Annotated in this window: 62 protein-coding genes and 2 tRNA genes (2 of these 64 only partly in view); 50 read left to right on the plus strand and 14 right to left on the minus strand. The window is 60.0% G+C overall.

Translation table 11 applies throughout. The features are described 5' to 3' along the window. From AADW22_RS08800 to AADW22_RS08870, 15 genes are all read left to right on the plus strand, one after another. Positions 1 to 574, plus strand: the 3' end of a protein-coding gene (locus AADW22_RS08800) for a PBSX family phage terminase large subunit (RefSeq protein ID WP_407473517.1). The gene continues 671 nt to the left of window position 1, outside the view; 574 of the gene's 1,245 nt are visible here — the last part of the coding sequence; its start codon lies off the left edge, out of view; it ends in the stop codon at positions 572 to 574. Positions 575 to 679: 105 nt separating this feature from the next. Next, positions 680 to 1,237, plus strand: coding sequence for an HNH endonuclease (locus tag AADW22_RS08805; RefSeq protein WP_407473518.1), 558 nt, complete (start codon positions 680 to 682; stop codon positions 1,235 to 1,237). 47 nt (positions 1,238 to 1,284) lie between these two features. Next, positions 1,285 to 2,592: a DUF4055 domain-containing protein gene (locus tag AADW22_RS08810; RefSeq protein ID WP_407473519.1), complete on the plus strand. Its 1,308-nt coding sequence runs from the start codon at positions 1,285 to 1,287 to the stop codon at positions 2,590 to 2,592. A gap of 46 nt (positions 2,593 to 2,638) precedes the next feature. Further along, positions 2,639 to 3,352 carry a hypothetical protein gene (locus tag AADW22_RS08815; RefSeq protein ID WP_407473520.1) on the plus strand — a complete coding sequence of 238 codons (714 nt, stop codon included), beginning with the start codon at positions 2,639 to 2,641 and terminating at the stop codon, positions 3,350 to 3,352. Positions 3,353 to 3,366: 14 nt separating this feature from the next. Continuing rightward, complete coding sequence (locus AADW22_RS08820) at positions 3,367 to 4,395, plus strand: hypothetical protein (RefSeq protein WP_407473521.1); 1,029 nt, start codon at positions 3,367 to 3,369, stop codon at positions 4,393 to 4,395. A gap of 55 nt (positions 4,396 to 4,450) precedes the next feature. Then, complete coding sequence (locus AADW22_RS08825; protein WP_407473522.1) at positions 4,451 to 4,687, plus strand: hypothetical protein; 237 nt, start codon at positions 4,451 to 4,453, stop codon at positions 4,685 to 4,687. 1 nt (position 4,688) lies between these two features. Beyond that, positions 4,689 to 5,084 carry a hypothetical protein gene (locus AADW22_RS08830; protein WP_407473523.1) on the plus strand — a complete coding sequence of 132 codons (396 nt, stop codon included), beginning with the start codon at positions 4,689 to 4,691 and terminating at the stop codon, positions 5,082 to 5,084. Beyond that, entirely contained in the window at positions 5,081 to 5,479 is a 399-nt protein-coding gene (locus AADW22_RS08835; protein WP_407473524.1) for a hypothetical protein, read from the plus strand. Before AADW22_RS08830 ends, AADW22_RS08835 begins: the two co-directional genes overlap by 4 nt. A 177-nt stretch (positions 5,480 to 5,656) precedes the next feature. Next, positions 5,657 to 5,782, plus strand: a complete 126-nt coding sequence (locus AADW22_RS08840; protein ID WP_407473525.1) for a hypothetical protein — start codon at positions 5,657 to 5,659, stop codon at positions 5,780 to 5,782. A gap of 65 nt (positions 5,783 to 5,847) precedes the next feature. Then, positions 5,848 to 6,870 (plus strand): phage minor head protein, encoded by a 1,023-nt coding sequence (locus tag AADW22_RS08845; protein WP_407473526.1) that lies wholly within the window; start codon positions 5,848 to 5,850, stop codon positions 6,868 to 6,870. 2 nt (positions 6,871 to 6,872) lie between these two features. After that, positions 6,873 to 7,280 (plus strand): hypothetical protein, encoded by a 408-nt coding sequence (locus AADW22_RS08850; RefSeq protein WP_407473527.1) that lies wholly within the window; start codon positions 6,873 to 6,875, stop codon positions 7,278 to 7,280. Next, the gene (locus AADW22_RS08855; RefSeq protein ID WP_407473528.1) at positions 7,277 to 7,672 is read left to right on the plus strand and encodes a phage tail terminator-like protein; all 396 of its coding nucleotides are present in this window, start codon (positions 7,277 to 7,279) and stop codon (positions 7,670 to 7,672) included. Before AADW22_RS08850 ends, AADW22_RS08855 begins: the two co-directional genes overlap by 4 nt. Before the next feature lie 11 nt (positions 7,673 to 7,683). Then, positions 7,684 to 7,947: a hypothetical protein gene (locus AADW22_RS08860; RefSeq protein WP_335754664.1), complete on the plus strand. Its 264-nt coding sequence runs from the start codon at positions 7,684 to 7,686 to the stop codon at positions 7,945 to 7,947. An 80-nt stretch (positions 7,948 to 8,027) separates the two neighbouring features. After that, positions 8,028 to 8,480 carry a hypothetical protein gene (locus AADW22_RS08865; RefSeq protein WP_407473529.1) on the plus strand — a complete coding sequence of 151 codons (453 nt, stop codon included), beginning with the start codon at positions 8,028 to 8,030 and terminating at the stop codon, positions 8,478 to 8,480. Positions 8,481 to 8,560: 80 nt separating this feature from the next. Then, on the plus strand, positions 8,561 to 8,998 hold the full coding sequence (locus AADW22_RS08870; protein WP_407473530.1) for a hypothetical protein: 438 nt from the start codon (positions 8,561 to 8,563) through the stop codon (positions 8,996 to 8,998). Positions 8,999 to 9,398: 400 nt separating this feature from the next. Here AADW22_RS08870 and AADW22_RS08875 read toward each other — a convergent pair whose 3' ends face one another. Next, on the minus strand, positions 9,399 to 9,797 hold the full coding sequence (locus AADW22_RS08875; protein WP_407473531.1) for a hypothetical protein: 399 nt from the start codon (positions 9,795 to 9,797) through the stop codon (positions 9,399 to 9,401). A gap of 99 nt (positions 9,798 to 9,896) precedes the next feature. On the opposite strand from AADW22_RS08875, the gene AADW22_RS08880 reads away from it, so the two are divergent. The 13 genes from AADW22_RS08880 to AADW22_RS08940 all read left to right on the plus strand — a co-directional run bounded on the left by AADW22_RS08880 (position 9,897) and on the right by AADW22_RS08940 (position 20,879). Continuing rightward, entirely contained in the window at positions 9,897 to 13,712 is a 3,816-nt protein-coding gene (locus tag AADW22_RS08880; RefSeq protein ID WP_407473532.1) for a phage tail tape measure protein, read from the plus strand. Then, positions 13,709 to 14,608: a hypothetical protein gene (locus tag AADW22_RS08885; protein ID WP_407473533.1), complete on the plus strand. Its 900-nt coding sequence runs from the start codon at positions 13,709 to 13,711 to the stop codon at positions 14,606 to 14,608. Before AADW22_RS08880 ends, AADW22_RS08885 begins: the two co-directional genes overlap by 4 nt. Then, complete coding sequence (locus AADW22_RS08890) at positions 14,608 to 15,333, plus strand: gp53-like domain-containing protein (protein ID WP_407473534.1); 726 nt, start codon at positions 14,608 to 14,610, stop codon at positions 15,331 to 15,333. Before AADW22_RS08885 ends, AADW22_RS08890 begins: the two co-directional genes overlap by 1 nt. Positions 15,334 to 15,335: 2 nt before the next feature. Next, the gene (locus AADW22_RS08895; RefSeq protein ID WP_407473535.1) at positions 15,336 to 15,599 is read left to right on the plus strand and encodes a hypothetical protein; all 264 of its coding nucleotides are present in this window, start codon (positions 15,336 to 15,338) and stop codon (positions 15,597 to 15,599) included. Between the two features lie 2 nt (positions 15,600 to 15,601). Then, positions 15,602 to 17,146, plus strand: a complete 1,545-nt coding sequence (locus AADW22_RS08900; RefSeq protein ID WP_407473536.1) for a hypothetical protein — start codon at positions 15,602 to 15,604, stop codon at positions 17,144 to 17,146. Next, positions 17,143 to 17,535: a hypothetical protein gene (locus AADW22_RS08905; protein WP_407473537.1), complete on the plus strand. Its 393-nt coding sequence runs from the start codon at positions 17,143 to 17,145 to the stop codon at positions 17,533 to 17,535. Before AADW22_RS08900 ends, AADW22_RS08905 begins: the two co-directional genes overlap by 4 nt. A 41-nt stretch (positions 17,536 to 17,576) precedes the next feature. Beyond that, positions 17,577 to 17,879, plus strand: a complete 303-nt coding sequence (locus AADW22_RS08910) for a DUF5658 family protein (protein WP_407473538.1) — start codon at positions 17,577 to 17,579, stop codon at positions 17,877 to 17,879. Further along, entirely contained in the window at positions 17,876 to 18,550 is a 675-nt protein-coding gene (locus AADW22_RS08915; RefSeq protein ID WP_407473539.1) for a lysozyme, read from the plus strand. Before AADW22_RS08910 ends, AADW22_RS08915 begins: the two co-directional genes overlap by 4 nt. Beyond that, positions 18,547 to 18,747, plus strand: coding sequence for a hypothetical protein (locus AADW22_RS08920; protein ID WP_407473540.1), 201 nt, complete (start codon positions 18,547 to 18,549; stop codon positions 18,745 to 18,747). The genes AADW22_RS08915 and AADW22_RS08920 overlap by 4 nt, the downstream gene beginning before the upstream one ends. Continuing rightward, the gene (locus tag AADW22_RS08925; protein WP_407473541.1) at positions 18,744 to 18,935 is read left to right on the plus strand and encodes a hypothetical protein; all 192 of its coding nucleotides are present in this window, start codon (positions 18,744 to 18,746) and stop codon (positions 18,933 to 18,935) included. Before AADW22_RS08920 ends, AADW22_RS08925 begins: the two co-directional genes overlap by 4 nt. Further along, the gene (locus tag AADW22_RS08930) at positions 18,935 to 19,495 is read left to right on the plus strand and encodes a hypothetical protein (protein WP_407473542.1); all 561 of its coding nucleotides are present in this window, start codon (positions 18,935 to 18,937) and stop codon (positions 19,493 to 19,495) included. Before AADW22_RS08925 ends, AADW22_RS08930 begins: the two co-directional genes overlap by 1 nt. Beyond that, positions 19,482 to 19,679, plus strand: coding sequence for a hypothetical protein (locus AADW22_RS08935; RefSeq protein WP_339764975.1), 198 nt, complete (start codon positions 19,482 to 19,484; stop codon positions 19,677 to 19,679). Before AADW22_RS08930 ends, AADW22_RS08935 begins: the two co-directional genes overlap by 14 nt. Positions 19,680 to 19,922: 243 nt before the next feature. Beyond that, entirely contained in the window at positions 19,923 to 20,879 is a 957-nt protein-coding gene (locus AADW22_RS08940) for a hypothetical protein (RefSeq protein ID WP_407473543.1), read from the plus strand. Between the two features lie 373 nt (positions 20,880 to 21,252). On the opposite strand, the gene AADW22_RS08945 is transcribed toward AADW22_RS08940, so the two are convergent. The 5 genes from AADW22_RS08945 to AADW22_RS08965 form a co-directional block, all read right to left on the minus strand. Beyond that, positions 21,253 to 21,585, minus strand: coding sequence for a hypothetical protein (locus tag AADW22_RS08945; RefSeq protein WP_407473544.1), 333 nt, complete (start codon positions 21,583 to 21,585; stop codon positions 21,253 to 21,255). Beyond that, positions 21,582 to 21,893 carry a hypothetical protein gene (locus tag AADW22_RS08950; RefSeq protein ID WP_407473545.1) on the minus strand — a complete coding sequence of 104 codons (312 nt, stop codon included), beginning with the start codon at positions 21,891 to 21,893 and terminating at the stop codon, positions 21,582 to 21,584. Before AADW22_RS08950 ends, AADW22_RS08945 begins: the two co-directional genes overlap by 4 nt. Positions 21,894 to 21,921: 28 nt before the next feature. Next, the gene (locus tag AADW22_RS08955) at positions 21,922 to 22,161 is read right to left on the minus strand and encodes a hypothetical protein (RefSeq protein ID WP_407473546.1); all 240 of its coding nucleotides are present in this window, start codon (positions 22,159 to 22,161) and stop codon (positions 21,922 to 21,924) included. A gap of 65 nt (positions 22,162 to 22,226) precedes the next feature. Then, a complete protein-coding gene (locus AADW22_RS08960; RefSeq protein ID WP_407473547.1) occupies positions 22,227 to 22,817 on the minus strand; it encodes a hypothetical protein in 591 nt (196 codons plus the stop codon). Positions 22,818 to 22,918: 101 nt separating this feature from the next. Beyond that, positions 22,919 to 23,080, minus strand: coding sequence for a hypothetical protein (locus AADW22_RS08965; protein ID WP_407473548.1), 162 nt, complete (start codon positions 23,078 to 23,080; stop codon positions 22,919 to 22,921). A 90-nt stretch (positions 23,081 to 23,170) separates the two neighbouring features. Between AADW22_RS08965 and AADW22_RS08970 the strand changes: the two genes are divergently transcribed. Further along, positions 23,171 to 23,413 carry a helix-turn-helix domain-containing protein gene (locus AADW22_RS08970; protein WP_407473549.1) on the plus strand — a complete coding sequence of 81 codons (243 nt, stop codon included), beginning with the start codon at positions 23,171 to 23,173 and terminating at the stop codon, positions 23,411 to 23,413. 232 nt (positions 23,414 to 23,645) lie between these two features. Further along, the gene (locus tag AADW22_RS08975) at positions 23,646 to 23,816 is read left to right on the plus strand and encodes a hypothetical protein (RefSeq protein ID WP_407473550.1); all 171 of its coding nucleotides are present in this window, start codon (positions 23,646 to 23,648) and stop codon (positions 23,814 to 23,816) included. A 151-nt stretch (positions 23,817 to 23,967) separates the two neighbouring features. Here the strand turns inward: AADW22_RS08975 and AADW22_RS08980 are convergent, their stop codons facing one another. The 4 genes from AADW22_RS08980 to AADW22_RS08995 form a co-directional block, all read right to left on the minus strand. Then, complete coding sequence (locus AADW22_RS08980) at positions 23,968 to 25,821, minus strand: histidine kinase N-terminal 7TM domain-containing protein (RefSeq protein WP_407473551.1); 1,854 nt, start codon at positions 25,819 to 25,821, stop codon at positions 23,968 to 23,970. A gap of 274 nt (positions 25,822 to 26,095) precedes the next feature. After that, positions 26,096 to 27,172, minus strand: coding sequence for a methyltetrahydrofolate--corrinoid methyltransferase (locus AADW22_RS08985; RefSeq protein WP_005853246.1), 1,077 nt, complete (start codon positions 27,170 to 27,172; stop codon positions 26,096 to 26,098). A gap of 16 nt (positions 27,173 to 27,188) precedes the next feature. Beyond that, the gene (locus AADW22_RS08990; RefSeq protein ID WP_074635201.1) at positions 27,189 to 28,118 is read right to left on the minus strand and encodes a 5,10-methylenetetrahydrofolate reductase; all 930 of its coding nucleotides are present in this window, start codon (positions 28,116 to 28,118) and stop codon (positions 27,189 to 27,191) included. A 48-nt stretch (positions 28,119 to 28,166) separates the two neighbouring features. After that, the gene (locus tag AADW22_RS08995) at positions 28,167 to 28,463 is read right to left on the minus strand and encodes a virulence factor (protein WP_064215753.1); all 297 of its coding nucleotides are present in this window, start codon (positions 28,461 to 28,463) and stop codon (positions 28,167 to 28,169) included. Between the two features lie 261 nt (positions 28,464 to 28,724). Between AADW22_RS08995 and AADW22_RS09000 the strand changes: the two genes are divergently transcribed. The 10 genes from AADW22_RS09000 (at position 28,725) to AADW22_RS09045 (ending at position 37,428) form a co-directional block, all read left to right on the plus strand. Beyond that, positions 28,725 to 29,840 (plus strand): Ppx/GppA phosphatase family protein, encoded by a 1,116-nt coding sequence (locus AADW22_RS09000; RefSeq protein WP_005853251.1) that lies wholly within the window; start codon positions 28,725 to 28,727, stop codon positions 29,838 to 29,840. Beyond that, positions 29,840 to 30,619 carry an RlmE family RNA methyltransferase gene (locus tag AADW22_RS09005; protein WP_289081158.1) on the plus strand — a complete coding sequence of 260 codons (780 nt, stop codon included), beginning with the start codon at positions 29,840 to 29,842 and terminating at the stop codon, positions 30,617 to 30,619. The genes AADW22_RS09000 and AADW22_RS09005 overlap by 1 nt, the downstream gene beginning before the upstream one ends. A 258-nt stretch (positions 30,620 to 30,877) precedes the next feature. Continuing rightward, entirely contained in the window at positions 30,878 to 33,739 is a 2,862-nt protein-coding gene (locus tag AADW22_RS09010) for a monovalent cation/H+ antiporter subunit A (RefSeq protein WP_407473552.1), read from the plus strand. 1 nt (position 33,740) lies between these two features. Further along, the gene (locus AADW22_RS09015) at positions 33,741 to 34,118 is read left to right on the plus strand and encodes a Na+/H+ antiporter subunit C (RefSeq protein WP_005853256.1); all 378 of its coding nucleotides are present in this window, start codon (positions 33,741 to 33,743) and stop codon (positions 34,116 to 34,118) included. Next, positions 34,115 to 35,761 (plus strand): monovalent cation/H+ antiporter subunit D, encoded by a 1,647-nt coding sequence (locus tag AADW22_RS09020; RefSeq protein ID WP_288397039.1) that lies wholly within the window; start codon positions 34,115 to 34,117, stop codon positions 35,759 to 35,761. Before AADW22_RS09015 ends, AADW22_RS09020 begins: the two co-directional genes overlap by 4 nt. Position 35,762: 1 nt before the next feature. Beyond that, positions 35,763 to 36,254 (plus strand): Na+/H+ antiporter subunit E, encoded by a 492-nt coding sequence (locus AADW22_RS09025; RefSeq protein WP_005853260.1) that lies wholly within the window; start codon positions 35,763 to 35,765, stop codon positions 36,252 to 36,254. Continuing rightward, positions 36,251 to 36,520 (plus strand): K+/H+ antiporter subunit F, encoded by a 270-nt coding sequence (locus tag AADW22_RS09030; protein ID WP_005853262.1) that lies wholly within the window; start codon positions 36,251 to 36,253, stop codon positions 36,518 to 36,520. The genes AADW22_RS09025 and AADW22_RS09030 overlap by 4 nt, the downstream gene beginning before the upstream one ends. Further along, positions 36,513 to 36,872, plus strand: coding sequence for a Na+/H+ antiporter subunit G (locus AADW22_RS09035; RefSeq protein WP_005853264.1), 360 nt, complete (start codon positions 36,513 to 36,515; stop codon positions 36,870 to 36,872). The genes AADW22_RS09030 and AADW22_RS09035 overlap by 8 nt, the downstream gene beginning before the upstream one ends. A gap of 186 nt (positions 36,873 to 37,058) precedes the next feature. Continuing rightward, positions 37,059 to 37,135: transfer RNA gene (locus AADW22_RS09040), tRNA-Asp, on the plus strand. A gap of 216 nt (positions 37,136 to 37,351) precedes the next feature. Beyond that, positions 37,352 to 37,428: transfer RNA gene (locus AADW22_RS09045), tRNA-Asp, on the plus strand. A 74-nt stretch (positions 37,429 to 37,502) separates the two neighbouring features. Here AADW22_RS09045 and AADW22_RS09050 read toward each other — a convergent pair. Then, positions 37,503 to 38,879 (minus strand): M20/M25/M40 family metallo-hydrolase, encoded by a 1,377-nt coding sequence (locus AADW22_RS09050; protein WP_037944162.1) that lies wholly within the window; start codon positions 38,877 to 38,879, stop codon positions 37,503 to 37,505. 337 nt (positions 38,880 to 39,216) lie between these two features. Here AADW22_RS09050 and hemA point away from each other — a divergent pair, with 337 nt between their 5' ends. The 5 genes from hemA to AADW22_RS09075 all read left to right on the plus strand — a co-directional run bounded on the left by hemA (position 39,217) and on the right by AADW22_RS09075 (position 44,785). Beyond that, complete coding sequence (gene hemA / locus AADW22_RS09055) at positions 39,217 to 40,440, plus strand: 5-aminolevulinate synthase (RefSeq protein WP_005853267.1); 1,224 nt, start codon at positions 39,217 to 39,219, stop codon at positions 40,438 to 40,440. 117 nt (positions 40,441 to 40,557) lie between these two features. Next, the gene (locus tag AADW22_RS09060) at positions 40,558 to 41,802 is read left to right on the plus strand and encodes a helix-turn-helix domain-containing protein (RefSeq protein ID WP_180827627.1); all 1,245 of its coding nucleotides are present in this window, start codon (positions 40,558 to 40,560) and stop codon (positions 41,800 to 41,802) included. 98 nt (positions 41,803 to 41,900) lie between these two features. Next, the gene (gene ispG, locus AADW22_RS09065) at positions 41,901 to 43,034 is read left to right on the plus strand and encodes a flavodoxin-dependent (E)-4-hydroxy-3-methylbut-2-enyl-diphosphate synthase (RefSeq protein WP_074635003.1); all 1,134 of its coding nucleotides are present in this window, start codon (positions 41,901 to 41,903) and stop codon (positions 43,032 to 43,034) included. A gap of 60 nt (positions 43,035 to 43,094) precedes the next feature. After that, on the plus strand, positions 43,095 to 44,249 hold the full coding sequence (locus tag AADW22_RS09070; protein ID WP_304951289.1) for a DNA cytosine methyltransferase: 1,155 nt from the start codon (positions 43,095 to 43,097) through the stop codon (positions 44,247 to 44,249). Next, positions 44,246 to 44,785, plus strand: coding sequence for a GIY-YIG nuclease family protein (locus AADW22_RS09075; protein WP_289086247.1), 540 nt, complete (start codon positions 44,246 to 44,248; stop codon positions 44,783 to 44,785). The genes AADW22_RS09070 and AADW22_RS09075 overlap by 4 nt, the downstream gene beginning before the upstream one ends. A gap of 3 nt (positions 44,786 to 44,788) precedes the next feature. Here AADW22_RS09075 and AADW22_RS09080 read toward each other — a convergent pair whose 3' ends face one another. Next, entirely contained in the window at positions 44,789 to 45,271 is a 483-nt protein-coding gene (locus tag AADW22_RS09080; protein WP_407473553.1) for a disulfide bond formation protein DsbA, read from the minus strand. Between the two features lies 1 nt (position 45,272). Next, positions 45,273 to 46,016 carry a DsbA family protein gene (locus AADW22_RS09085; RefSeq protein ID WP_037945007.1) on the minus strand — a complete coding sequence of 248 codons (744 nt, stop codon included), beginning with the start codon at positions 46,014 to 46,016 and terminating at the stop codon, positions 45,273 to 45,275. A gap of 139 nt (positions 46,017 to 46,155) precedes the next feature. Here AADW22_RS09085 and AADW22_RS09090 point away from each other — a divergent pair, with 139 nt between their 5' ends. The 5 genes from AADW22_RS09090 (at position 46,156) to AADW22_RS09110 (ending at position 54,018) form a co-directional block, all read left to right on the plus strand. Continuing rightward, a complete protein-coding gene (locus AADW22_RS09090; RefSeq protein WP_407473554.1) occupies positions 46,156 to 47,298 on the plus strand; it encodes a pyridoxal phosphate-dependent aminotransferase in 1,143 nt (380 codons plus the stop codon). A gap of 68 nt (positions 47,299 to 47,366) precedes the next feature. Beyond that, positions 47,367 to 48,581, plus strand: coding sequence for an N-acetylmuramoyl-L-alanine amidase (locus AADW22_RS09095; protein WP_306284805.1), 1,215 nt, complete (start codon positions 47,367 to 47,369; stop codon positions 48,579 to 48,581). Between the two features lie 128 nt (positions 48,582 to 48,709). After that, positions 48,710 to 51,262 carry a penicillin-binding protein 1A gene (locus AADW22_RS09100; RefSeq protein ID WP_064215743.1) on the plus strand — a complete coding sequence of 851 codons (2,553 nt, stop codon included), beginning with the start codon at positions 48,710 to 48,712 and terminating at the stop codon, positions 51,260 to 51,262. Positions 51,263 to 51,364: 102 nt separating this feature from the next. Then, on the plus strand, positions 51,365 to 52,489 hold the full coding sequence (prfB, locus tag AADW22_RS09105; protein WP_009826942.1) for a peptide chain release factor 2: 1,125 nt from the start codon (positions 51,365 to 51,367) through the stop codon (positions 52,487 to 52,489). A 116-nt stretch (positions 52,490 to 52,605) separates the two neighbouring features. Continuing rightward, a complete protein-coding gene (locus AADW22_RS09110; RefSeq protein ID WP_407473555.1) occupies positions 52,606 to 54,018 on the plus strand; it encodes an amidase in 1,413 nt (470 codons plus the stop codon). 3 nt (positions 54,019 to 54,021) lie between these two features. On the opposite strand, the gene AADW22_RS09115 is transcribed toward AADW22_RS09110, so the two are convergent. Further along, positions 54,022 to 54,686, minus strand: the 3' portion of a protein-coding gene (locus tag AADW22_RS09115) for a helix-turn-helix domain-containing protein (RefSeq protein ID WP_260002313.1). Its footprint extends 118 nt past the window's final position; only the last 665 of its 783 coding nucleotides appear in the window; its start codon lies beyond the right edge, outside the window; it ends in the stop codon at positions 54,022 to 54,024.

The raw sequence follows: 54,686 nt of genomic DNA on the forward strand, positions 1-54,686 counted from the left end.
GACAGATGCTCAGGTGTTTGCAGGCAAGTATGAGGTTGAGGCGTTCGAAGTCGGGCCGGACTGGAACGGCCCTTATCACGGCATGGACTTCGGCTTTGCTCAAGATCCGACGACAGCAGGCGAACAGTGGGTGCATGACAATACGCTGTATATCCGGCGCGAGGCGGCGAAAGTCGGGCTTGAGTTGGATGACACGGCGCAATTCATCTGCAAAGCCATTCCCGGCATTGAGAAACATACGATCCGCGCCGACAGTGCAAGGCCAGAGAGCATAAGCTACCTGCGGCGGCACGGGTTGCCCCGCATTGAGGGCGTCAAGAAATGGGCTGGCAGCGTCGAGGATGGCGTTGAGTTTATCAAGTCGTTTAGCCGCGTAGTCATTCACCCTGACTGCCCGCAAACAGCGCGAGAGTTCAGGCTCTACAGTTACAAGGTTGACCGCCTCTCTGGCGACATTCTGCCCGTCATTGTGGATGCGAATAACCACCATATCGACCAACTGCGATACGCTCTTGTCCCGCTGATGAAGCGCCAAGCGAAAACCACCACAACAACGGTCAAGGGGCTGTATTGATATGACTTTTGCGCCAAACTTATTTGGTGTAAGATGAACGGGCCAGACGCGGTGCTTCCAACACCGGCTGGCCCTAACCGCAACGGATCGTATGGAGATCACGTCATGGCTAAAAAGCCCTTACCCTCCCCGGAGGTACTTCGTCAACTTTTGAGATACGAACCAGATACAGGGAAACTGTTCTGGCGTGAACGTGGGCCTGAGTGGTTCGTAGATCAGCGTTCTCAGAAAATATGGAACACTAAGCACGCGGGGCGCGAGGCCGGGGCGAATTTGAAGGGTTATGTTTTCGTAAGATTGGATGGTGGGGCCTACTTGGCGCATCGACTTGTGTGGAAAATGATAACGGGGGGAGAACCTAACGTTATCGACCATATTAACGGGGACAGGTCAGACAATCGGATTTGTAACCTTCGTGACGTCACCCACGAGCAAAACATGAAAAATGTTGGTATGTACTCGACCAACAAGTCAGGGATCACTGGCGTCTACTGGGACACAGACCGCGTTAAGTGGTCTGTGACAGGGCGCATTGATGGGAAATCTAAAAACGTGGGTCGGTTCGACTGCTTAGGCAGAGCAATACGCGCGAGGCATAGGTTTTTAGAGGTGAATAAATTCCATGCGGGACACGGCCTACGGCGCAGTTGTGCCAAAGATTAGAGAAGTTTCCGAAAATGGCATCTAGTGTATCCACAAAGCACCCAGAATTGACGCAGCAGCGCCTTGCCGATTGGCATCTTTGCGTTGACGCATACGAGGGCGAAGGCGACATGAAAGCGCGTGGCGTGTCTTACCTGCCGATGCCTTCGGGCTACACCAGCCATGCAGACGGCGGGCTGGCGGCATACGATGCCTATAAGAACCGCGCCCAGTTCCCCGACGTGCTTGCGACTTCGATTGGCGCGATGATCGGCATTATCCACGGCGAGGAAATCCCCGTCGAGTTGCCCGCGAACATGGAGTATCTGCGCGAGAACATCGACGGCAACTACACGACGCTTGAGGACTTCCACAAGAACATCACCCGCGCATTGCTGTGCTTGGGGCGCTATGGCGTCTTGGCAGATGCACCGGAGGCGGGCGGCGATCCATTCCTGGCCGGTTATCGCGGCGATACGATCATCAACTGGGATAAGGACTTCTTCGTCCTGGATGAAAGCGGCATGGAGCGGGACGGCTTCGCATGGGCGCATGTTGAGAAATACCGCGTCTTGCAGATGGAGGATGGCCGCTACGTGGCGCAGGTCCACACGGCAAGCGGCGAGGTTGACATGACCCCTACCAAGCTGGGCGGCGGGATGCTGGACTTTGTGCCGTTCGCCGTCGCGTCTGCGAAGGACATGGGGGCCGACATTGAAGCCCCGCCTATGATCGGCATCGCACGGGCGGCAAAGGCGATGTACCAGCTATCCGCTGACTACCGCTTGCAGCTTTACATGAGCGGTCAGGAAACGCTTGTCGCAATCAACGGCGAAGCCCCTACAGCGGTTGGCGCTGGCGTTGTTCACGAAATGCAGGGCAGTGATGGCATCGTTCCGGATCTGAAATACGTCTCCCCGACATGTTCCGGCATCGAAAAGCACCTAGAGGCTATCCAAGACAACCGCGAAGTCGCAATCCAAGCCGGGGCGCGGCTGTTTGAGCAATCGAACCAAGCGCAGGAATCCGGCAAGGCACGGCAGATGCGGTTCCGGTCGGAGACGGCCAACCTGCAAACCGTGGCGCAGGCGTCCTGTTCTCTGCTGGAAGCCTCGCTGCGCAACATCGCGGGCCTTCTGGGCCAGTCAGACGCTGTTGCTAATGGCATCACGGTAACGCCGCCTAAAGACCTCATGGACGCCACCCTAACCCCGCAGGACGCCGTAGCGCTGTTCTCGTTGGTGGAAAGCGGTGGCCTCTCACACGAAACATTCTACGAGCGGGCGCAGGCTGGCGGCATTGCCAATCCAGACCGCGACTTCGACGCAGAATATGCGCTGATTGAGCGCGACGATATTGGGGCCGACGGCCCTTAATCATCCGAGGCGATGCCTCACCCCCAACCCAAAGGAAACTGAGCCGATGGCTTTGAAAAGCGTTCTTGAATCCCTCGAAGGCGTCGATGATGCCGTGAAATCGTTCTATACCGAGACTGACGGCAAGTTTATCTTGCAGGTCGATGGTGTGGACAGCCACCCCGAAGTCCAGGCGCTGAAAAATGCCTACACCGCGACGAAAGCAGACCGTGACGCGGCCCGCCAAGAGCGCGATGCAGCGAAAGCACTGGCAAAGGAATTCCCCGACGACTTCGACGCCGAAAAATGGGCGAAGCTGAAAGACGGGAAGCCCGATGAAGCCGCGCTGATCAAGCTGCGCCAGACCCTCGAAGCCGAGCGCGACGAATGGAAGGGCAAGTTTGAAGCCGAGCGCGGCACCTCTCTGCGCAATGCACTGGACCGTGACCTGACCGACGCCCTGAACGGGGCAGGGGTCACAAACCCGACATTCGCAAAGGCAGCACGCACGATGCTCTCCGGTGACGTGAAGATCGGAGACGATGGCAAGCCGTTTGTGGAAACCGACATGGGGCCGATGCCTCTGGTCGATCACGTCAAGCGGTGGACAGCGGGCGAGGGCAAAGACTTCGTGACGCCAGCACAAGGCGGCGGCGCAGCGGGCGGAAAGAACGCAAGCGGACCTGTCAACGCGGAGCAATTCGCAAAGATGGGCGACAAAGAGCGGACGGCTCTATTTCACAGCGACCCCGAAACATTCCGGCGATTGTCCGGCACATAACGAAAGGATAGCCCGTGGCTACCACTCAACTCTCTGACGTTTACGTCCCCGAGGTCTACGCCTCCTATTCGGCGGTAAACGGCCCCGAAAAGACGGCCTTCTTTGAAAGCGGCATTGCGATTGCAAACCCCGCGCTCGCAAGCATGTTCTCCGATGGCGGGCGCATTGCTGAATTGCCCTTCTGGAAGGACTTGGATGCGTCCGACGAGCCGAACTACGGCACCGACGACCCCACTGACATCGCGGTTCCTGCCAAAGTCACCACAGGCACGCAGGTCGCCCGCATGGCGAGCCTCAACCAAGGCTATTCGTCTGCCGACCTGACCGGCGAACTGGCTGGCGCTGATCCCATGCAGCACGTCCGCAACCGCTTCGGCACATACTGGATGCGCCAGTGGCAGCGCCGCATCATTGCTTCGGTGCAAGGCGTCATTGCTGACAACGTGGCCAACGACGACGGCGATATGGTGAACAACGTAGCAGGCGCGACCAACGCGGCAGTTGGCGAAGGCACCCTGTTTGGCCGTGGCGTATTTACTGCCGCTGCCTTCACCTCCGGCGACCACTATGACGATTATGCGGTATTCGCCGTGCATTCCGTTGTGGCAAAGCGCATGGTTGATAACAACGACATCGACTATGTGGCCGACAGCCAAGGCAATCTGACGATCCCGACGTTCCTGGGCCGTCGCATTGTGGTTGACGACAGCCTGCCTATGACCCCGGCAGCGGGTTCCGGCGGCACTGACGCAGCCGCGACTTACACCAGCTACCTGTTCGGCACCGGCCTGATTGGCTACGGCGAACGCAGCCCCAAGGTTCCGGTCGCTCTTGAGCGCGAAGAAGCACAGGGCAACGGCGCTGGTGTGGAGACCCTCTGGGAGCGCAAGTCGTGGGTTATCCACCCCTTCGGCACCGCATTCCAGAACGCCACCCTGACCGATGGCAACGCGACACTGGCGCAGCTTCGCCTTGCCGCGAACTGGGACCGCGTGATCGACCGCAAGTTGATCCCGCTTGCGGCAATTACAACCAACGGTTGAGTTTAGAAGCGGGGCGGCGTGTTCGCCCCGTCACTAAGCGCAACGGAGACACCCCATGAACATCAAAGACCAACTTGAGATGCAGGCGCGATACACGGCGCAGGCAAGGGGCGAGACGCTGCCCAAGACCGAAGCCCCCGATGAACTGACCCGCGAGGGCATCGCCAAGATGAAGCGGGCCGATGTGGTCGAACATCTGGAAGCCCACGGCCTGAGCGAAGATGATTGCGAAGGCGTCAAGGTTGCTGACCTGCGCGACATGCTGACCAACGCCGTGTTTACGAGCCTCTGATATGATCGACGTTGACGGGTTTCGCGCATATGCCCTAGCGCGGGGGAATAACGCCCCCACAGAAGCCACAGACGAGGCCGCACAGGCGTCACTTGTGCGCGGGGGTGACTACGTGCGCGACCAGTACGTTGCCAACTTCCTGCCCGCTTTTGTGGTGCCTTTGCCTGACGCAGTGGAAGTTGCCACATACGAGGCGGCGATCATCGAGCTGGCAAGCCCCGGCGCGTTGTCCAAGACCTACACCGAAGGCGCGGATAAAGCGCTTGTCGCGGTTGAGGGCATCAAGTGGGAGTTTACCGGGCGCAAGGGCGGTTCGCAGGTGCCGAAAAGCACGAAGATTGACGCGATGATGCGGCCTTACATGGGCGGCGCGACTAAGACGTTGCTGCGGTCATGAACAACGGCACCGACATCGCCGCCGAAGTGCTGGCGGGGCTGGCAGAGGCAGGCGAGGCGACCGGCAACGGGCCGATGGTCTGCACCCTGCGGCGCGTGACCGGCGGATCGTCTGACCCATGGGGCGAGATTGAAGGCGACAAAGCCTATCACGAGGTGACAGCGGTTCAGACGCAAAAGCAGAACCGCGACGACACCGGCACGCTGGTTGGCGTCACAAAGACAATGCTGATGATTGACGCGACGGGCGTTGCGCCGTTGAAAAGCGACCACATTGCCACTAACTTGCGTAAGGCAGACGTGACCGGCGATACACGCTTTCACGAGATTGCGGACGTTGAAACGGTTGCGCCTGCGGGCGTGGCGCTGATGCACAAGGTTTGGCTTGCCGACTAACCCGCCCACAGACTTTGAAATAGCCGCGCTGGCTGCCATCCTGCCCCGTTGGTGGGCAGAGTGCCAGAGCAACCCCACAGACGCACTACTGGCCCTTACAGAGCCGAGGGACTGGGAGCGTGACGCGGGGCTGATCCTCTGGGCGTATTGGCTGGGGCAGATGATGGGGAGAGCGGAATGAACTGGCGACCACACTACTGCGAAGAAGAAGTTACGACGCACCGCAACGGCACAGAAACGCGCTATGTTCGCCACTGGGTCTTTGGTATCCTGATTTGGGATAGCTTTCCGAAGGATCGCTAACCCGTAACCTCTCACAATTAGACGAACCTGCCCCGCTGAGCGGGGTCTTCTGCGTTGGAGCGACAATGGCCGGAAAGTCACTACAGACGCGCAAGATTGAGGCACTGCTACAGCGCCAATCGGTTGCCGTGCGCAAAGCCTTTCTTGAGGCGATGCAAAAGGCCACTAACGCTGTAGACCGCGCTGCGCTGATCCGGTTCCTAGAGGCGGGCGATATTGAGCGGGCGGCGGCGCTATTCCGCATTGAACGCGGCACGATGTTTCCGCTGTCCGAGGCTATCCGAGATGCCTTCATTGGCGGCGGTCTGGCGGTGGCGGACGAACTGCCCAAGGGCTTGTCGGGTGTGTTTGGCTTCGACGGGCGGCACGATAGGGCGGTTGCCTTGGCCGAAGCGCAAGCGGCTGAACTGGTCACGTACATCAGCGACGATGCAATTCTAAACGCCCGCAAGGTTATCGTTGACGGGCTGGACACAAACCGCAGCCTGAACAGCGTTGCCCGCGATCTGGTGGGGCGCAAAGTAGGGCGGCAGCGCGTAGGCGGCATCATTGGCCTGACCGAACCCCAGACCGACCGCATGATGAACCTGCGCTCTATGCTCGGCGATCCTGACCGCATCGGGGAATATTTCAAAGACGCGGATATGAAGATACCGCGCTACAAGGAGAGCGACCGGCGCTTTGACAGGGTGGTGCGTAAAGCGATCAATGAGGGCAAGGCACTTTCCCCCGCTGACATCGACCGTGTGACAGACGCCTACAAGAGTAAGGCCAGCGGCAACCGGGCGAAGATCGTTGCCCGGAATGAAGCGTTTGTCGCGCAGGCGGCGGGGCGTGCCGAGGGCTATCAGCAGTTGCTGGATGATGGAAAGGTCGAGGCGGTCACGAAAAAGTGGCAGCACGGGTTCAGCAAAGAGCCGCGCCAAGACCATCTGCGTATGGATGGGGAGACAATCAACTTTGACGAGGTGTTTGTCATGGACGATGGGGCGCGTATGCGGTTCCCCCACGATCCGGCGGGCGGGGCTGAACATTCCATCTCATGCCGCTGCACATGTGTTTATCGCGTCAAGTTACCGAGGGACTGAGCATGGCTGGCAAATCTTTCAGCGCCCAATTGGCAGACTTCGAGCAAATGACGCTCAAAAACATGCGCTATGTCGCGGCGGAATCCATACAAGACGTTATGGAAGCCGCGCAAACGCCCCAGAGAGGCATTGGGCAGGGCGCTACAGGCTTTGTTGAGGGCAAGATACCCGTGGATACCTCAGAACTAATCAACAGCCTCACAAGCGACGGTGTGAAGGGCGCAGACAGCTACACAGTTTCCATCGCTGGCTACGAGGTAGGCGACACATTGGAGTTTGCATGGACAGCGCCGCACGCCTTGGCTGTTGAACTCGGAACCAGCCACATGGCGGGCCGTCACTTCGTCGGTGCCAATGCCCGCAAGTTCCCCGCGTTCGTCCAGCAACGCGCTAAGGAGGTCAGCAAATGATCACCGAAAACGACATTGCCGAAGCGCTAGGCCGTCAGTTGCAATCGCTGGCGGACATTCCGACGATCTACTGGGAAAACCAAGACGTGCCGGAAACGCAGGCGCGGCCCTATGTGGTGGTCCAGATGGTGCCAGGGCAATCCCCTGCGCGTATCTCAGGCGGCAAGGTTCAGACGGGTTTCATGCAGGTAACGCACGTTTCCGAGGTGGACCGCTACGCCACCAGCGCAAACCGTGTCGCGGACAATATCGCGGCGCTGTTCCCGTATGAACTGACGCTGCCTTGCGGTGACGGAAAGCTGACAATCACAAGAGATACCGTACCCGGCCCCGGCTTTAGGGACGGCAGCGACTGGCGCAAGATCGTGCAAGTCGATTACGTGGCTATCTAAGGAACCCCGACATGACCAAGACGAAAGCAACCGCCCCGGCGGGCAAAACGGCTGCGCCCAAGGCATCCCCAATCACAGGCGGGCGCATTGCCCCGAAGGTGAAGGGCAACCTGACCGTGCCAACGCTGGTTTTCAAAGGTGACGCGCCCAAGGTGGGCAGCAAGATCACCGCCAAGATGAAAAACGGCAGCAAATACACCGGCACCGTGTCCGACGTGACCGAAGCCGACGGCGAGATCATCGCAGAGTTTAGCGGCGGGCTTACCCCGTCCTGAAATAGCGGCCTTCCCTGCGGGTCGCTCCCTTTTTTGGGTGTTGCAGGGGTCTAATCCCAAAACTGAAAAGGAGCCTAGCTATGGGCCTTCAATCATCCGTCGGCATCAAGGTTGGCGTATCTGCATCGCTGCCCGCCACACACGACGACACAGGCTTTGCAGCCCTGACCTATACAAACTGCGGCAAGCTGAACGGCGCACCGGCCATGACCGGCACAAAGGACGTTGCGACATTTGACGACCTGTCCACAGGCGAAGAATGGAAGCTGGTGGACATCCTGCGGGCTGGCAACGGCGATATGTCCTACGGTTACGACGCCGAGGACACCGGGCAAGCCGCTCTGGAAACTGCGGCGGAATCCGCGACTGACGACGGCTCTAAAGTCGCGCTGGAGTTCACGCTGAACAACGGTGACAAATACTACCGCCTTGCAATTATCACGTCCTACACGCCGGAAGGCTCCGTGGGCAACGTGCTGATGGCAACTGTCGGAACTGAGTTCTACCGCAAGCACATCAAGGTAGCAGCGTAATCCGCTAACGCGGGTAGGGGCGTGGCGGGCTTGGTCCTGCCTGCTGCGCCCCATTGGACCAAGGGCCAAAGGATATACATATGGATTTTGCGAAGCTGACCGGCCAACCTGCGGCCATTGACGAAAGCCTGGAGGCGTTTGAGTTCAAGCCCGAAGGGTTCCAGAACGGCGCGGGCAAGCCGCTGGCGCTGACGATGCACCCCGGCGGCGGTACGCGGTTCAAGCGCTCCGTGCGTAAGATGCACGTTAAGGCTGTGCGCTCTCAGGCTGACGGCGACCAGTCGGAAGAACTGACCGAAGCGGATCTGGAAGCTGAACTTGACGAGCAAGACGGACGATCTGCCGAATTGCTGGCGCGTCTCTGCGACGGCTGGAACATGACCGACGGCAAAGAGCCGATTGAGTTCAACCTTGCCAACGCAACGGCGCTATTTACGCAGGTCGAGCCGCTGCGCATCGCGGTTGATAAGGAAATCACTGCGCGGGGAAAGAAACCGAAGGCGAAAAAGACCGCCTGATCCTATGGTCGCGTCAACTGGCATGGCTCCAATGCTCCGACACCGAAAAGGGACTGGATCGCTGGGACCAGCTGGAACGCGGCCTGCACATACTGCCAGACGCGGGCTATCTCTACGACGCCCGCGAATACCTGAACCGCTTCGGGCTGTACGGCTCAAACGGCATGGGGATTTCGCCGATCACCGCAACGGACCTTCGCAGCAATCTAGAGGTCACAGGCAGCGCTATAAGCCCGTATGAGGCCGACGCGGCGCTTTTGGCATCACTGGCCTACGTGAGCGAACATCACCGCTCTAGCGGCAAAAGCACAGACGCCCCGTGGGATTGGCCGAAGTCACAGCGCGATCTTGAGATATTCAACGAGGCGCAGGCAAAGGCCATGAGGGCGTTGATGGGGGATTAGCGATCGATGGTATATTTGATCTGCATTTCTGCAAGTTCTGGAATTGCCGCATAAGTCTGGAACCCGAACCCCTCAATATAGGTGAAGCCCGATGTTAAGAAGGTTTCGCCATCATAAAGACGGTAATTGAGCTTTCCGCTTTCACACGTTGCGGCTCCGACGATATGGGCATTGCTGCCTTTGCGGGTATACGACCAATCCTCAATTTTGCATTTCCCGGTTACATCGCCGGTGACTGCAAGCGTGACCGCTGCGATTTGAGGCGACAGGGCGTCATAGCATTCGAGGCGGGCGTTTTCGTCGGCCTGCATCTCAAAGCAGGCGCGGTATGCCTTCGACAATTTAAGCGTCGCCTCTGCCACGTCAGCGGACGATTGGACGGGGGTAAGGCTCATAGCCGCCCCCGCAAGCGCAATAATTCTAAGCAATTCAAGTCTCCCAATGAACCGCTGCCACGCTAGGCCAGCGGCCCTTTGCGTTCAAGGAATACCTTTATGGCAAACGTCAACTACGCCTCCCTCGTTTTATCTGCCGAAACGTCTGGGTTGCTCAAAGGTAAGAAAGCCCTTGAAGAAACCACCCGCGCGGGGGCCAATACTGACAAGGCGATCAGAGGACTTGACGGGCGATTCAAGAAAACTGGCGACAGCGCAGGGACAGCGGCTCCAAAGGTAGAGCGTTTTTCGCAGGCGACCGATGCGACCCGTTCTGTGGCACTTATGGCAACGCGGGCGCTTACTGGCATGGCTGCGGGTTATGCCTCATTCGCTGCGGCTGGCGCGTCGATCAACATGGCGCGGGACTTCAACGCCGCCCTTGCCGAGACATCCACGCTGATCGAAGGAACCCCTGAACAGCTTGACGCCCTGACTGAGGCATCCCGTTCAATGGCGCGTGAGTTTGGCGGGTCCTCGACGGATCAAGTGAAGGCATTCTACCAAGCAATCAGCGCGGGTGCGGACGGCGTTGAGGGTGCTACCCAATTGCTTGACCAAGCGAACAAACTGGCAATCGGCGGCATCACAGACGTAACCACAGGCGTTGACGCCCTGACCACAGCAATGAACGCTTACGGCCCTGATGTGTTGTCTGCCGCCGAGGCATCCGACGCGATGTTTGTTGCAATGCGGGCAGGTAAAACCACCATTGGCGAATTGTCCGGCAGCTTGGGGCAGATCGTGCCAATCGCATCATCTGCGGGGGTTTCCTTTGACGAGGTGACGGCAGGTATCGCGGCGCTCACGACGCAGGGCCTTAGCACCGCATCCGCGACAACCGGGCTGCGGCAGGTGCTTGCGTCTGTGATTGCCCCGACCAAGCAGGCGACAGATGCCGCCACGGCTTTGGGTGTATCGTTTGACGTGCAGGCGCTGAAATCCAAAGGGCTTGCTGAGTTCCTTGATGATGTAATCACGAAGACCGGCGGCAATGAAGCCGCGATGGCACAGCTATTCGGTTCGGTTGAGGCGTTGGGTGCGGCCCTTGCCTTCGCAGGCGGCGCAGGCGGGACGTTTACGGATATTCTCGCCGATATGGAGATTAAGGCAGGCGCGACCGATGCCGCCTATCTCAAAATGTCGGAAAGCCTTGACCAGAGGTGGAACAAGCTAACAGCGGCGGCAACCGATATCGCTCTTGGTTTCGGCAACGCGCTATTGGCTGTTGTTGTCCCTGCGATGGAAGGGATCGCGGCAGCATCTGTCGCTGTGGGGCAAAATCTTGACATTGTGCTTGTCTCGTTGAGCGCCCTTGCTGCGACACAAATCCCCGCAGCGGTCGCCGGGCTCGTCACGCTCACGGCGGGCATGTCCGCGTCTGCCGTAGCCACTGGCGTGTTTACGACCGCCGTTAATATCGCCCGTGGCGCGGTTATCGCCTTGGGCGGCCCTCTTGGGGTCGTGTGGGGAATCCTTGGCGCAGGCGCGGCGGCTTGGGCTGTGTGGGGCAGGGGAGCGAACGAAGGCGAGACTGCGGCATATGACGCGGCGGCTGGTACGTCCGCTCTGTTGGGTCAGCTTGACGAGTTTTACAAAACGACGGCCCCAAATGCAGCGGCTAAGGCCATCGACATGGCAAACGCCAACTACAAACTGGCTGCGTCTGCGTTTGAGGCTGCAAAAGGCGAGTTGGCTAAACGCCGCGCAATGCTGGACATGGCCGCATCTTCCGGCGCAAACGGCACCTCCGGCTCAATCCGAGACATGGGTTCGTCTGCCACATACGAGGCTCCAAAGTATCAAGCCGCTCTGGCCAAGATGGAAGCCGCAGAGGCCGCACTTGAACAGGCTATGCGTGACCGGAAAGTTACGGCCAACGCTGTGACTGGAAGCGTGTCTGAGGTCATGTCTGCGACGGTCGCAGCCAGCCAGACCACCAATGACCACTCCATAACGCTGGATATCAATAGCGGGAGCCTTGGCAAAAACGCCAAAGCCGCAGGCGGGGCATCGAAGGCTCTGAAAGACGCCGCAAAATCCGCCAAAGACATGGCCGACGAAATTGAGCGCCTAGAGTTCGACGCGGACCCTCTCAAGAAATACAACGCCGAGCTTGCGGATCTGGATACCCTGGTCGCAAACGGGCTGAGCGACGGCGCTTACCGCAAGGCGGTTGATGATCTGAACGAAGGCTTGGCTGCTGGCATCCCAATGGTGGATGATCTAGCGAACGCCTTCGGGGACTTCATCGGCTCCGGTCTTTCTGACTTTAAGGGTTTCGCCAAGTCCATCCTGAACAGCTTTACGAGCATGATTAGCCAGATGGTGGCTACAGCCGCGCGAAACCGCATCCTGATCGGCTTGGGGTTCTCGGGTGGTGGTGTTGCGTCTCAGGCTGCTGCGGGCTTGACTGGGGGCGCGGCCCCCGGCGGCGGCATCTTCGGCAGCTTGGGCAGCGGCGGCGGGTTGCTGGGCAGCATCGGCGGCACCGTAGGGGCGCTGACAAGCGGCATCGGCGCGGGCTTCAACATGGCGCTAGGCGGGCTTACCTCCGGCGGGTTGAGCGGACTTGGCAGCGTTCTCAGCACGCAGCTTGGCGCGGCAACTGCATCGGTTGGCGCGTTCGGCGCGGCATTGGGGGCGATTGCTCTGCCGTTGGCTGGGGTCGCGGCGGTGTTTTCGTTCTTCAAGAAGTCCGTAAAGGAACTGGATGCCGGTCTGCGGATCACCGTTGACGGCATGGACGCGCTGGTCGAGTCCTTCCGCAAGACGGAAACCAAGCGGTTCTGGGGCCTGTCTAAGAAGGTCCGTACCAGCTACACCGAACTTGAGGAAGAAGCGGCAGCGCCGATTATCTCCACGATTGAGAGCTTGGCGAATAGCGTCATTGAAATGGGCGATGTGTTTGGCTTCGCGGCAAGCAACATCGACCGCGCCAGCGTAAGCCTCAAGATATCGACCAAGGGCCTTTCGGATGCCGAAATCGAAGAGGCTATCACCGAAGAAATGAACCGTCTTGCTGACGTGTTCGCGGACTCTATGGTCGGCAGCTTTTCGGGAATGGTGACAACATTCGAGGAGTATCAATCCCCGATTATGAAGCTGCTCAATATCCCGGCGCGTATCAAGGAAAGCACAGGGTACGTTGATCAGGTTAACGAGGAGTTCGAGGCGCTCAAAAAGGCGGGTGAAGGCTCATACGAGACGCTTGAGCGCTTGGTTTCGCGCCTTACGGGCGTCAACGCTTCCTTTGATATGCTGGGGTTCAGCCTGTATGACCTGAGCCTTGCGGGCGCGGGCGCGGCGAGTAGCTTCGTGGACCTGTTCGGCACGCTGGACGACTTCAACAGCATCACCGGCAGCTACTACGAAAATTTCTATAGCGATGCAGAGCGGATCGCCAAGGCCACGCAGCTTGTCACCGATAGCCTGCTTGATCTCGGCATTGATGGCTTGCCTGCCACCCGCCGGGCTTTCCGTGAGCTTGTCGAGGAAACCGAAGCGCTTGGCGACGACGAGTTACTGGCATCGCTGCTGAAACTGTCGCCAGCCTTTGCGGAGATCACGGCGGCAACGGACGCCCTTGCTGCATCGGCCAACGCGCTGATCACTGAGGACGCATTTGCCACCGGCTTTGACTACGCCCGCTCCCTTGCGCAGGCGCAGAACAACATCGCGTATCAACCGCCTGCCGTTTCAAACGCTTTCGGGTCCGTTCCACGGGCGCAGCAAGACATGACCGCTGAACTGCGCGGCATCCGTGCTGACCTGACGTTGCTGCAATCCACCATGCAGATCACAGCGGCCAACACCGGACGGGCGGCGGACGCAGCCGACGACACCCTTGCCGTCACATTGGAGAACGCGCTTTGACCCTTCGCATCATTCGCCCGCTTGATATCCGCGAGGCAAACATTGTCAGCACCAACCTTGCGTTAGAAACGGAGTGGACCGCAGGCACGTATAGCCTGGGCGACACGGCGCGGGTTGGCGAATACCTGTGGGAGGTCAGCGCCGAGACGACGACGGAGGAACCCGGCACCGGCACAGACTGGTTTTCCATCGGGCCTGCCAACCGCTACGCAGCCTTTGATCAGCAGTTCGGCTTGGATAAATACCGGATCGTTGAGACCGTCACCCGCAACGCGGACAGCATCGAATACGAGATGACCGGCCTGACGCGGGTTTCAGGCATCGCCATGTTTGGCATTGTGGCGCAGAGCATCCGTATTCGCGCCAGCCAGACCACCCCCGGCGATATTATGGACATGACCTACACCGTGAAGGACTCCACGTCCTACAACGGTTCCATGTGGCGTTGGCTGTTCCTGCCGCAATCGTTTGAGCGGAAGTACCTGAACCTTGATCTGAACATTCCTGCGGGCGCGACAATCGAAATCACGCTGGACAATACCGGCGGCACGGCGGCGGTCGGCAGTATGGCGCTTGGCGTGGTGGATGAATTCGGGATCGTAACGACCAAGCCTGTGCGGTCTATCCGCAGCCGGTCGATCAAAAAGACGGACGGTTCGCTAACCTCGCTCCTGCGCCGCACGCCCTCCGCCAAGGTCACATACCCCGTCACCTTGCTCAGCTATCAGGCTGACCCGTTCTGGCGTCTGATGGATGATCTGGACGGTGTAGCGGCGGTGTTCGCAGGCCCCGACAATTACCCTGAACTCTCGGTCTACGGCTTTCACAGCAACGTGCAATCCGTCTCCGAGGCGTTCGGGCGCAGCACCGTATCAATCGAAGTGGAGACGCTATAATGGCAACGCCTACAATTACCCCGATGCAAACGCCATTCCCCGATAAGGGGCAGAGCCAAGCCGCGTTTGATTACAATGTTGACGGGCTTATGAACCTGTTCGACAGCCTGACGACTGAACTGCCTGTTACGATCGACTGGATGCAGGACCGTGTGAACGAGGTTGCCGCGACCGCGATTGGCGGGGATCTGCCGGACATCACAGGGCAGGCTACGAACATGATCCGGCTTAATGCGGCGGGAAATGCCGCCGAGTTCCGCACGCCTGCGCAGGTTGTGCAGGACTTGGGCAGCGGTACAGCAGGGCGGGCCGTGTTCGCAGCCGAGACGCCGGAAGATGGCCGAACCGCGCTTGGCGTTGCTACAGTTATTGACGAAGACGACATGGCGTCAGAAAGCGAAACGCGCCCGCCGTCGCAACAATCGGTGAAAGCCTATGCGGACGGCGAAAGCTCTTTCGGAACGTCGGGCTATCATAAGCTGCCGAGCGGTCTGATCGTGCAATGGGGTCAGCAGTCGGTTGCCTCCGATGGTACGCAGGCCGTATCTTGGCCGATTACTTTCCCGACATCTGTTTTCCAAGCATTCGCGTGTTTGGGGTCTGCATTCGATACTACCGGCGACGCCGGGTGCGCAATCTACAACATCACCACATCCGGGGCGACCGTGCGCATCGGTGCTGGCGGCGGGACGTTCGCAGTACGCTATTTCGCGGTAGGGCGGTGAACATGACCGATAGAGCAATCTCGCGGGCTGCATTCGTACGCGCCCTGATCAAGTACCACGGCCTGACCGAAGGCGAGGCGCTGGACGTGCTGCGCTGGAAACGAACGGCTGACGATCTGGCGGAAGTGGACGCCGCTCCAGCCCCCCTCGCGTTTGAGCCTGACAGCCCGGCACCGCTTGGGCGCAATGACGCAATCACCAAATCCATCGTGCAGCATTTCGGCCTGAAACTGGCCGTTGTTGACCTCATTTTTAGAAAGGGCTGAGCATGGCCGAAAATACGCAGATCATTTCAGGCTATATCGTTCGCCCGAACGGCGATCCCTTCACCGAAGGCGTGGTGCGTTTTACGCTTGGCCGGTCCGACACTGACGAAGACGAGGTGATTGCGGCGGGCAAATACGTTGAGTTTGACATTGCAAGTGACGGTTCATTCGCTGCTGAGCTTTGGCCGAACACGCGGGGCAACGTGGGTGGGGCGTATATCGTGCAGGTCCGCGAGACCGACCGCGCACCGTTTGAAACCATTGGCCGCGTGCAGGTGCAGGATGACGGTCCGTATGACCTAGCGGCGCTGTTGCGGGCGGATATTCCGCAGGCGACAAACACGTTTTACAGCGTGCTGTCGCAGGATGAATACGACGCCTTTGTCGCGGAAATGGATGCCAAGGTTGCCGAGGCCCAAGGGTACGCTGAAAGCTACGACGTTGCTGCAATTTCGGCGGCTGTAACTGCGACCGGAGAGGATGCGGTAGCCACGGCAGAGGATCGTGTGGCAACCGGCAACGACGCGACAGCGACCGCCGCCGACCGCATCGCTACCGGCGAAGATGCAACTGCAACCGCAGCGGATCGCGTTGCAACGGGCGAGGACGTTATTGCGGCGGGAAATTCAGCACAAGCGGCATCGGATGCTGCGGCGGCAGTTCCAGATATCAAGACATTTGACACATATTCTGAATCCGTCACCTACGGAGAAAGCAACCCCGCAGCGCTTATTTTCTGCAAAGAGCCTATGATCCTGTTCAAGGGTGATGCGGTGTTTTGGCGTGTAACGCCGTACAGCCCGGAAGCGCTGTTCGCAGGCGGGGAGGCTGGCGCTTGGTACGATCCGAGCGACACTTCAACGCTATGGCAAGACACTGCCGGAACGATACCTGTCACAGCAGACGGTCAAAGCGTTGCACGTATGGACGACAAGAGCGGCAACGGGAACCACGCGACACAAGCGACGGCAAGTAAACAGCCAACTTACAAAACAAACGGTTCGCTGCGCTGGCTTTCTTTTGATGGCGTTGACGATGGCATGGCGGTTCCGAGCTTCGATCTAACATCAACCGATAAGGTTAATTTATATGCAGGCATTGAACGAAATTCCGCCGGGGCCAAAGTTGTGGTGGAGCTTTCATCTGATTGGTTCAGCAACACAAGTTCCTTTACTGTGAGTTCCGGCACGGGGACGAGTTTCTACGTGTCTTCGTCTCGCGGCACCGCGACGGGTAGTGCTGCACAAGGTGCGCGCTGGACAACTGAAGAAAGCCTGCCAGATGCCGCAGTCATATCAGCGGATCACAGTATTTCGGGAAACCTGTCCAGAATTAGGCGTAATGGGGTGTACGGAACGAACGGCACAGCTTCTAAAGGGGCCGGAAATTTTGGTAGCTACCCCTTCTATATTGGCGCAAGGGCGTCGTCGTCCTTGTATTTCAGCGGGAAAATATACGGCCTTATCGTCCGTGGTTCTTTGTCAACCGGCACAGAGATCAACGACGCTGAGACTTACCTAGCCGATAAATCAGGGGTGACGCTATGAGACTGACCATTGCCGTGCCATCCGCGCACGTTGAGAACGCTAACCACTACGCAATGTCGCTGGGGTACTCCGAGGCCGACGGGCTGACCTACGGTGCGGCTAACTGGGAGGACGCCGCAGGGAACCTGTATGCGGTTGCCAGCGTCCTGACCGGCGCGGGGTTCGTTGAAAACGCTACGTCTGCGCTGCCGCGCCCTGCGTGGGACACGGAAAACGTCATTGACCTCGCCAAGGCGTCACAGGCTCAAGCGCTTGTGGTGCTGTGGGCTGGCGAAGGCACCCCGCCGCTTGCCGCGCCCGATCAAATCACGGCAATTCCCGGCATGGACGGCTTGGACGCGGTTCACGCTATGGGCCTGTCGGCTGTTGTGACTGACGAGCCGATCTAGGCCAAATCCCCCGAAAATCTGAAACCTGAAAGGAGGTCGCCATGATGGGCAACCTTTCCGAAACTGATGCCCTGATCTGGGGCCTGTTTGTGTTCGCCCAGATGGCGGACATTTACACGACCATCCACGCGCTCAAGACGCCGGGGGCACAAGAGGCCAACGGCTTTATCGCTGCCCTCATGGCGAAGCTTGGCAAGGGCTGGATCTTGGTCAAGCTGGCGGTGAGCATTGGCGGCGCGTATGCGATCTGGCTGTCCGGTGAGCGCTGGATGATCGTCGCGTTGGCGGTGCTGGTGTTGGGCGTTGCCGTATCCAACTACCGGATTGCGAGGAAGAACGCATGAGCGGCTCATATCCTATTTCCGTGCGCGTTGCTCTTGAGGTGGCGCATCACGAGGCTGTTATTCGCCAGACATATCTCGATTCCGTTGGCGTAAATACGTGGTCGGTCGGCCTGACCAACGCCAGCGGTCACAACGTGGACCGTTATATCAACAACCCGCAGCCGTTGCAGAAATGCCTAGAGGTGTTCATCTGGGCGCTTGAGCGGTACGCGGACGATGTGCGCGAGGTATTCGCGGGTCACGATCTGAGCGAGGCGCAATTTGCTGCGGCTCTCTCGTTCCACTGGAACACGGGCAGCATCCGCAAGGCAAGCTGGGTGACGCGCTGGAAGGCGGGCGACGTGTCCGGCGCTCGTCAGGCGTTCATGTGGTACAACAAGCCCGCGTCGATCATCGGGCGACGTTCAAAGGAATGCAGCCTGTTCTTTGACGGGCTGTGGTCCGGCGACGGCTTCATGACGGAATACACGCAACTGACCAGCCGCCGCACCCCCGTCTGGGGCAGCGCGGTAAAGCGTGACGTGTCTGACGCCATCACGGCCATTCTAGGCGCGTCACAGCCCGCTGTGGGCCACGTAGCGCCACCAACCCCCGCAACACCCCCGCAACGCTCCCTGTGGGCCGCTCTGGCGTCTCTGCTGGCGGGCTTCTTTGGAAAGGACAAGCCATGAAACTTGTCGAAGACTGGAAAGCCGCTTGGCGGTGGCTGTCTGTGCAGTTTGGCGCGTTGGTCGTGCTGCTGCCTGTGGCATGGGCCACGCTACCGGATGAAACTAAAGCAATCATCCCCGAAAGCTGGTTGCCGTGGATCGTTGGCGCGGTTGGCGTCTGCGTTGTCGTGGGCCGTCTCGTGGATCAGTCCAAATGAAACGCATCATCATCGCAGTCGCAATCATCTGCGCCTTGGGCGTGTTCCTCTATTGGCAGGGCGGAAAAGACACGCGGCAATCCGCCCGCGAAACCACAATCACCCGCGAAAAGGACATATCAGATGCTGTCAAAGATAGTGATGCTTCCCCTTCTTGGCGCGACATCTTGCGCGATAGGAACAAGTGATGCAGCGTTTTGCGGCCCCGATTTTACCGGCGCAATCGAACGCCTTGCCGAAGCACTACCAAATCCCCAGACGCCGGACGACGTGGGCAGGGCGGGCACTGCGGTTGTTCGCGGACATGACGCGGGGTGCGCTTAGGATGGACGGGCAGATCTACCACAAGGACAGGCGGCTTGAGTGGTCCCTAGCAGCGGGTACGTTCGGCTTCGGCATCTGGCTTGCGGATGGGTCGCGGTCGATGGACAGCGACGCCTATATCGTTCTGCGCTCCTGGCTGTATGAAAGCGATTGGGCGCTGCTGTTCCTGATCACGGGGGCGCTGCACATGGTGGCGCTTGGTATCAACGGGCGGGCATGGTGGACGCCATTCATCCGGTCAGCCGTCACAGCGATCAACGCGCTGGTGTACGCCAGCTTTGCAACGGGCTTCTGGCTTATGGACGCCTCGTCAACTGCGGTCTTCATGTATTCATGGGCCAGCACGCAGGCGCTTGTCTGCATCTACGGCGCTGTAAAGGACGTGTCCCGCGTTTGGAGGGCATGGCTAAATGAGCGCAAATGATTACGCCGCTATTCTAGGATCGGTTGCCGCCTTGATTATTGCAATCGGCGGTTTGGCGGTCTGGCGCGAAAAGAAAGAGCCGACACCCCCGGCACGGCCTGACGATAGGGCGCAGCGCATCGAAAGCACGTTGCAGCGCATCGAAGGCAAGATCGACATTCTCACAGATCGCATTCCCCGCTAACAATCTGATCGGAAAACCTATGCCGCATCCCTTGGATACGAATGGCGCAGCGTGGGAGGCTTGCCTATGCCCACGCCTCCACTAAGCGACGAACTCGCAAGGGAGGCGCTGCAAGCCCTCTCCGAGCATAGCACGCAGACAGCGGCGGCGGATGCGTTGGGTCTGAACCGCGACACGTTCCGCTCGAGACTAAAGACGGCGCAGACACGCGGCTTGCACCTCTCCGAAGGAATACGCGGGGCCATGCAGAACGCCCGCATCACGCAGGGCGAGGCGCAGGGCGGCTGGATCGTTAACGTGGACCCTGAAACGGGTTCCCGTGTCTCTACGCGCTGGAAGATGCCCGAACAGGACAGCGAAACATTTCTCGGAAAGATCAAAGACGCCTTTTCCGGCATTCTCGCCGCGCCGCCTATCATCCGGTCAGAGCATAGCCATACAGGCAAGATAGGCTTCTTTCCTCACAGCGACGTGCATATCGGCGTGGATGTGGACGCAGACAGAGCGGGCAGGGACTACACGCCAGATATTGCCGTCGAGCGCATGAAGGACGGATTTTCGCAGCTTCACGCCTCTATCCCGCCATGTGAAACCGCAATCATCCTGAACAACGGCGATTTAACTCATAGTAATGATGACCGCGATGTGACGGTCAAAAGCCAGCACCGGCTCAAGGTGAAGGGGTCGCATCGGTCGAACCTGCGGCTTGCGGTGATGGCGACGGTCTGGCAGATCGACATGGCACTACAGCGCAGCGAAAGGGTGATCTACAGGCCGAACAGAGGAAATCACGACCCGAACACGCCCGACACCCTGACCATTGCCCTACAGCTTCGATATGCCAACGAGCCCCGCGTCACAATCGACACGTCAGAGCGCGAGGTTTGGGTGTATCAGCGCGGCTTGGTGTTCCTCTCAGCATGGCACGGGGACAAGCGGAAACCGGAGGCCGTTTGCTCAGAACTGCCCGGCCTATTCCCCGAACAATTCGGCAAGTCCCGCTTCTGGTACGGATTCACGGGCCACTATCACGGGCCAAGGTCTGGCGTGCATGGGTCAATCAACTGGTGGCAGCTTCCCTCGGTATGCTCCCCAGACCAGCACAGCGCAGATGCGAACTACTCAGACGACGCGGCAATGCGGGCGATGATGTTCTGCGAACGCAGCGGCCTAAAGCACGACATGACAGTCAGGTTCTAACCTAGAGGGCATCCCCATGCGTGACCGGATCGTTGCCAGCATCGACGGGCTGTCGTGGCGCACCTGCTACCTCGTGACCGGCCTGCGTATATCGTGGTGCGGCTTGGCGCATTGGGCGGGCAGGCGGCGAATATGTCGCGTGCTGGACCTGCTGTTTCATTGCCGCGAAGTAGATCACACTCGCCGTTCGTTTGAGCGGTGGTATTAGCCCGTCAGCCTTAATCGGTTGGCGGGCTTTTTCGCGTTTACCTATGGTAAATTTGACGCTGTTTCTGACACTTACTGCACTGCTGCCCCGTGCCGGGAACTAAAGCCTGGAACCGTGTGGTTCTCCAATCGTGGCGGCAAAAGTATTGCCTGATTGCTTTAAGCATCACTCTCCCCCTTGTGACAGAGCACGGAGCGGCCATAGCTTGCTGCCGTTCACCTCGTTATCGAACACGCGCTTGGCTGTTTCATAGCTGGACCACAGGCCAATGTGTACCCCAGACGGGGACGTGATCGCCCAGTGGGTCGCCGCCTCTGCTGCCGTCATAGGGTGGTCTCGGGTGTTCCATGCCCGTTGCGCTTCTTCGCGTGTGGGCTTCTGCATTTCAAATTCGCAGTCTTCACAGGCAATGCGGTGGCGTGTAGAAAACGCCGCAACTTCGTATGATGGATACACTGCACAAAACGGGCAGGGCAGTAGGTCTGGTGCGTCTGTCATGTCGTCTCCTTTGCTGCGGCTAGGGCGGCGCGGGCGATTTGTCGGCACGTCTGTTGCACAATCGAAGCAATGGGGAAGCCGTGACCCGCTGCGTCTGTGTTTCTCTCTATACTCTGCAACGCCTCCACCAGCGCCTTGATCTTGGCGTCTTGGGCGTCGATGTGGGCGGCGGCTTCGTCCAACAGCGCATCAATGTTGTCAGGGTGGCGCGGAATCGAAAGAACAGACGGCCCGCTATACTGCTCCTTGTGCGCCCATTTCAGGAACCGCTTTTCGCCGTCTCGCAGTCGTTCGCTAATATCCGTCATTGTCTCGGCCTCCTTGGCGTGGTGGGGGTTAGTGCCGCTCGCCGCAGCTAAGACAGCACTCCGTTTCTGCATCGAAGGCGGTTGAGGCGCAGGCGATAGCCGTGCCGTCCGTCCTCTCCATCTTGAAGTCACCGAAGCCCATAGGCTTTTTCTCGGCCCGCTCGAAGCCAGCCAAGTCCTCGAACACCTCGGCGCGTTCGATTTCAGTCATTGCGTCAGGCATGTCTACCGTGACGCGCCCCCACTTGGTTGATGTTTCTATCCGCATCGTTCTCTCTCCTTTATCCGTTGAGCCTTCCGACATGCTCAGGTCTTGCGCCGGTAGGGCGGGGGTTATACGGCCATTCGGTATTGCGCGGGATTGCCCCACTGATCGCCCATTGCGTTAGCGATTCCGGGAAATGTCTGTGACCGCAAAAGCCAGCGTTCAGTTCCCGGGGATAAGTTATTTTGGCCGCTGTCTGTCTGGTTCCCCCACCGCTCCACTGCCTTACCGTTGTGTGCGACCATTCGACCGGGGATGCGCCGCGTCGGCGTTAATTGCGGCAACCTGTCCAGCCACAGCCCCGTTGACTTGCTGGCATCGTCGCCAAACTGATGCGGGTGTATGATCTGATCGGCGGGGCGTATGGCCTTTGAAAGCATAGACGGCGCGGGGTTCTCAATGGCCTTCGGGTACGGCAAGGCCATCAGCCTCCGGAAGTTATCAATGGCCGCGTCGCGGGCGTCACGTCGCGCCTGTCCCGTTAAGGTTTCCGGCTTGACCCGCTGATGGTATCCCACGTCTGGATATTTCTCATAGTCAGGGTCTTTCAGCGCCCATGCAGAGGCTACATTAACGTAGGTACACATCGGATGAAAGATCGCCATATCCCAATCATCGTGAACCACGTTCCATATGTCAGTTTGAAGGTGGTTTGACATGGCCCCGCGTGCCGGTAGCAGATCGCAAGTCCAGACCTCGTGCCCGTTTCGCTCAAATGCCGCTCTGGTATGCGGGCAGGCGCTATATCCGATTAACACTCTCATTTGTGCTCCTTCGCGATAAGACCCATCATTTCGGAAACTTCGCTGTCGGTCATGTCTTTGACGACCTCCCAGAATACCGCGTTCGCCTTCTTGGCGCTTAGCTCAAGAATGGCCCGCGATACCTTATCTTTGCGTTCTTGGAATTCTTCGGGGGTCATGGCAGGCTTCCTTTTGCGACGCCTATCGTATAACAAATATATACGGCATTACGTCTTGCCCTGCAACCCCCTTTCGTATAAATATGTTATATGAAAATTACGCCCGATCTTTGCCGCGCTGGACGTGGCCTGCTAAACTGGTCACGCGCTGACCTTGCCGCCGCCGCCGGGGTATCAACGCCCGTGGTGGTTAAGTTTGAACATGGGGGTAATTTGCAGCAAGCGACGATAGATAAGATCGCCGCCGCGTTCGATGCCAAGGGGGTAAAGATCGAAAACCGCCCTCGCATCCAGACGATCACGCGCAAGACGCCACCCCCTTCTAAGCAATAAGGAGAACACCCCGTGAGAGAACCTTGCCCCGACTGCCGATGCCTGACCAGTTCAGCGCCTGACCCATGCCCCGAATGCGCGGCAGAGCGCAGGCGCAAAGCGGATACGACGATGCGTGATATTGGGCGCTCAATGGCTGCGGCTATAATCGTTGAGTTGAACGAACTGGACGCGAAGGTCAGCGGATCGCCCTCCCGCCGCGAACCCTGAACCCATATCAAAGGAGAGAGACGTGAAAGCAGCTTACATATGGGCGTCGGCCTTCTGGCAGGTTTCGGTATTGGCGGGCGGATCGACGTTCACCTACATATCCGGCAACGGCTGGTGGATCGTGGGTGGTTTAATTTTGATGATTCTCGGGTCGCAAGGATTATCGTCGCGCTTGGATAAATGGGGCGAATAACCGTTTCCACTCCCCCCGCAACCCATTGATACCCATAGCCCCTCCCTGCACCCGGTTTCCCCGTAAGTGCATGGCGGGCGCAGGTTTCGCGCACTCCTCTAGGGTCCGCCATCTTCCCTTGAAGTAGATATGTTTATGTGGGGCTTCGCCCTCAGGCCTGCACGGCTTCTGGCGTGTCGCCTGTCGTTGCAGGGGTAGGGGTGTCGTCCGTGTTGTCAGCGGCTGACAGGATCACGGCGGGTTGCTGTGCGGCGACGGTGGTGAATTCCATGTGGAAGGTCGTGCCTTCGCCGACAACGCTGTCGTAGAACAATTTTCCCGACATCTGCCGGGCCAGCTGTTGCGAGATATGGAGCCCCAGACCGGACCCCTGTGTCGCATATTGCCCGCCGTTCTTGACCTGTTCAAAGCGCCCAAAGACCTGCCCCTCCATCCCCTCGGGGATGCCGCGGCCGCTGTCCTTGATCGACAGGCGCACATGGCCGTTGCGGATGGATAGGCTGCCTTCAACGGTGCTGCCTTGTTCGGAGAATTTGATGGCGTTGGACACGAGGTTGTCGATGATCTGGCGGAGGGCAAAGGCGTCACCGGTGATTGTTGCAGTCTGATCCCCTTTCGGCAGCACGAGGTCGATCTTCTGCTCGGCGGCGAACATCTTGTTCTCTTCCAGGCTTTCTTTCAGTAGCGCCCCAAGATCGACCGGCAGCGCGTCAAGCGACAGCGCGTCTACATCGATCTTTTGCGCCAGCAGGATGTTATCGACCAGACGGGACAGGCGCATCCCGTTGCGCTGCGCGATTTCGAGGGGGGAGCGGATGCGCGCGTCGATCTCGCCCAAACGCCCGCTAAGCGCCAGCGCCAGCCCCCCCTTGAGCGAGGTAAGCGGCGTGCGCAGCTCGTGGCTGACGACAGAGATGAATTCATCCTTGGCGCGGTTGGCTTCGTCGGCGCGCAGCAGCGCATCTTCGAGGGCGCGGGTGATGACGATACGGTCGGTGATATCGACCAGGGTGATGCTCCACCCCAGAATGGCACCGTTCGGGTCCAGCGGGCTTTCGATTTCCTGAATACGCGGGTCATAGATGCGCTGTTCGATGGTCAGGGATGCGTCCGTCGTGCGGGGGCTGCGGGTGTCGATCTTGGCCAAAAGGGCATCGGCTTCGGCTTTGGACAGGTTGCACAAGCCGCTGCGTTTCGCGGCAGAGTTCATCAACGTGACACGACGGTTGTTGTCGATCAGGATCACCGGTTCGCTGGTCGTGTTGAACAGGATCGACTGCCCGATCGACGCCATATCCATCGTCTTGTTCGTCAGCAGCATGAAGGTAAAGGCCAGGATACCGACGGTGAACATAAAGGCCGTCGGGTCCAGCCCGAAGACGGTGAAGCCGAAAATAACGTAAGACGCATTGGCAGATAGCGGGGTGATCGTGACCACCGCCAGCATTGTCAGCAGCGGCCAGGCAGAGCGGCGGGCGCGGGCAAAGGCCTTGATCAGCGCATAGAAGGTCGCTGCGACGAAAGTATACAGCACGGCCGTGATCGCAAAGAACCCCGGCCCGTGGATATAGGTGATCTGCCGGTCACCGGGCAAGATGACAGTCTCGGCGGTATAGACCAGCTGGTGCATCCCGTTTGTCGCGGCAAAGACAAAGCAGCCCAGGGGCACCAGCACCAGCGCGGCCACCACACGCTTTTTCGACAGCCATTCGGCCTGATGCACATAGGCGAAGACAAAGAAGCACCACGCCACAGGTACCAGCGCATTTCCCAGCCATGCGACGACGGCCATGTCGAACTGGCAGGCAAAGGACGGGGTGGAGGCTTCGGCCCCGACGGTGATCAGGGTCCAGATCATGGCGATGAAGGTCAGGCCGTAGAACCGCTTGCCGTGGAAGTGCTGATATTTCAGCATGCAGACCATAACGACCGCGGCGACAGCGCTCACGCTTGCGGCAGCCCAGAACACGGGCTGCATAGCTACACCTTCAAAGCACGTTGTCATCAATTCACCCACGGACTGCGTCTTTGCAAAGCAATCTAGGCATACGGATGTGTTGAAACTTTGACAGAAGTTAGACAGCAGGCCTGTGCGTTCGGGGCCGTCGTTCTGTGTCAAAGACAATACAAGGCATAGTATAGCTTTGTGCCGTGATCATGCGTGTGTGGGATGTGGGGTCAAGCACTGGACGGGTTAAACACTGGCCTGAACACAAAAGAAATCCCCGCAAAACCGTGGTTTGCGGGGATTTTGACCTTGGCGGTAGGGAGAATCCCCATTACCGGCGGCGGCCACCCTTGCGGCCGGCGCGACCACGCCCCTCTTGACCGGCCTTGGGCGCGACCTTGTTGAACTTGATCCATTCGGTGCCGTGAGGGTCGCGGTCGAACAGGAAGTTGGCGGCGCGGATCGCCTCCATCTCTTTGCCGGGGGTGGGTTTGGTCGATCCCATCCCGAAGAGCGTCACAAAGGTTTCGTCGTCGATCTCGTCCGGCAGGATGATGCCCGCCGTCACCAGTTCGGCCTTCTTCTCGGCAATCTTGGTCTGGTTCACGGGCAGGGTGATCGGGTTCATGATCGCCGAGGTCATGCCAGCGCCCATTGCCATCGGCAGGAAAGCATTGTTGATGCCGTGACGGTTGGGCAGGCCAAAACTGATGTTGGAGGCACCACAGGTCGTGTTCACGCCCAGTTCTTCGCGCAGACGGCGCACAAGGGTAAAGACCTGATGCCCCGCCGTCGCCATCGCGCCGATGGGCATGACCAGAGGGTCGACCACGATATCATGGGCCGGAATACCGAAGTCGGCCGCGCGTTCTACGATCTTCTTGGCAACGTCGAAACGCACGTCGGGATCTTCGGAAATGCCCGTGTCGTCGTTCGAGATCGCAACCACAGGCACGTTGTATTTCTTGACCAGCGGTAGCACGAGCTCCAGCCGTTCTTCCTCGCCGGTGACCGAGTTCAGCAGCGGGCGGCCCTCGCAGGCCTCAAGACCGGCTTCCAGCGCACCGGGGACCGAGCTGTCGATGCACAGCGGGATGTCGACGACGTTTTGCACGACGCGGATCAGTTCGGGCATCAGCATCGGTTCGACAAAGTTATTATCCGCATAGCGGGGGTCTTCGGCCATCTTGTTCGAGAAAACGGCACCCGAGTTCACGTCCAGAATATTCGCGCCCGCCGCGGCTTGCGCAATGGCGTCCGCCTCGACGCGGCTGAAATCACCACGCTCCAGCTCTTCAGCGAGGATCTTGCGGCCGGTGGGGTTGATCCGCTCCCCGATCACGCAAAAGGGCTCGTCAAAGCCGATGATCGCTGTTTTTGTTTTGGATTCGACGACAGTTCTGGTCATGGTGTTCAGTCTTTCCTTAGACGGAGTTGGCTGGCTGAGCAGCGGGTCCGCCATTTTCAATGGCCCAATTGGCATTCGTCTTGATCCCACCCAGCGGGAAGAAATGCACATGGGTAATGTTGAAATCTGGGTTGGCGGCTTTGTGGGCGGCCAGTTCGGTGATCACATCTGTCGGCTCGTAGGGCAACAGCAGTTTGGTGACATCCATCGCGCGCTTTTGCAGCACCTTCAGCGAAGGGCCGACCCCGCAGGCGATGGCGAATTTGATCAGGGTTTGCAGCTTGGCGGGGCCGGCAATGCCGATGTGGATCGGCAGGTCGATGCCCGCGTGTTTCAGGCTGTCGGCCCATTCGATGATCGGCTGTGCCTCGAATGCGAATTGTGTGGCGATGGCCATCTTCGCGTCCGTCCGTTCGGAGAAACCCTGCTTCCAGCGCAGCGCATCATCCACCCGTAGACGTGATCCATCGGTGTCGATGTCGCGGTTGCCTTCGGGGTGGCCCGCGATGTGCAGCCGTTCAAACCCGTGTTTGTCGAACAATCCGGTGTCCATCAACTGCATGGAGTCGCTGAAATCGCCGTGGGGCGTCGTGACGCCACCAGCCAGCAGCAAGGCTTGGCGTACGTCAGCCTCGCCCTGATACATGGCGATCCAGTTTTCCAGCGTGGCACGATCCTTGATGATGCGGGCGGGAAAGTGCGGCATGACCTTATAGCCGTCTGCATTAAGCCGCGCGGCTGTGGCGACCATGTCTTCGATCGGGGTGCCATCGATATGCGCGATATAGACCCGTGTCCCCTCGGGCAGCAGATCGCGGAAGTCTTCGACCTTTTCCGCCGTGCGGGGCATCACCTCGATCGAGTAGTCGCGCAAAAAATCCGCGACCTCGGGGGTAGGCAGATCGGACACGGGGGCTTCTTTGCGCCGGAAGTTCAAAAGGGACATGAGCATTTCTTTCATGAAGGGATCAACTTTTGCACCGACAGCGGGCGGTCAGGCCCAGCCGTCATTGGCAATCAGCGTCTTGATGCGGTCACGGTCGAACTCTGCGTCGATGCGCGCGACCTCTGCATCGGCCACGGCGTCGGCTTCGCCGTCGACCGTATAGGGATCGGCCTTGCGCCATTCGGCCAGATAGGCATCGCTGTCATCCGCGCCGATTTTCATAGCGGCACGGTCGATGGCCTGTTCGAACCGTTCGGGCAGCGGACGCTTGGACCCGCGACGGCCTTTGCCGACGATGACCTGCGCAGGAATATCACGCCAATAGACGATGGTAACTTCGGGCATGATTGATTCCTCTGCTGTGCTTGTTTTTCTTAGCGGCTGTTGATCTGTCCCCGTCGCCGTTTTTCGACATTCAGAACGGCGTCTGCGACGTGGTCACACTACAGGGCGCAACCGCGACAGGCGAGGGGGGCGGGGCGTCATAATTCTCAAGATGGTTGTGAGGGCGACTATAAGCTTACGCTGCCGGATCTCTGGTTTCCCGCTTGCCCCTTGCCCGCAGAAACATTACCTTGGGGGCAACTCAATATGAAAGGCGCAATCATGGCGCCACAGCGTCCCAAAGGTGCGGGCGCGCTCGATGTACCGCCGGCTCTGAGCCCCGCGCCAGTTCCGCCCAGATCGACCGAACTTTATGCGGCCCTTGATCTGGGCACAAATAGTTGTCGCATGCTGATCGCACAGCCAAAAGGCAGCGGTTTCCATGTCGTCGATAGCTTCTCGAAGTCTGTCCAGCTTGGGGCAGGGCTTGAGAAAACCGGGCGATTGTCGCGCGGATCGATGACGCGTACCATTCAGGCATTGCGGATTTGCCAGCAAAAGCTGCGCCGTAACAAGGTGCGGCGGATGCGGCTTGTCGCGACCGAGGCGTGCCGCCGTGCCGCCAACGGTGCGGAATTCATGCAGCGTATCCAGCGCGAGACGGGGCTAAAGCTTGATATCATCAAGCCCGAGGAAGAAGCGCAGCTTGCCGTGATTTCCTGCGCGCCGCTGGTGAACCGCAAGACCCACAATCTGCTGGTAGTGGACATTGGCGGCGGTTCGACCGAACTGGTCTGGATCGACATCTCGAAGGTGCCAAAGGCGGATCGTGCGCAATCCATCATGCGGCTGCATGGGGGCTTCCATCAGGCGAAGACAGACGTGCCCGCCGCGCGTGTGGTCGACTGGATCAGCGTGCCTTTGGGCGTGGCGACCCTGCGCGATCAATTCTCTGACGTGGAAGACGACGCCGCACGCTTTGCCTTGATGAGCTGGTTCTTCGAGGAGAACCTGACCGACTTCACCCCTTATCAGTCGATCCAGTCGCAGGACCATTTCCAGATTGTCGGCACCTCGGGCACGGTCACCACTGTTGCTGCCAGCCATTTGGGGCTAAAGCGCTACGACCGGACAAAGGTGGACGGGCTTCGCATGACCTCGGCGCAGATCGACAAGGTGATCCATTCCTATCTTGCGATGGGGCCGGGCGGGCGGCGTGCCGATCCGCGTATCGGGCTGGACCGTCAGGCGTTGATCATGTCAGGGGCCGCGATCTTGCAGGCGTTGATGCGGTGCTGGCCGACGGATAGATTAAGTGTTGCAGACCGTGGTCTGCGCGAGGGGCTGCTATATGCCCAGATGAGCGCGGATGGCGTTTTGGAAGAAGGATTAGGCTGATGGCGAAAACTCCGACAGGCAAGACGCCCACGGGCGGTGCGTCGGGCGGGAAGACCCCCACTGGCAAGAATACATCAGGGCGCGGCCAGCGTGACCTCAAGGTCAAGGTCAAGTCGGCCCGCGGACGCAAGCTAAGCTCGACCCGTTGGTTGCAGCGCCAGTTGAACGATCCTTATGTCAAACGCGCCAATGCCGAAGGGTATCGCGGGCGGGCGGCTTACAAGATCATGGAACTGGACGACAAATACCGCTTTTTGGTGCCCGGTGCGCGGGTGGTCGACCTTGGTGCGGCCCCCGGTGGCTGGTGTCAGGTCGCGGTCAAACGCTGTAACGTTCTGGGCGAGAAAAAGGGCAAGAACGTCGGGACCATTCTGGGGATCGACCTGCAAGAGATGGAGCCGATTGCAGGCTGCGAATTGCACCAGCTTGATTTCATGGAAGACGACGCGGACGAGATCGTCAAAGGCTGGCTGGGGGGCAAGGCCGATGTGGTGATGTCCGACATGGCGGCGTCAAGCTCGGGCCACAAACAGACCGACCACAACCGGATCATCGCGCTGTGCGAAGCTGCGGCCTATTTTGCGTTTGACGTGCTTGAGGATGGCGGCACATTTGTCGCGAAAGTGCTGGCCGGCGGGGCGGAGGGCGACTTGCAACAGCTCCTCAAACGTCGGTTTACCAAGGTCGCCAATATCAAACCCCCCGCCAGCCGGTCCGACAGTTCCGAGAAATTCGTGGTCGCCACCGGTTTCAAAGGGGCGCTACCCGAAGACCAATAGAATCTGTAAGCCCCGCACTGCCCCAAGGCGCGCGGAATTATCAAATGTGATGCGGCAGTTAGACGACTGCCGCATTTTTTTGTGCGGCGGATGCGGTTGCTCTCTTACATATTCGTGAAATGGACCTAGATTGGATCATCGCGCCGCGGCAAAGTTCAATTGCTGCGACAAGAAGCCCTCATAAATCCGTATTTTTCCATCGCAATTTGCGAAAAGAGGGCTGGTCGTTTTGGCGTGGCTCATGACATAGTTGCGGCCATGTCTTTGTTCCTGATTATAGCCCTCCCGTTTCTTGGCGCCTTGCTGCCCGGCCTGATGTATCAGGCAGGCCGTCAAAGCTGCTTTTTGGTGACCTTTCTGGTGACGGCCTGCGCCGCGATCGGCCTTGCGACACATGCACCGGCCGTTCTTGCAGGCGAGGTCGTGACCGCCAGCCTTTCGTGGCTGCCGCAGCTGGGGTTGAATGTGAACCTGTTCCTCGATCCGCTGGGGTTGATGTTCGCGGGTCTGATCCTTGGCATCGGGATGCTGATCATCCTTTATGCGCGGTTCTACCTGTCGCGTGACGACAATATGGGCGCGTTCTTTACCTATCTGCTGCTGTTCCAAGGCGCGATGGTCGGGATCGTCCTGGCGGATAACATCTTGATGTTGCTCATTTTCTGGGAGCTGACGTCGCTGTCGTCCTTCTTGCTGATCGGGTTCTGGAAGCATCTGCCCGAAGGGCGCCAAGGCGCGCGTATGGCCCTGACCGTGACGGGGATGGGCGGTCTGGCGATGATCGGTGGCATGCTGCTGCTGGGGCAGATTGTGGGCAGCTATGACCTGACCGTAATCCTTGAGAACCGCGAGCTGATCCAAGCGTCGCCGTTGTATCTGCCTGCGCTGATCCTAATCCTGCTGGGCTGTTTCACCAAATCCGCTCAGTTCCCTTTCCACTTCTGGCTGCCGCACGCGATGGCGGCCCCGACGCCTGTGTCGGCCTATCTGCACTCTGCCACGATGGTGAAGGCGGGGCTGTTCCTGATGGCGCGCATGTGGCCGGTGCTGTCGGGCACTGAAATCTGGATCGTGCTGGTCTGCTCTGCCGGGTTGATCACGATGGTGCTTGGCGCGCTGATCGCGATTTTCAAGAACGACCTCAAGGCGCTGTTGGCGTTTTCCACCGTGTCGCATCTGGGACTGATCACCTTCCTGCTGGGCACGGGCACCTCTTTTGGGGCGATGGCGGCGGTGTTCCACATTCTGAACCACGCGAGCTTTAAGGCCGCCTTGTTCATGAGCGCCGGCATCGTGGATCATGCGGTCCACACCCGCGATATGACCCGACTGGGGGGCTTGCGCCGTCTGATGCCGATCACTTTTGCGATTGCCACGTTGGCCGCATTGTCGATGGCGGGTATTCCACTGCTCAACGGGTTCCTGTCCAAAGAGATGATGCTGGAAGAGGCGCTGCACACCACGCTGTTCGGCTCGCCCTATCTGGTGGCGGCAGTGGCAACGCTCGGCGCGCTTTTCTCGGCCGCGTATAGCTTCCGGTTTATTGCGCATACCTTCCTGGGCAAAGAGCGGAACGATTACCCCGCCAAACCCCACGACCCCGAGTTTGGCCTGTGGATTTCCCCGGCTTTGCTGATCATCCCCGTGATCGTGATCGGTGTGGCACCGTTCCTGGCTGAACCCTTTGTGCGCACCGTGACCCAAGCTGTCATCGGCTCTGCCGCCGAGATGCCAAGCGCGCATATCAAGCTGTGGCACGGCTTCGTGCCCGCGCTCGGCATGTCGGCGATTGCTGTGGTGGGTGGTTTGCTGCTGCTCGCCGCCTTCGGCCCGTTGGCGCGTCTTTGGGCCGCCACACCGCGCCCCGAGGCCAAAGATATCTTTGACCGTATCATCGCCGCGGCCGTGGGTCTTGCCGGTCTGGTATCGGAGCGGCTGCACAACGGGTCCTTTACCCGCTACGCTGCCGTCTTCGTGACCGCCGTCGTCGCCATCGGGGCGCATGCGTGGTTTACCGGCACCGATGGCGCCCCCGCGCGCGAGATGCTGCCCATCACGCCCGTCGGCTTTGCCGGTTGGCTGATGCTGATGATCGCGACGGGTTTCCTTGTGACGGTACATCGCAACCGTCTGGCGGTTCTGATCCTGATGGGGATCATCGGCTTGATGGTATCGGTCGGGTTCAACTATTTCTCGGCCCCCGATCTGGCGCTCACGCAGATCTCGGTCGAGGTGGTGACAATTGTCCTGTTGTTGCTGGCGCTCAACTTCATGCCCAACAGCACACCTAAGGAAAGCACCATTCTGCACCGCAGCCGCGATATCGTGGTATCGGTCGTGGCAGGGCTGGCGGCAGCCGGCCTGATCTATTCGATCCTGATGTCGGATTTCCCGATTGCCTCTATCGCTGACTACCACCTTGCCAATTCCTATAAAGGCGGCGGCGGCACCAATGTGGTCAACGTGATCCTCGTGGATTTCCGTGGCTTCGACACCTTTGGCGAGATCATCGTTCTGGGGATCGCCGCGCTGGTCATCTATGCCCTGACAGAGGCGCTGATGTCTGGCCCAGTGCGCGCGCGTCTACTGAACCGTGGCTATGAGGAAGAGCGCGCAGGCGATGCGCATCCGCTGATGATGGTGGTGCTGACACGCGTGTTGATGCCTGTCGTTCTGCTGGTCGGTGTCTATATCTTCCTGCGGGGTCACAACGAACCGGGCGGTGGTTTTGTCGCCGGTCTGGTGGTCGCGATCGCGGTCGTGATGCAATATATGGCCAGCGGCTTTGCCTGGGCGGACAAGCGCCAGCGCTATCATTACCACGGGATCATCGGGGCAGGGGTGCTTTGCGCTGGTCTGACCGGTATCGGTGCGTGGTTTGCCGGTGCGCCGTTCCTGTCCTCTGCCTTTGGCTACTTCCGCATCCCCCCGATGGAGAAATTCGAGCTCGCCACCGCTATGGGCTTTGACCTTGGGGTCTTCCTCGCCGTTGTCGGCGCGGTGATGCTGTCGCTTGAAAGTTTCTCGCGGTTGGGCCGTCGCGCCGGCATCGAGGAAAGCGAACATGCAATGGATATCGACCCGTCACGGGATGAACCGAAAACCGAGACGGAGACCTGATATGGAGCTTTTAGTCGCGTCCGCCATTGGCGTTCTCACCGCTGCCGGGATCTATCTGATCCTGCGTTTGCGTACCTTTCCCGTGATCATCGGCACCTCGCTGATCAGCTATGCGGTCAATGTGTTCCTGTTCGCCTCCGGGCGGCTGGCGCTGAACGCCCCGCCGATCCTGCGCGACGGGGTCGAGGTCTATACCGATCCGCTGCCCCAAGCGCTGGTGCTGACGGCGATCGTGATCTCCTTTGGGATGACAGCCGTGGTCGTGATGATCGCGGTCGGGTCCTACCTCAGCGCGGGCGATGATCTGGTCAACGAACCCGACACGCTGGCCGGAGCCGATACCGCAGAACCCTCTCCACGCGGAGGAGGCCCGGCATGACCCATTGGCTTATTCTTCCGATCGTTCTGCCAGCCATGCTGGCGGCGTTCATGGTGCTGGCCGCGCGCTATCATCTCCTGATCCAACGGGTGCTGTCCGTTACGGGCACGCTGGGGTTGCTGGCACTGGCGCTTGGGCTGTTCTGGCAGGCCTCCGACGGGACGGTCAGCCTGTACCAGCTTGGCAACTGGGCGGCCCCTTTTGGTATCGTGCTGGTCGCGGATCGTCTGTCGACGCTGATGGTCCTGCTGACCTGTGTGCTGGCCGTGCCGGTGCTGCTTTATGCGATCGGGTCGGGCTGGGATAACCGCGGGCGGCATTTCCATCCGCTGTTCCAATTCCAGCTTATGGGGATATTGGGCGCCTTCCTGACCGGCGACGCCTTCAACCTGTTCGTTTTCTTCGAAGTGTTGTTGATCGCCTCTTACGGGTTGATGATCCACGCGGGCGGGCAACGGCGTCTGCGCGCGGGGACGCAATATGTGCTGTATAACCTGCTGGGCTCGACCCTGTTCCTCTTTGCCCTTGGTACGATCTATGCCGAGACAGGCACGCTGAACATGGCCGATCTGGCGATGCGCGTGGCGACGCTTGATGCGGGTGATGGTGCGGGTATTCGCGTTGCGGCGGTGCTGTTGCTGCTGGTCTTTGCGGTCAAGGCCGCGATCCTGCCGCTGCATTTCTGGCTGCCCGCCAGCTATAGCGAGGCACCGGCCCCCGTGGCGGCGCTGTTCGCGATCATGACCAAGGTCGGGGCCTATTGTATCATCCGGTTCTACACGCTGGTTTTCCCCCCCGATCTTGAGATCACGCAGGGGCTGTTTGATGTCTGGCTGATGCCTGCCGCGCTGCTGACCGTCGCACTTGGTATGGCGGGCGTGTTGGGGGCCAAAAGGGCCGACCGCATGGTCGCGTTCTCGGTGATCGGGTCGATGGGCATGCTGCTGGCTGCCGTGTCGGTCTTTACCCCCGCCGGAATTTCCGCCGCCCTTTATTATGCGATCCATTCCACCTTTGCCGCCGCAGCATTGTTCTTGCTGATCGACGTGATCCGCAGCCGTCGCGGCGCGGCCGAGGTGTCCTTTGTCGATGCGCCGCCGCTGGCAGGTGGGGCGCTTGTCGCGGGTATGTTCTTTGTCGCGGCGATCGCCATGACCGGTCTGCCGCCGCTCTCGGGCTTTCTGGGCAAACTGCTGATCCTTGACGCTGCACGCAGCGCTGACCTGATGTGGTGGGTCTGGGGTGTGATCCTTGTCGGATCGCTGATCGCGGTTGTCGGTTTCTCCCGCGCGGGGAGCCAGATTTTCTGGAAAGCGCACCAGTCCGCCCCAGAACCTGCCGAGGGTGATGAGGCACCGGTCGTGGCAGAGGGACAGGGCGTTTTGCCGATGGTGGCCATTGGCGGGCTGCTCGCCCTGCTTGTCGCGCTGACCGTTGCGGCGGGGCCCATGACCCGCGTGCTGAATGCGACCGCTGCCCAACTGTTCAACCCCGAACGCTATCTTGCGGTGGTCCTGACCACGCCGGGTAAAGAGATCACGGACCATCACGCAGAGGATGACCACGGCGACGCCGAGGGATCAGCCGATGCGACAGAGGACCACGGCGCAGAGGATGCCGCCGCACCAGAAAAGGATCACTGATATGTTGTCCCGACTGCTTCCGCACCCGATGCTGACAGCGATCCTCGCGATTGCCTGGTGTCTGCTGGTCAATGAAATCAAACTTGGCACAATTGTCTTTGGTGTCATTCTGGGGCTGCTGATCCCGATTGCCACCGCGGCCTATTGGCCTGACCGCCCGCCGGTCGCGAAACCGGTCAAGCTTCTGGGCTATCTGATCATGGTCATGTGGGATATTCTGGTCGCCAACGTCGTGGTCGCGATGATCGTCCTGTTCAAGTCCAACAAGAACATGCGCCCCGCCTGGGTCGTCATCCCGCTAGAACTGCGCACCCCCGAGGCGATCACCATGCTGGCGGGGACAATCACCCTAACGCCCGGTACGGTGTCGGCGGATGTGTCCGAAGACGGGAAAGCCTTGCTGGTCCATGCGCTGGATGCTGAAAACCCTGACGCGGTGCGTGACGATATCAAACAGCGCTACGAGCGTCGCCTGAAGGAGATTTTCGAATGATTCTGATTGCATTGAATATCGCCTTTGTCGCTGTCGCGGTCTCGCAGCTTCTGGCGATGCTGCGGTTGTTGAAAGGCCCCAATACCGGCGACCGTATCCTGTCGCTGGATACGATGGTGGTGAATGCGATTGCCCTGATCATCCTGCTGGGGATGCGTTTGGGCACCGACATCTATTTTGAAAGTGCGATGATCTTTGCCATGCTTGGCTTTGTGTCGACCGTGGCCATCGCGCGCTTTGTGCTGCGAGGTGATATCATTGAGTGATCTACCCCTAATCCCCGAAATCATCATCTCGGCCCTGCTGATTGTGGGCGGGTTCTTTACCCTTGTCGGTTCCATCGGCCTGATCAAGCTGGACAACTGCATGTCCCGTCTGCACGCACCGACCAAAGCCTCGACACTGGGCGTGGGGTCGCTGCTGATGGCGGCGATGATCTATTCTTTCGTCTCCGGCACAGGGTCCCTGCACGAGATACTGGTAATGGCGTTCTTGTTCGTCACAGCCCCCATTACCGGCAATTTCATCGCCAAGGTGAATTTGCACCGGCTGCATCAGACCAAGGATATGCCGCCAGCGCCCAGTGATCACGTCTGGGGCACATACTCCGACAAATAAGCCGAGCCCGCGCCCCAAAGCGCGGGTTTTTTCTTGGGCGCAAGGTGGGTCGGGCAGGGCGTCTGACGGCGGATCAAAGAAAATTTCAATTTTCCTGCCGATCCATGCAAAACCCCGCTTGACGCCATCGCGAGCAAACCCTATCACCACCAAACGCTTCGACGGCAACGACGAAGTACGCAGTGGGCGGTTGTAGCTCAGTTGGTTAGAGTACCGGCCTGTCACGCCGGGGGTCGCGGGTTCGAACCCCGTCAACCGCGCCACCGCTGCATTTTATCAGATATTTTGATAACAAGCACACGCCCTTCGGGGCGTGGTTTGCTTGTGCGTTCAGACCCCTGATTTCCGCCTAGGGCAGGGGATTTCGGGTGCTGATTCATGCGCAAAATGCGGCGATGAAAATTTCCAAAATTCTTTGTAGTTTTCTGCGGTTAATCGCTTGACGCTCTGCGCTGGTTATCTTATTCCGCCCTTACTGCGCGGTTGTAGCTCAGCTGGTTAGAGTACCGGCCTGTCACGCCGGGGGTCGCGGGTTCGAGCCCCGTCAACCGCGCCACTTCTCCCTTTTTAGATTTCTGATTTACCTCGTCCTAAAAAGGGAAAAGCGGGCCGCTAGGCCCGCCCGTTTGCTTACGTCATCGCATCCAGAATACGTGCCCAGCTTCGGATTCCCTTGTGGAAGCTTTCGAGGTCGTATTTCTCGTTCGGGGAGTGGATGGCGTCGTCGTCTTTGCCGAATCCGATCAGGACCGGCGTGGTATCCAGAATTTTCTGGAAATGCCCCGCAATGGGAATCGATCCGCCACATCCGACATAGGCGGCGGGGACATTCCATTCATCGGTCAGCGCTTTGCGGGCATCTTCGAATGCGGGGGCGGTGGTCTCGAAGACCGATCCTTGGCTCGACCCGTGGGCGTGGAACGTCGCTTCGCAGTCCTCGGGCATCATGTCTGTTACCATCTTGCGAAAGCTTTCGCGGATGACGTGCGGGTCCTGGGTGCCCACCAGACGGAAGCTGATCTTGGCGTGGGCCTGCGAGGGCAGCACGGTCTTGAAACCGGCACCTGTGTATCCGCTCCACATGCCGTTGACCTCGCACGTGGGGCGCGACCAGATCATCTCGATCGGCATACGGTCCTGTTCGCCGGCGGGTTTCGACAGGCCCACATCGCCAAGGAAGCTGTCATGATCAAAGGCAAGCCCTTGCCACTGCGCCTGAATATCGTCGGGCAGTTCTGGCACCCCGTCGTAGAAACCGGGCACCGTGATGCGGCCCGTGTCATCATGCAGGGAGGCGATGACCTTGGACAGGACGCGCGCGGGGTTCATCGACACGCCGCCGTACATGCCAGAGTGCAGATCAAGATCAGGGCCGGTGATGGTGACCTCTTCGCCCATCAAGCCGCGCAGCATCGTTACGATTGACGGCACCTTGGATTGGAACATGCCCGTGTCGCAGATCATCGCATAGTCGGCGCGCAGCTCGTCTGCATTCTCTTCCATAAAGGGTACCAGCGACGGGGAGCCTGATTCTTCCTCGCCCTCGAAGAAGAAGGTCATGCGGCAGGGGAAATCGCCATTGACCGCTTTCCACGCGCGCAGCGCCTCGACAAAGGTCATCAGCTGGCCCTTGTCATCTGCGGCACCGCGTCCGCGGATCACGCGGCCTTTTGCAGTGTCCTCGACGGCAGGATCAAAGGGATCGCGGTGCCACAGGTTCAGCGGATCGACAGGCTGGACGTCATAGTGACCGTAGAACAGGATATGCGGCTTGTCGGCGGGGCCGTCCACATGGCCCACCACCATCGGGTGACCGGGGGTGGGGCGTTTGGTGGTCTTGATGCCGATGCTGTTCAGATCTTCGACCAGCCAATCGGCGGCGCGGTCGCAGTCTTCCTTGAACGCGGGGTCAGTCGAGATGGAGGGGATGCGCAGCAGATCGAGCAGCCGGTCGGTGGCCGCATCCAGATCATGATCGATCCGTGCCAATACGTCGGGTAGGGACATGGGGGTAAACCTTTCAGTCAGGGTGAAGATTGCCGCGACCGTATCAGCGCGCTTGGCCGTGTCCAGTGGTCCGCCCGAGGTGGCCGCAGCTTGCGCGCCATACCGCGTGAGAATCGCTTGAGAATCAGGCCTTTGACCCAAGCGGGACAGCGTGCAGGTTTCCGATGCGCGACATCCGACCGCGATGCGACGCGCCCCGCGGCGGCACCTGCGACAATCGGTTCCTATTAAGGCATTGAATTGAATGGCTCTAAACTATATTCATTCTAAAGCACGAATATGGCGAATGATCCGGTTGCCTTTGCTGGTCCCGCCACCGACGAAGGAGCAAGGCGCAATGGACTATACCAAACAGCTTGATCAGGCGATTGACCGGCTGCACGAGGAAGGTCGCTACCGCACCTTTATCGACATTGAACGCCGCAATGGTCAATTCCCCCACGCTGTCTGGACCCAACCCGACGGGCAAGAGAAGAATATCACCGTCTGGTGCGGGAATGATTACCTAGGGATGGGGCAAAACCCTGTCGTTCTGGCCGCGATGCACGAAGCACTTGATGCGACAGGTGCAGGGTCGGGCGGGACGCGCAATATCTCGGGCACCACGATTTACCACAAACGTCTTGAGGAAGAGCTGTCGGATCTGCACGGTAAGGAAGCCGCGTTGCTGTTCACCAGCGCCTATATCGCCAATGACGCGACGCTCAGCACGCTTCCCAAGTTGTTTCCCGGTCTTATCATCTATTCCGACGAGCTGAACCACGCGTCGATGATTGAAGGGGTCCGCCGCAATGGCGGGGCCAAGCGTATCTTCCGCCATAACGACGTGGAGCACCTGCGCGCGCTTATGGCCGCCGATGATCCCGCCGCACCCAAGCTGATCGCCTTTGAATCGATTTACTCGATGGATGGCGATTTCGGCCCGATCGAGGCGATTTGCGACATTGCCGATGAATTCGGCGCGCTGACCTATATCGACGAGGTCCACGCCGTGGGGATGTACGGCCCGCGTGGGGCAGGGGTTGCCGAGCGTGATCGCCTGATGCACCGGCTGGATATCATCAACGGGACGCTTGCCAAGGCCTACGGTGTGATGGGGGGCTATATCGCGGCCTCGGCCAAGATGTGCGATGCCATCCGGTCTTACGCGCCGGGTTTCATCTTTACCACGTCCCTGCCGCCAGCGGTTGCCGCCGGTGCTGCGGCCTCGGTCGCCTACCTCAAGACCGCGCCCGAACTGCGCGAGAAGCACCAGCAGCAGGCCAAGGTGCTGAAACTGCGGCTCAAGGGGTTGGGTCTGCCGATTATTGATCACGGCAGCCATATCGTCCCTGTGATTGTCGGAAACCCCGTACACACCAAGATTCTGTCGGATCGCCTGCTAGAGGATCACGGCATCTATGTGCAGCCGATCAACTTCCCCACCGTGCCCCGCGGGACAGAGCGTTTGCGCTTTACCCCGTCGCCCGTACATGGCCCGCTGGAAATCGAAGGGCTGGTCCACGCGATGGACGCTTTGTGGTCCCATTGTGCGCTGAATCGTGCCGAAATGGCGGGGTGACCCCGAATATTTCGTATAGTCCGTTGATTTATGCTACCGATATCGAAAGAAAAGCTTAATCTCGAATCAACATGTTGTTTCGATTAAGGGCAGCGGGCATAGCTACGGGACATTTTTATGATTGGGCGGTGGTCTTCCAAGTCGGCAGATAACGAGCAAGTTGAAGCCAAAGGTTTCGACGCGTTCGACTTGCGCCTTGGTGACCTGATGCGCGGTGAACGCGCGACGCTTGGTAAATCCCTGCTGGATGTCCAACGCGAGCTTCGGATCAAGGCGTCCTACATTGCCGCCATCGAAAACGCCGACCCGGAAGCCTTTGATACACCTGGATTTATTGCCGGTTACGTGCGGTCTTATGCGCGCTATCTGAACATGGACCCGGACAAGGCGTTCGCGGCCTTCTGTGCTGAATCCGGTTTTGCCGTGGCGCATGGCATGTCTTCTAAAGCGTCGGTCGTCAAAAAGCCCACCCGCGAAGAACGGATGACCCGCAATGGCGAGAGCGATATTTTTGCCCGCCCTGCGACGCCCTTCACACCCGTCGGTGATTCCCTTCTGGCGCGAATAGAGCCCGGTGCTTTGGGTTCGCTGCTGGTGCTCGTCGCTTTGATTGGCGGGATCGGCTATGGCGGGTGGAGCGTTCTGAAAGAAGTGCAGCGCGTGCAGGTCTCTCCGGTGGATGAAACCCCTGTTGTGCTGTCTGACCTCGATCCGCTGCAAGGCGCGCTTGCCTCTGCCCCCGAAACGACAGAAGACCCCGATGCGCCGACCGCGATGGCGACGCCACGCTCTGATGCGCTGGACCGGCTTTATCGTCCTGCTGCACTGGATGTACCTGTTCTGGTGGCCCGGGATGCGCCGATTTCCTCGATTGATCCGCGCAGTATCGGCAGCTTTGCCTCGACCTCGCCTTCGCCTGCCGTCGGAGATGCGCTGCGCACCGCTGAAAACACCGTAGTCCAACGGGATACGCCCGAGGTACTGCCGGGTGCCGTGCCGCAGGTGGTCGAAGGGCCCGCGCCGCAGCTGCGTATGGTTGCAGCCTATCCGTCCTGGGTGCGTGTACGCGCCGCAGATGGCAAGGTTATCTTTGAAGGCATCATGAACAAGGGCGACAGCTGGGATATCCCCGCCACCGAAGAGCCCCCGACGCTGCGCACCGGCGAATCCGGCGCGCTGTATTTCGCGATGGATGGGCAGTACTTCGGGCCTGTGGGCGATCGTGGGGCTGTGACGTCCAACCTGCCGCTGCACCGTCAGGCGCTGGCGGAGCTTTACGAGCCAGCCGTACTGGAAGAGAATTCCGCGCTCGCGACAATGGTGGCCGAGCTGAAGAATGCGGCGACTTCGCCGACGGAATAAGCCGGATACCATTGCAACAACGCGACGGGCTGAATAGGTGTAGGGCGAACCGAACCTGACAGACCCTTCGACTGTTTCATTGCCAAAGGTAGCTTTGCATGTCCCTCAATCACATTCGCCCGTGGCGCAACATTTACCGCCGGAAGTCCCGTCAGATCATGGTGGGGAATGTGCCGGTCGGGGGCGATGCGCCGATCACGGTGCAGACGATGACGAACACGCTGACGACGGATGTCAAAGCGACCATTGCGCAGATTCAGGCCGCTGCCGATGTGGGGGCCGATATCGTGCGTGTGTCGGTGCCGGATGTCGAAAGCTCCAAGGCGCTGAAAGAGATCGTGCGCGAGGTATCGGTGCCGATCGTGGCGGATATCCATTTCCACTACAAACGCGGGATCGAAGCCGCCGAGGCGGGGGCCGCTTGTCTGCGGATCAACCCGGGCAATATCGGCGATGAAAAGCGCGTAAAAGAGGTGATCAAAGCCGCGCGGGACAATAATTGTTCGATCCGCATCGGCGTGAATGCTGGATCGCTGGAACGTCACCTGCTTGAGAAATACGGCGAGCCATGCCCCGATGCGATGGTCGAAAGCGGGATGGATCACATCAAGATCCTGCAAGACAATGATTTCCACGAATTCAAGATCAGCTGCAAAGCCTCTGACGTCTTCATGGCCGCCGCTGCCTACCAGCAGTTGGCCGAGGCGACGGATGCTCCGATCCACCTTGGCATCACCGAGGCTGGCGGGCTGACCTCGGGCACGATCAAATCGGCCATCGGCCTGGGCAATCTATTGTGGATGGGCATCGGTGACACGATCCGAGTGTCCCTGTCTGCGGACCCCGTGGAAGAGGTCAAGGTCGGCTACGAGATCCTGAAATCCCTTGGTCTACGTCACCGTGGTGTGAACATCATCAGCTGCCCCAGCTGCGCGCGGCAGGGCTTTGACGTGATCAAGACCGTCGAGGCGCTGGAACAACGGCTGGAGCATATCAAGACCCCGATGAGCCTGAGCATCATCGGCTGCGTCGTCAATGGCCCCGGTGAGGCGCTGATGACGGATGTGGGCTTTACCGGCGGGGGCAACGGGTCGGGCATGGTCTATCTTGCGGGCAAGCAAAGCCATAAGCTGGGCAATGACGCGATGATCGATCACATCGTCGAACAGGTCGAAGCCCGCGCCGCCGCCATCGAGGCAGAGACCCAAGCGGCCGAGCAAGCAGCCGAGTGACTTTGCCCCAAGCGGCGCATTTGCCATCGACAGATATTTGCGTATTCCATATCAATAGATATGCCTGATCACGCCGCCAAGACCCCGACGTACGCCGAGTTTTTCTGCGGCGGTGGCATGGTGCGCGCGGCATTGCAGGACCGCTGGGATTGCGTGCTGGCCAATGATATCGACGCGATGAAATGCAAGGTCTATGCCCAGAATTGGGGGCAGGCGGCATTGCATCAGGGCGATATCGCGGCCATGCCCGATGACTTTCTGACGCGTCAGATCGATATGTATTGGGCGTCGAGCCCTTGTCAGGATTTCAGCCTTGCGGGCAAGGGGCGGGGCTTGGGCGGCGCGCGCAGCGGTGTCTTTGCCCATTGGGCCGACAAGATCGCTACGGCCATAAAAGCAGGCTTTGCGCCGCGTATCATCGCCTTTGAAAACGTCGTCGGGTTGGTGTCGCGCAATGGTGGCGCGGATATGAACACCGTACTCGCGACCTTTGTGCGGCTTGGTTACAAGGTCGGCGCGCTCGAGATCGACGCGCGGCGTTTCCTGCCGCAAAGCCGGCCGCGTCTGTTCGTTGTGTGCGTGCGCGAGGATATCGACATCTCGGGGCTGACGGTGCCGAAACCGTCCCATGTCTTCCACGGCAAGAAGCTGCAAAAATTTCTCGCCTCCGCCGCACGGCCGGTCCGATCCAACTGGGTCTGGTGGAAATTGGGGGACGCCCCCGCCGACGAACAGGCGCTTGAGCGCGTGCTTGAACGGCGTGCCACCATGCCTTGGTTCAGTGCGGCGGATACCGACCGTCTGCTGACGCTGATGTCGCCCCCCAGCCTTGAACGGCTGCGCGTGGCGCGCAAGGCGGGGCGTACGGTGGTGGGCACGATTTATAAACGCGGGCGCCCCGATGCGGATGGGAATGTGCGTCAACGGGCAGAGCTGCGCACCGACGGGATTGCGGGCTGCTTGCGGACCCCTGCGGGCGGGTCCTCGCGGCAGATCCTGATGTTTATCAAGGGCAACCAGACCAAGGCCCGGCTTGTCTCCTCGCGCGAGGTGGCGCGGCTGATGGGGTTGCCGGACAGCTACAAGATGCCCGACACCTACAACAACGCCTACCGCGTGGCGGGGGATGGGGTTGCCGTGCCTGTCGTGCGCTATCTCGACGAGGTGTTGTTCGCGCCACTGCTTGAGCGTCAGTCACTGGGGGCCGTCGCGTGAACGCGGCGCAGGCGTTTCGGGGCAAGGCACTGGCGGCGCTGACCAATCAGATCGGCGTCTATGCGCTTTGTGATCTGGACGGCAACCCGATTTATGTGGGCCAGTCGGTTGATGGTATCCGCACGCGGGTGCGCCGGCATCTGACATCGGCGCGGTCCGACGTGATTGCCAACCGTCAGATCGACGTGTGGGAGATCGCCTTTGTCTGGGCCTGGCCGGTGGCGACCAAGGCAGAGGTAGAACCGCTGGAACGCGCGATCTTTGCCCATTACGACGCTGAATTGCCGTTGATGAACGGCAAGGCGATGGTGGTCGATGCGCCGCTGTTCGACTGGCCGGAAAAGCAGGTTGTGCAGGTCATCGACGAAGAGGAACGACAGTCGCGCCTGACCCCGTCAAACCGGCTGCCGCGCCAGATCAAACAGTATGACTTGCTGGTCGATTATATCCTCAACGTGAAAGAGGCCCCGCATCTCAAGCGGTCGCTTGATGCGCATTTCAAACGCATGGTGCGCTATCATCAGCGGTTTCTCTAGGCGTTACGGGGCCAGATACCGCCGCAGCACGATGTCGGGCATATGGCCACGCAAGATGCGGTCTGCCATCACGTAGAAGGGAGGCTCGGTCATGCCAAGCTGTGCCGCAAGGGCGGCGCTGGCAGGATCAGACATCATGTGGTGCGTGAAGATAATGCTATATGTATCTGTTATCGCCTCTAATTCCGCCAGCGCCCGACCGCAGTCTGCGCAGTCGTCGCCGGTAAACAACGCAATCGGCGCTCCGGCTAATACTTGATCTGTCAGGGATGCGATAAGCGCGAGATCCGCCTGCGCCTTCTCTTGATAGGCTTCGGCAGCATAGTTGCGGGGGGCCACAGCGGGTGCTGCAAGCTCGGGCTCTGCCACAAGCAACGCCCGCACTTCTTCCCCCAAGGCGCGCCGTTCTGCTTGGGTCAGCGCGCCAAAGTCGGTCTGCGCGGCCACCGGGAAGGCCGCCACGCAACAAGCCAATGCCAGTCGCATCTTAGCCGCGTTTTTCTTCCAGAATGGCTTTCATCTGGTCGTAAGGCAGATAGCCGCGCAGCAGTTCGTCCTGCATCACAAAGGTCGGTGTGCCGGAAATCTGCAGCGTTTGTGCCAGCGCGCGGGTCTTTTCGATCTCGGCGGTGACTTCGGCACTGTCCATCTTTTCCTGAATGGCCTCGGCATCCAGATCAAAGCTGTTGGCCAAGCGTCCCAGCGACGTCGGGGTGATGTCGCCGTTAAAGCTCATCAAGGCGTCATGCACGGATTTATAGGCCTCGTCCCCCGCAACGATCTTGGTTGCGATGGCAAAGCGCGAGGCGACCATGGATTGTTCGCCCAGAATCGGCAGTTCTTTCACGATAAAGCGGATGTTGCCGTCGCCATTGACCAGCTTTTCAACCTCGGAGAACGCTTTTTTGCAGTAGCCGCAGCGGTAGTCCATGAACTCTACGATGGTCATGTCGCCTTCGGGGTTGCCACCGACATAGGAATAGCCGTCGTCAAAGATCGCGGCAGCATTGTCGGACACCAGCGTGAAATCCGCCTGCGCCTGTGCTTCGGCCTGACGGGCCTGCAGCTGGTTCACCGCTTCCATGATCACTTCGGGGTTTTCCATCAGATAGGCGCGGACCTCGGCGCGGAATTGCGCGCGTTCGGCATCGGTCAGTTCGGTCAGGTCCATCGCATGGGCGGGGGCTGTCAGGGAAAGGGCCACTAGGGCGGGGGCGATCAGCTTTTTCATCAGGGTCACTCGCTTGTTGTTGCGCAGGGGTGCAGGCACCGGTTGCAAGGGTGGTGCGCGATTTTGCCAGCGCGCACAAGGGTTGACGGCACCGGCGGGGTGCGGTGAAAGGTTCGGGCTCAACAGTAGGATCAAGCCCATGCGCATTTCAACCCGATCTCAGGTCGATCCCTTTATCGTGATGGATGTGATGCAGGCCGCCGCCGCCGCCGAGGCGGAGGGTCGCCACATCATCCATATGGAGGTTGGCCAACCCGGCACGGGCGCGCCCAAAGGGGCCAGCACCGCATTGACCGCCGCGATGGAGCAGGGCGCGCTTGGCTATACCGTCGCATTGGGGCTGCCTGCGCTGCGCCAGCGGATCGCGCGGATGTACGGGGAGTGGTACAATGTCGATCTGGACCCGAACCGCGTGGTCATCACCTCTGGCTCGTCGGGCGGGTTTATCCTGACGTTTACCTCGCTCTTTGATACCGGGGACCGCGTTGGCATCGGGGCACCGGGGTATCCCAGCTACCGCCAGATCCTCAAGGCGCTGGACCTTGCCCCCGTCGATCTGCCCACCTCGCTTGGCAACCGCTTGCAGCCGGTGCCTGCGGATTTCGCGGGCATGGACCTGCAGGGGTTGTTGGTGGCGTCGCCGGGCAACCCGACGGGCACGATGCTGGATCACGCTGCCATGTCCGCGCTGATCGACGCGACGAAAGCGCAGGGGGCATCCTTCATCTCGGACGAGATTTACCACGGCATCGAATACGAGAAAAAGGCCGTGACCGCGCTTGAGATCACCGATGATGTCTATGTCATCAATTCGTTTTCCAAGTATTTCTCTATGACCGGTTGGCGTGTCGGCTGGATGGTTGTGCCAGAGGATCACGTGCGGGTGGTCGAACGGATCGCGCAAAACATGTTCATCTGCGCCCCCCACGCCAGTCAGGTCGCCGCCCTTGCCGCGATGGATTGCACCGATGAGCTTGAGGCGAATATGGATGTCTACCGCGCCAACCGCGCGATGATGATCACCGGCCTGCGCGAGGCGGGCTTCACTCGGTTCGCGCCCCCCGACGGGGCTTTCTATGTCTACGCCGATGTGTCCGAGCTGACGGATGACAGCCGCGCATTGGCGCGGGATATTCTGGACAAGGCGGGTGTGGCCGTGACCCCGGGGCTCGATTTCGATCCGGTGCGCGGGCATCGCTGGCTGCGGTTTTCCTATGCGCGCAGCACCCAGGATATTGCCGAGGGGCTGGGGCGGCTCAAGACCTATATGGCGGCCCGCTGAAAGGCTGGCTCGGGTTGCGGCGGGGTGCTATACCTGCCGCAACCACCCCGAGCAGAACGGTGACAGGCATGCGTATTCTTCCCATTATCGCAACGGTTTGCGCGCTGTCCTTGCCAGCGTCCGCGCAGGATCTGACCGCGCTGGCACGCGTGGACCCTAACAAAAGCGCCATCTCGGATGGTTGGTTCGGGGGCACGACGCTGACGCTTGGGCTGAGCCAGGGGGTGCCGTTTCGGGTGTTCTTGCTGGATGATCCGGCGCGGCTGGTGGTCGACTTCCGCGAGGCCGACTGGAGCGGTGTGAACACCAAAGACCTGCTGCCTGAACCCGGACGGATTACCGGTCTGCGCTTTGGCCCGTTCCAGCCCGGTTGGTCGCGGCTTGTCGCGGATCTGGCCGAACCGATGATCCCGCGCGAGATCGGGATGCCGGTCAACAAGGGCTCCGGTCACGCCACGCTTGAGATCGCGTTGACATCCGTCACCCCCGAGGAATTTGCCGCCGCCGCCGGTGCGCCCGTTGATCCGGCGTGGACCATGGCGCTGGCCGCACCGCCCAAGGCGGTTGCCGACCTGAAAGAGGTGCCGTTTCGCGTGGTGCTGGACCCCGGTCACGGGGGCGTTGATCCGGGGGCAGAGACAGATGGTATCCTGGAAAAAGACCTGATGCTGTCCTTTGCCCAAGCGCTGCGCGATACATTGGTGCGCGACGGGGTCGATGTGGTGATGACCCGTGACACGGATCATTTTGTCGCGCTCGAAACCCGCGTCGCCATTGCGCATCAGGCCGAAGGCGATCTGTTCATCTCGCTCCATGCGGACAGTTTGCAGCACGGCGGCGCAAAGGGGGCGACGGTCTATACGCTGTCGGACGACGCCAGCGATACTGCCACCGACCATCTGGCCGCACGCCACAACCGCGCCGATATTATCGCAGGGGCCGACCTGACCGGATCGGATGACGAGGTCGCCAGCGTGCTGCTTGATCTTGCCCGCCAAGAGACAGAGCCGCGGTCGGTTGCCGCCGCTAAAGTGCTGGTTGAAGGCATGAAAGCCGCCGGCGGTCCGATGAACCGCCACCCGCTGCGCAACGCGGGCTTTTCGGTGTTGAAATCGGCTGACATCCCCTCGGTCCTGATCGAAATCGGGTTCCTCAGCTCGAAGCGTGATCTTGCCAATCTGCGAGACCCGATCTGGCGGGCGGTCATGGTGTCGGCGATTGCGGATTCCATCGCCAAGTGGCGCGACGCGGATGCCGCGCTCAAGCCCTTGATTCGCCAGTAAACCGCACCCGAACGCCCCTCTAGGTGTTGCGCGGGTTACCGCACAGGGCCACTGCATCGTGTTTTGACGATTCCCGCAGGGTTGCGTATAGACGGGTCACCAACCCTCCTTGCAAGGAACTGCCAGCCGTGTTTCGTTTGATCCTGTCTTTCTTCGGGGGTATTTTTACCACCCTCACCATGAGCATCGGTATGGTCGCGCTGACCATCGGCGCGGTGTTCTGGATGTATGGCCGCGATCTGCCCAGCCACGAATCCCTTGCGCAATACACGCCCCCGACGATCAGCCGGATTTATTCGGGGCAGGGGCGGTTGATCGACGAATTCGCCAAGGAACGCCGCCTGTTCGCGCCGGCCAACACGATCCCGCCGCTGATCAAACAGGCCTTCATCTCGGCCGAGGACAAAAACTTTTATACTCACGAAGGCTATGACCTGCGCGGCATCGGGGCGGCGGCTGTAGATGCGGTGCGCACAAGGGGCAAGGATGTGCGCGGTGCATCGACCATCACGCAGCAGGTGATGAAGAACTTTCTTCTGTCCGGCGACCGTCGGGCTGAACGGAAGATCAAGGAAATCATCCTCGCCGCACGGCTTGAGGAAACGCTGCCCAAGGAAAAGATCCTTGAACTTTATCTGAACGAGATCTTCTTGGGCCAGAACTCCTACGGTGTGGCCGCCGCGTCGCAGACCTATTTCAACAAGACATTGGGGGAGCTGGCCCCGCATGAGGCTGCGTTCCTTGCCTCGCTGCCCAAAGCACCATCTGATTATCATCCCGTGCGCCGCAAGGACCGGTTGCTGGCACGCCGGAACTTCGTGCTGCGCGAGATGAAGGAAAACGGCTATATCACCCCCGCCGTCTACGAGACCGAGGTCGCACAGCCCTTGCGATCGGTGCAGAACGGGGACTTTGAAAGCTTCAAGGCCGAACTGCCGCCGCGCGATTACTTTACCGATGAAATCCGCCGCCAACTGTCCGAGAACTTTGGCGAGGGCGAATTCTTTACCGGCGGTCTGACCGTGCGTGCCACCATCGACAACGAGATGCAGCCCATTGCCGCACAATCCTTGCAGCAGCAGCTTGAGGAATATGATCGCGGCATCGGTATCTACCGCGGCACCGGCAAGAAGATCGCGCCCGAAAAGCTGACCACCGAGGCGGATTGGCGCGAAGCGCTGTCGGACACCCGTGTGCCACGTGACGTTGATCTGGAAAACCCGTGGTATCCCGCCGTGGTGCTGAGCCTGACCAATGACGCCGCCCGCATCGGGATCGAAGGCGTGGATGAGGACGCGGACGGTCATTTCATCCCCGCCAAGGATGTCCAATGGGCGCGCAAACGTCTTGAGAACGGCAAGCTCGGCAACCGCGCCCAAGTGCCCGCTGACCTGCTTGAGGTCGGCGACGTGGTGCTGGTGCGCCGCATGACTGCGGATAGTGACGGGTCGTTCATCCGCTGGACTTTGCGTCAGATCCCGGAAGTGCAGGGCGGCTTTGTCGCAATGGACGTGAATACAGGGCGCGTGATCGCGATGCAGGGCGGTTTCTCCTATCAGGCGTCGGTGTTCAACCGTGCGACGCAGGCGAAACGCCAGCCGGGGTCGAGCTTCAAGCCCTTTGTCTATGCTGCGGCATTGGACAGCGGCTATACCCCTGCGACCATCGTTGTGGATGCCCCGATCGAGATCAACACACCCCAAGGCATGTGGCGGCCGCGAAACTCGTCGAACAAGTTCTACGGGCCGACGCCCCTGCGGACGGGTATCGAACAGTCGCGGAACCTCATGACCATCCGTCTGGCGCAAGAGGTCGGAATGAACACCGTTGGCGACTATGCCGAACGGTTCGGGGTCTATGACAACCTCTCGCCGGTACTGGCCAACGCGCTTGGCTCGCAGGAAACGACGCTTTACCAGATGGTGTCGGCCTATGCGATGTTCGCCAATGGTGGCGAACGGGTGCAGCCGACGCTGGTGGACCGTGTGCAGGACCGTTATGGCCGCACTGTCTACAAACACGACCAACGCATCTGTAACGATTGCCAGCTTGAAACGCTGGCCCCCGGTGTGGGGCCGCGCATCATCTCGAACCGCGAACGGGTGATGGACCCGATCACGGCCTATCAGCTGACATCGATGATGAAGGGCGTCGTGGATCGCGGTACGGCGCGTGGGGCGGTGAACCTGCCCGTGCCAATCGCGGGCAAGACCGGCACCACCAACGATGCCAAAGACGTCTGGTTCGTCGGCTTCTCAAGCAACATCGTGGCGGGCTGCTATATCGGTTTTGACAATCCGCGCTCGCTGGGGCGTCGTGCCTATGGGGCGGGGATGTGTGGTCCTGTGTTCCAGCGGTTCATGAGCGAAGCGATCAAGAAATACGGCGGCGGCCCCTTCGAAGTGCCCCCCGGCGGTCACTTCATCAAGATCGACCGCTTCACCGGTGCGCGTCTGTCTGACAGCGCCGCAGGTCCCAACGTTGTGGCCGAATACTTCCGTGATGGCGAAGAGCCGCTGTTCGGGATCACCTTTGATGGCGGCTTTGCGATGGGTGCGGATCTGCCTCTGGTCGAAGAAGCCGGCGGCGGCGCGCGCGAGGTCACAACCTCTACCGGTAAAAAGGCGCGTGTCGGGCCCAAGGCAAGCTTTGGCAGCATCAGCTCCGGCGGGTTGTACTAGGCCCGGCCCCATTCTACAGCGCTTGCCCAAGTTGCGGCGCTGGTCTATTTGAAACGCGGCCCCGGCTATTCGGGGCCGCGATCTATTTAAAGGCAGGATACCATGCGCGCAGATGCACAAAATACAGCGGATAAGATCAGCAAATCGCTGGAGCTGTTGGCACAGCGTCTGGACGTCGAAACCGCGCCATACCGTCTGGAAGAATTCAACGCCCGTGTCGAAGACCCCAATCTGTGGGATGATCCCGATGCGGCGCAAAAACTGATGCGCGACCGTCAGGCGCTGGTCGATTCCATCGCCACCTACGAGGGCATCAAACAAGAGCTGGCCGATAACATCGAACTGATCGAACTGGGCGAGATGGAAGGCGACGACGAGGTCATCGCAGAGGCCGAGACCGCGTTGAAAAAGCTGGCCGAGACAGCCGCCCAGAAAGAGCTGGAAGCGCTGTTGAACGGCGAGGCCGACGGGAATGACACCTTCCTTGAAATCAACGCAGGGGCAGGCGGCACCGAAAGCTGTGACTGGGCCAATATCCTGTCGCGCATGTATGTCCGTTGGGCCGAGAAAAAGGGTTATAAGGTCGAGCTGCAATCCGAAAGCCCCGGCGAAGAGGCGGGGATCAAATCGGCGACCTACAAGATCAGCGGCCCGAATGCCTATGGCTGGCTCAAGTCGGAATCCGGTGTGCACCGTCTGGTGCGGATCAGCCCCTTTGACAGCGCCGCCAAACGGCACACGTCCTTTACCTCTATCTGGGTGTATCCGGTGGTGGACGACAACATCGAAATCGATATCAACCCCAGCGACATCCGCATCGACACCTATCGGTCCTCGGGGGCCGGTGGTCAGCACGTAAACACCACCGACTCGGCCGTGCGGATCACGCACCACCCCACCGGCATCGTCGTGACCAGCTCTGAGAAATCGCAGCACCAGAACCGCGACATCGCGATGAAGGCGCTGAAATCGCGGCTGTATCAGATGGAGCTGGACCGCCGCAACGCGGCCATCAACGAAGCCCATGAAAACAAGGGCGATGCGGGCTGGGGCAACCAGATCCGGTCGTACGTCTTGCAGCCGTACCAGATGGTCAAAGACCTGCGCACCAACTTTGAAACCTCGGATACCAAAGGGGTGCTGGATGGTGACCTTGACGGGTTGATGGGGGCCGCGCTGGCGCTTGCCGTGTCGGGCAAGACCCGCGCCGAGGCGCAAGAAGGCTAAGGCCAAATATCAGGCAACTGCGCGCGGGCGGCCTTGTCTCGTGCAGCACTTTTCCCGGCACCCCTTGCATCCCGCTGCGGCCTTCCGTTCTATGACCCCGAACGGAGGGCTCTGCCATGAACATACTAGACATCGGGGCCTTGGACCAATCGGAGGCTTTGGCGAACGGCAGCCTGACGGCGCGTGCTTTGATGGAGGCCACGCTAGAGCGGATCGACGCCGTGAACGGCGCGGTCAACGCCATCGTCGCGCTGCGCCCGCGGGCCGAGCTTCTGGCCGAAGCCGATCGGGCCGATGCCACGCCTCGGGTCGGATGGCTGCACGGTATTCCCATTGCGATCAAGGATTTATCCGATGCCGAAGGCTTGCCAACCGCCAAGGGATCACCGCTGTTCGCCGGTGCGATTGCCCAGAAGGACAGCGTCTTTGTCGCCCGCATCCGCGCGGCGGGGGCGATCATCATTGGCAAGACGAACACGCCTGAATTCGGGTTGGGCAGCCACACGTTCAACCCCGTCTACGGCCCGACGCGGAACCCCTATGACCACACACGCTCGGCTGGCGGGTCTTCGGGCGGGGCGGCGGCTGCTTTGGCCACGGGGATGCTGAGCATCGCGGACGGCTCCGACATGATGGGCAGCCTGCGCAACCCCGCGGGCTGGAACAACGTCTACGGCATGCGCCCCAGCTGGGGCACAGTACCGGCAGAGCCAGAGGGCGATATGTTCCTGCATCAGCTGAGCATGGCAGGCCCGATGGCGCGCTGCCCCCGCGATCTGGCGGCTTTGCTGGACACGATGACCGGAGAGGACCCCAAACAACCCCTCGGCCTGTCACCCGCGCCGAGCTTGCCGCAGATGGACACCCCGTCGCCCGCGCGCCGTATCGGGTGGCTGGGCGATTGGGGCGGGGCATTCGCCTATGCAGACGGGATCGAGGACGTCAGCAAAGCGGCCCTGGATCAACTGGTCGCCCTGGGGCATCGGGTGACCGCTGTGCCAGCCCCCTTTGACGCAGACGCGATGTGGAACAGCTGGACCACGCTGCGGTCTTTTGCCGTTGCTGCCGGATTGGGCGCGCTCTACCGCGACCCGGAAAACCGCGACAAGCTCAAGCCCGCCGCCCAATGGGAGATCGAGCGCGGGCTCGGGTTCACGGGGCAGGAGGTGCAGCAAGCCAGCCTGACGCGGTCCGATTGGTATCGCCGTGTCACCGCGCTGTTTGACGAGGTTGACGTGCTGGTGCTGCCTTCGGCGCAGCTTTGGCCCTTTGACGTTGATCAGGTGCATCCGACACAGATCGCCGAACGGGACATGGATACCTATCACCGCTGGATGCAGGTCGTGGTGCCTGCCGGTCTGGTGGGGCTGCCGGTTGTCAACATCCCCGCCGGTTTCGGCGCAGGGGGGCTGCCTGCGGGGCTACAGATGATCGGACCGCGGGGCAGCGATACGGCGCTGCTTCAACTGGCGCAACAGTGGCACGCGGCAACGCAGTGGCCCCAGATGCGCCCGCCGCCGCTGACATAGCGGTCATTCAAAGGCGAATTCGGTGCGCAGAAGGTGGCGGTGAAAGGGTTCAAGATCGCTTGCCTCGCACAGCCCCTTCAAGCGGGCGGCCTGCAACACGGCCGACGGGGTTTGCGGCAGGTATTCATAGACCAGCCGCGTCGCTCGCAACCCGATCGAATTTTCCGGCACCGTGCGGGTGATGTATCCGACCCAGAAATTATTGTTGAACGACGCGATCCGCCCCAGATAGTTGAACGAAGAGGTCATCGCGCCGCGCCGCGAGGCGATAATGGCGATGCCTTCTTCCTGCTGCAGCACCACGCCGCGATACTCGCGCAATTCCGAATGGGTGGGCAGGCTTTGGATGCGCATGGCGTGAGGGGCCTCGTAGCCGCGCAGATAGGTATGCCGGCCACTGCGAAAAACCATAACCAATCCCAAGGCGAATTTCTCGGGGTAAAGAAAACTGCGACGCGAGAAGCGGTAGAAACCACTGGGAAACGTGGCTTCGGGCAGGTCCAGCGCGCCCGAAACGATAAAGTCGCCCATGAAATCCGGCGGGGAGGGTTCGATCTTCTTGATCTCTTCCAAGGGCTCCAGAAGGACACGCGCATCAACGTCGAAAAACTTGCACATCCGGTCCAGAATATCGGGGCGCGGAAAGCTTTCCCCCGACAGATATCGAT

It is taken from the genome of Sulfitobacter sp. PM12 (genome assembly GCF_045586035.1).
In the GTDB taxonomy this organism is placed as follows: domain Bacteria; phylum Pseudomonadota; class Alphaproteobacteria; order Rhodobacterales; family Rhodobacteraceae; genus Sulfitobacter; species Sulfitobacter pontiacus.

What these genes read in the sequence shown, in the direction of transcription:
- AADW22_RS08805 (WP_407473518.1), top strand. Translation starts at nt 680, where the DNA reads ATGGCTAAAAAGCCCTTACCCTCCCCGGAGGTACTTCGTCAACTTTTG.
- AADW22_RS08815 (WP_407473520.1), top strand. Translation starts at nt 2,639, where the DNA reads ATGGCTTTGAAAAGCGTTCTTGAATCCCTCGAAGGCGTCGATGATGCC.
- AADW22_RS08825 (WP_407473522.1), top strand. Translation starts at nt 4,451, where the DNA reads ATGAACATCAAAGACCAACTTGAGATGCAGGCGCGATACACGGCGCAG.
- AADW22_RS08830 (WP_407473523.1), top strand. Translation starts at nt 4,689, where the DNA reads ATGATCGACGTTGACGGGTTTCGCGCATATGCCCTAGCGCGGGGGAAT.
- AADW22_RS08835 (WP_407473524.1), top strand. Translation starts at nt 5,081, where the DNA reads ATGAACAACGGCACCGACATCGCCGCCGAAGTGCTGGCGGGGCTGGCA.
- AADW22_RS08840 (WP_407473525.1), top strand. Translation starts at nt 5,657, where the DNA reads ATGAACTGGCGACCACACTACTGCGAAGAAGAAGTTACGACGCACCGC.
- AADW22_RS08845 (WP_407473526.1), top strand. Translation starts at nt 5,848, where the DNA reads ATGGCCGGAAAGTCACTACAGACGCGCAAGATTGAGGCACTGCTACAG.
- AADW22_RS08850 (WP_407473527.1), top strand. Translation starts at nt 6,873, where the DNA reads ATGGCTGGCAAATCTTTCAGCGCCCAATTGGCAGACTTCGAGCAAATG.
- AADW22_RS08855 (WP_407473528.1), top strand. Translation starts at nt 7,277, where the DNA reads ATGATCACCGAAAACGACATTGCCGAAGCGCTAGGCCGTCAGTTGCAA.
- AADW22_RS08860 (WP_335754664.1), top strand. Translation starts at nt 7,684, where the DNA reads ATGACCAAGACGAAAGCAACCGCCCCGGCGGGCAAAACGGCTGCGCCC.
- AADW22_RS08865 (WP_407473529.1), top strand. Translation starts at nt 8,028, where the DNA reads ATGGGCCTTCAATCATCCGTCGGCATCAAGGTTGGCGTATCTGCATCG.
- AADW22_RS08870 (WP_407473530.1), top strand. Translation starts at nt 8,561, where the DNA reads ATGGATTTTGCGAAGCTGACCGGCCAACCTGCGGCCATTGACGAAAGC.
- AADW22_RS08875 (WP_407473531.1), bottom strand. Translation starts at nt 9,797, where the DNA reads ATGAGCCTTACCCCCGTCCAATCGTCCGCTGACGTGGCAGAGGCGACG.
- AADW22_RS08880 (WP_407473532.1), top strand. Translation starts at nt 9,897, where the DNA reads ATGGCAAACGTCAACTACGCCTCCCTCGTTTTATCTGCCGAAACGTCT.
- AADW22_RS08890 (WP_407473534.1), top strand. Translation starts at nt 14,608, where the DNA reads ATGGCAACGCCTACAATTACCCCGATGCAAACGCCATTCCCCGATAAG.
- AADW22_RS08895 (WP_407473535.1), top strand. Translation starts at nt 15,336, where the DNA reads ATGACCGATAGAGCAATCTCGCGGGCTGCATTCGTACGCGCCCTGATC.
- AADW22_RS08900 (WP_407473536.1), top strand. Translation starts at nt 15,602, where the DNA reads ATGGCCGAAAATACGCAGATCATTTCAGGCTATATCGTTCGCCCGAAC.
- AADW22_RS08905 (WP_407473537.1), top strand. Translation starts at nt 17,143, where the DNA reads ATGAGACTGACCATTGCCGTGCCATCCGCGCACGTTGAGAACGCTAAC.
- AADW22_RS08910 (WP_407473538.1), top strand. Translation starts at nt 17,577, where the DNA reads ATGATGGGCAACCTTTCCGAAACTGATGCCCTGATCTGGGGCCTGTTT.
- AADW22_RS08915 (WP_407473539.1), top strand. Translation starts at nt 17,876, where the DNA reads ATGAGCGGCTCATATCCTATTTCCGTGCGCGTTGCTCTTGAGGTGGCG.
- AADW22_RS08920 (WP_407473540.1), top strand. Translation starts at nt 18,547, where the DNA reads ATGAAACTTGTCGAAGACTGGAAAGCCGCTTGGCGGTGGCTGTCTGTG.
- AADW22_RS08925 (WP_407473541.1), top strand. Translation starts at nt 18,744, where the DNA reads ATGAAACGCATCATCATCGCAGTCGCAATCATCTGCGCCTTGGGCGTG.
- AADW22_RS08930 (WP_407473542.1), top strand. Translation starts at nt 18,935, where the DNA reads ATGCAGCGTTTTGCGGCCCCGATTTTACCGGCGCAATCGAACGCCTTG.
- AADW22_RS08935 (WP_339764975.1), top strand. Translation starts at nt 19,482, where the DNA reads ATGAGCGCAAATGATTACGCCGCTATTCTAGGATCGGTTGCCGCCTTG.
- AADW22_RS08940 (WP_407473543.1), top strand. Translation starts at nt 19,923, where the DNA reads ATGCAGAACGCCCGCATCACGCAGGGCGAGGCGCAGGGCGGCTGGATC.
- AADW22_RS08945 (WP_407473544.1), bottom strand. Translation starts at nt 21,585, where the DNA reads ATGACAGACGCACCAGACCTACTGCCCTGCCCGTTTTGTGCAGTGTAT.
- AADW22_RS08950 (WP_407473545.1), bottom strand. Translation starts at nt 21,893, where the DNA reads ATGACGGATATTAGCGAACGACTGCGAGACGGCGAAAAGCGGTTCCTG.
- AADW22_RS08955 (WP_407473546.1), bottom strand. Translation starts at nt 22,161, where the DNA reads ATGCGGATAGAAACATCAACCAAGTGGGGGCGCGTCACGGTAGACATG.
- AADW22_RS08960 (WP_407473547.1), bottom strand. Translation starts at nt 22,817, where the DNA reads ATGTCAAACCACCTTCAAACTGACATATGGAACGTGGTTCACGATGAT.
- AADW22_RS08965 (WP_407473548.1), bottom strand. Translation starts at nt 23,080, where the DNA reads ATGACCCCCGAAGAATTCCAAGAACGCAAAGATAAGGTATCGCGGGCC.
- AADW22_RS08970 (WP_407473549.1), top strand. Translation starts at nt 23,171, where the DNA reads ATGAAAATTACGCCCGATCTTTGCCGCGCTGGACGTGGCCTGCTAAAC.
- AADW22_RS08980 (WP_407473551.1), bottom strand. Translation starts at nt 25,821, where the DNA reads ATGACAACGTGCTTTGAAGGTGTAGCTATGCAGCCCGTGTTCTGGGCT.
- AADW22_RS08985 (WP_005853246.1), bottom strand. Translation starts at nt 27,172, where the DNA reads ATGACCAGAACTGTCGTCGAATCCAAAACAAAAACAGCGATCATCGGC.
- AADW22_RS08990 (WP_074635201.1), bottom strand. Translation starts at nt 28,118, where the DNA reads ATGTCCCTTTTGAACTTCCGGCGCAAAGAAGCCCCCGTGTCCGATCTG.
- AADW22_RS08995 (WP_064215753.1), bottom strand. Translation starts at nt 28,463, where the DNA reads ATGCCCGAAGTTACCATCGTCTATTGGCGTGATATTCCTGCGCAGGTC.
- AADW22_RS09000 (WP_005853251.1), top strand. Translation starts at nt 28,725, where the DNA reads ATGGCGCCACAGCGTCCCAAAGGTGCGGGCGCGCTCGATGTACCGCCG.
- AADW22_RS09005 (WP_289081158.1), top strand. Translation starts at nt 29,840, where the DNA reads ATGGCGAAAACTCCGACAGGCAAGACGCCCACGGGCGGTGCGTCGGGC.
- AADW22_RS09010 (WP_407473552.1), top strand. Translation starts at nt 30,878, where the DNA reads ATGTCTTTGTTCCTGATTATAGCCCTCCCGTTTCTTGGCGCCTTGCTG.
- AADW22_RS09015 (WP_005853256.1), top strand. Translation starts at nt 33,741, where the DNA reads ATGGAGCTTTTAGTCGCGTCCGCCATTGGCGTTCTCACCGCTGCCGGG.
- AADW22_RS09020 (WP_288397039.1), top strand. Translation starts at nt 34,115, where the DNA reads ATGACCCATTGGCTTATTCTTCCGATCGTTCTGCCAGCCATGCTGGCG.
- AADW22_RS09025 (WP_005853260.1), top strand. Translation starts at nt 35,763, where the DNA reads ATGTTGTCCCGACTGCTTCCGCACCCGATGCTGACAGCGATCCTCGCG.
- AADW22_RS09030 (WP_005853262.1), top strand. Translation starts at nt 36,251, where the DNA reads ATGATTCTGATTGCATTGAATATCGCCTTTGTCGCTGTCGCGGTCTCG.
- AADW22_RS09050 (WP_037944162.1), bottom strand. Translation starts at nt 38,879, where the DNA reads ATGTCCCTACCCGACGTATTGGCACGGATCGATCATGATCTGGATGCG.
- hemA (WP_005853267.1), top strand. Translation starts at nt 39,217, where the DNA reads ATGGACTATACCAAACAGCTTGATCAGGCGATTGACCGGCTGCACGAG.
- AADW22_RS09060 (WP_180827627.1), top strand. Translation starts at nt 40,558, where the DNA reads ATGATTGGGCGGTGGTCTTCCAAGTCGGCAGATAACGAGCAAGTTGAA.
- ispG (WP_074635003.1), top strand. Translation starts at nt 41,901, where the DNA reads ATGTCCCTCAATCACATTCGCCCGTGGCGCAACATTTACCGCCGGAAG.
- AADW22_RS09070 (WP_304951289.1), top strand. Translation starts at nt 43,095, where the DNA reads ATGCCTGATCACGCCGCCAAGACCCCGACGTACGCCGAGTTTTTCTGC.
- AADW22_RS09080 (WP_407473553.1), bottom strand. Translation starts at nt 45,271, where the DNA reads ATGCGACTGGCATTGGCTTGTTGCGTGGCGGCCTTCCCGGTGGCCGCG.
- AADW22_RS09085 (WP_037945007.1), bottom strand. Translation starts at nt 46,016, where the DNA reads ATGAAAAAGCTGATCGCCCCCGCCCTAGTGGCCCTTTCCCTGACAGCC.
- AADW22_RS09090 (WP_407473554.1), top strand. Translation starts at nt 46,156, where the DNA reads ATGCGCATTTCAACCCGATCTCAGGTCGATCCCTTTATCGTGATGGAT.
- AADW22_RS09095 (WP_306284805.1), top strand. Translation starts at nt 47,367, where the DNA reads ATGCGTATTCTTCCCATTATCGCAACGGTTTGCGCGCTGTCCTTGCCA.
- prfB (WP_009826942.1), top strand. Translation starts at nt 51,365, where the DNA reads ATGCGCGCAGATGCACAAAATACAGCGGATAAGATCAGCAAATCGCTG.
- AADW22_RS09110 (WP_407473555.1), top strand. Translation starts at nt 52,606, where the DNA reads ATGAACATACTAGACATCGGGGCCTTGGACCAATCGGAGGCTTTGGCG.